The following is a 57,671-nucleotide window of genomic DNA, read 5'->3' as shown; positions in this document are numbered from 1 at the left end:
TTTTAATCAGTAATGGCACTACGCTGAAGGATTACTCTTCCAAACAGTTGCTAGATACGGATTTTTCCGAATCCACACTTGTAATCACAATGGAAGAGACCCAAAGGCAAAAAATATTAAGTGAATATGCAAACGCCACAGAGGAAAATACACGCCTCTTAAACGAGCTCGTTGGGGACGAGCTTGAGGTGATGGATCCCTACGGTGGCTCAGTACAGACCTATGGTTTGTGCTACGAAGTCTTAAAGGCTTCGATTGAGAAGTTAATGAGGGTTATTGAGGCATAAATATAAATAAGGCAAGAATTATATACGTATTGGAGGAATAGACCATGAGTGATAAGAGACTTGATTATATTAGCTGGGATGAGTACTTTATGGGCGTTGCAGTATTATCGGGTATGAGATCTAAGGACCCAAATACACAGGTTGGAGCTTGTATTGTTAGCCAGGACAATAAGATTTTATCAATGGGCTACAATGGTTTTCCAAATGGATGTTCAGACGATGAGTTCCCTTGGGCAAGAGTAGGGGACCCTCTGGAAAATAAATATTTCTATACAACACACAGCGAATTGAACGCTATCCTGAACTACCGAGGTGGTTCACTGGAAGGTTCAAAGCTGTACGTGTCACTATTTCCATGTAACGAATGTGCAAAGGCTATTATTCAGTCAGGCATTAAAACTGTTATCTACGACAGTGATAAATACGAAAATACACCATCAGTTATAGCATCAAAGCGCATGCTTAGAGCTGCTGGAGTAGAGTTCTATCAGTACAAGCATACTGGTAGAGAGATTTCATTTACACTTTAAGCAACTGTAAATTGAACAAATAGGAGCTTACATTGAGGGACAAGAAAAAGACAAATCGTGAAGTGGCCAATTCACTAGTAATGGTACTTCAATTTGGAATAAATGTAATAGTGCCGATTTTTTTATGTATGGCGGTGGGAATTGTGTTATCAAAAGTGACCAGTTCTCACAGCGACATGTATATCATCGGAGGAATTCTGATAGGCATAGTTGCTGCATTTAACGGGGCATATCGTTCGGTTAAGGGATACTTAAAAAATGAAGAATCCCCAGGGCAGCGAGCAAGACGTCTGGAAGAAGAGGCAAAAAATCAGTCAGAGGAAAAGCATGATTAATTGGATGAAAAGACTAAATCAAGCTCTACCTGGCTTGGTTTTAGGAATACTAATATACGGTGTTTTAATTGAACTGATTGGGGTTTGGTTTGTAACTGATAAAGTCAGATACACCAGCGGACTTCTAATAGGAGTTGGATGTGCCACATTTATGGCAATCCACATAGCAATGATTATCGAAGAGTCAGTTCGCATAGGAAAGGGGCATGAAAAATATCTTTCCTTCAAATCTGTGATGCGATACTTAATCGTATGCGCAGTAATGATTTTGATGATGGTCTTTAAACTTGGCAACATGTTTACGGCTCTCATCGGTATTTTAGGGCTTAAGGTCAGTGCGTATGCACAGCCTTTGCTAATAAAGAGACTCGGAAAAACTAGTTCCAATATATCCGAGGGTAATGATGAAGAACTTAATACAAAGGAGGTGAAAGTGTGACAGAAGGAATTTTGCTGGCCTCAAGCGATACTGTGGACATGATAAAAGGCTTGTTCAAATACGAAGTCTTTGGTCATGAAGTTTGGATCACAACTTCCCATGTCTGCATCCTTATCGTATGGCTTTCATTGGTAATTTTTTCTCTTATAGCCAATCGTAAGCTGAAGCATGCCACTGAAGTTCCTGATACCTTCCAGAGTATCTTGGAGTTGATAGTAGGACTCTTAGATAAGATGGTGGAAGGAAGTATGGGTAAGCACGCACCAGTGTTTGCAAACTGGATTTGTACCATATTCTGTTTCATTTTGGTATCTAACTTATCCGGTTTGGTTGGCTTAAGACCACCAACAGCCGATTACGGCACAACATTGGCCCTTGCATTAATTACCTTTGTTTGCATTCATGTAGTAAAGGTAAGGCACCAGAGCGCGAAGGACATTTGGATTGACAAGTGTTCTCCATTGCCACCATGGCTACCAATCTGGCTGCCAATAAACGTAATATCCGATATTGCGGTGCCTATTTCAATGTCACTACGTTTATTTGCAAACGTTCTTTCAGGAACAATCATTATGGGTCTTGTATATGGATTGCTAGGAAAGTTCGCCTTGATATGGCCTGCAGCATTGCATGTATATTTCGATATTTTCTCAGGTGCAATCCAGACCTATGTATTCTGTATGTTGACAATGACATACATAGCTCAGTCTTACGGTGATTCTTAAAAGGGACTGAAAACAAAAAGTTTACTATATTAGGAGGAAAACATTTATGAACATTACAGGAGAAGATTTAATTAAAGCTTGTTCAGCAATCGGTGCCGGCTTAGCAGTTATCGCTGGTATTGGTCCTGGTATTGGACAGGGTATCGCAGCTGGTCATGGTGCAGCAGCCGTTGGACGTAACCCAGGAGCACAGGGACAGATCATGTCTACTATGTTACTTGGTCAGGCCGTTGCCGAGACAACTGGTCTTTACGGACTTGTAATTGCCCTTCTGTTACTCTTTGTACAGCCATTAGTAGGCTAAGGAAACTAGGAAGAAAATTTTTAAGAAGGAGGGCTAAAAGTTGGAAAGACTATTTGATTTAGACTTTCAGTTAGTAAATGATGCAGTGCTTTTAGCCATAGCAATGTTCTTCCTATTCCTTATAATGTCAAACAAGCTTTTTAATCCAGCAAGAAAACTTTTGCAGGATAGAAAAGATGGCATTGCAAGGGACATTGCAGATGCAAAGAAAGAAAAGGAAGAGGCAGAAAAGCTAAAGGCAGAGTACGAAGCAAAGCTAAAGAACATCAGCAAAGAGCGTGATGAAATTTTAGCAGAAGCAAGACAAAAAGCCTTAAAGAGTGAAACCAAGATTGTAAGCGACGCTAAGGAAGAAGCTGCAGCAATCATTGCAAGAGCAAATGAGGAAGCTGAGCTCGAGAAGAAGAAGGTTGCAGACGAGGTTAAGCAGGAAATGATTTCTGTAGCTGCATTGATGGCACAGAAGGTTGTAGCTGCTAACATCGACACAACAATTCAGAATTCCTTAGTAGAGCAAACACTTAAGGAAATGGGTGAAGGAACATGGCTAAATTAGTCTCAAACGTATATGGTGATGCATTGTTTGAGCTAGCTGTGGAATCAGGGAAAATCGATGATTTCCTGAAGGAAGCTGAAGGAGTCATTGATGTTGTTAAATCAAACGACGGCTTTTCTCAGATGATGAATCATCCAAAAATTAATAAAGAAGAAAAGCTTCAAATTATCGACGAGATTTTCAAAGGCAGAGTCAGTGATGAAATGGTAGGACTTTTAAGAATGCTTGAAGAGAAGGACCATTCAAAGGATATTGAGACAGTGCTCAACTATTTCATTGATCGAGTATTTGATTATAAAAAGATTGGTAAGGCAACAGTTTCAACTCCTATGGAATTGACAGAAGCACAGAAAAACGATGTCGAGAAGCGTTTACTTCAAACTACCGATTATGCTTCATTTGTCATGACATACAAGGTAGACCCTGAATTAATCGGGGGTATGGTAATTCGCATTAAAGATAGAGTCATTGATAGTTCAATCAAGACTCAGATTAGTAAATTAACTCACGAGTTATCAAATATTCAATTGAAAGTAGGTGAATGCGCTCCATGAATTTAAAACCAGAAGAGATTAGCTCGGTTATTAAAGAGCAGATGAAACGCTATGCTGCGCAGCTTGACGTGTCAGACGTTGGAACTGTCATTCAGGTTGCAGATGGAATTGCACGTATTCACGGATTACAGAATGCTATGCAGGGCGAACTTTTAGAGTTCCCTGGCGAAGTATACGGCATGGTATTAAACCTTGAGGAAGACAATGTTGGTTGCGTACTCTTAGGTAACGACAAGAACATCAATGAAGGCGATACAGTTAAGACAACTGGTCGTGTTGTTGAGGTTCCAGTTGGAAATGCAATGCTTGGACGTGTAGTTAATGCACTTGGACAGCCTATCGATGGAAAGGGACCTATTGATACTACAAAGTTCCGTCCAATCGAGCGTGTTGCTTCAGGCGTTATCTCTCGTAAATCCGTAGATACACCATTGCAGACAGGTATTAAAGCCATCGATTCCATGATTCCAATCGGACGTGGACAGCGTGAGCTTATTATCGGTGATAGACAGACAGGTAAAACTGCTATCGCTATCGATACAATTATCAATCAGAAGGGACAGGGCGTAAAATGTATTTACGTTGCAATTGGCCAGAAGGCATCAACAGTTGCAGCCCTTGTTAAGACTTTAGAGGAATATGGTGCTATGGCATGGACAACAGTTGTTGCTGCTACAGCTTCAGAGCTTGCTCCGCTTCAGTACATCGCTCCATATTCAGGATGTGCCATCGGTGAAGAGTGGATGGAAAACGGTGAGGATGTTCTTATCATCTATGATGATTTAAGTAAGCATGCTACTGCATACCGTACACTTTCATTACTTCTCCGTCGTCCACCAGGACGTGAGGCTTACCCAGGTGATGTATTCTACTTACACTCAAGACTTCTTGAGCGTGCTGCTAGACTTTCAGACAAACTGGGCGGAGGATCACTTACCGCACTTCCTATCATTGAGACACAGGCAGGCGATGTATCTGCATACATCCCTACAAACGTTATCTCAATTACTGATGGTCAGATTTATCTTGAGACAGAAGCTTTCAACGCAGGTTTCAGACCAGCCGTAAACGCAGGTCTTTCAGTATCCCGTGTAGGTGGTTCTGCTCAGATTAAGGCTATGAAGAAAATCGCAGCTCCTATCCGTGTAGAGCTTGCTCAGTACCGAGAGCTTGCAGCTTTCGCACAGTTCGGTTCAGAGCTTGATGCAGATACAGCTGAGAAGCTTGCACAAGGTGAGCGTATCAAGGAAATGCTTAAGCAACCACAGTACGCACCAATGCCAGTAGAGTATCAGATTATGATTATCTACGCTGCTACAAAGAAATATCTTCTTGATATTCCTACAGCAGATATTCAGGCATTTGAAAAAGCTTTATTTGATCTTGTTGATACAAAGTATCCAGAGATTCCAGAGGCTATTAAGACAACTAAGGTTCTCGAGGATGACATGGAGCAGAAGCTTATCGCTGCTATTGAGGAGTGTAAAAAGAGCTACAAGTAAGGAGGGTGATCTGTTATGGCCTCAATGAGAGACATAAAAAGAAGAAAACAGAGTGTTAGTAGCACTCAGCAGATCACTAAGGCCATGAAGCTTGTATCTACAGTAAAGCTCCAGAAGGCTAGAACAAAGGCAGAGCAGACTACACCATACTTCAATGCTATGTACAACACAATTTGTAGCATGCTTGCCAAGGCTGGCAACGTAAACAACAGATATTTGCAGGATAATGGTTCCGATAAGATTGGCGTTATCGTCATCACATCAAACCGTGGTCTTGCAGGTGGTTACAACTCAAACGTTGTAAAGATGATTACAGGTGCCGGCATGAAGCCTGATGAAGTAAAGCTTTACACAATAGGTCATAAAGGTGGTGAGAGCCTTGCTCACAAGGGTTACACCGTGGCAAAGGACTATTCTCCAGTAATGGAGGCACCAACTTATGCAGATGCTATGGCAATCTGTAATGACGTTCTTTCCGACTATGCTAATGGCGAGATCGGACAGATTTATCTTGTGTACACACACTTCAAAAATACAGTAAGCCAGATTCCAAAGCTTATGAAGCTGTTACCAGCTGAAATTAGTGAAGAGGATGTAGAGGCTGCAAAATCAACTGGAGCGGAAGCTCTTATGAATTTTGAGCCAAACGAGGAACAAGCTTTAGAGCTTATCATTCCAAAGTATGTTACTTCATTAGTTTATGGAGCACTTGTTGAAGCTGTTGCTTCAGAAAATGGTGCACGTATGCAGGCAATGGATTCAGCTACAAATAATGCTGAGGAAATCATTAGTGATCTATCATTAAAATACAATCGTGCCCGCCAGGGATCAATCACTCAGGAATTGACCGAGATTATCGCTGGTGCAGAGGCGCTTTCTTAAAAAAGCAGATAGGAGTGAAAAGATGGCAAATAATATTGGTAAAATCACTCAGATCATCGGTGCGGTACTTGACGTAAAGTTTGGCGAAGGCCAGCTTCCAGAAATCAATGACGCTCTTGAAATCACAAGAGATAACGGCGAGAGACTGGTTGTTGAGGTTGCACAGCATTTGGGTGACGATACAGTTCGTTGTATTGCCATGGGTCCTACAGACGGTTTAGTACGTGGAATGGATGTAGTAGCTACAGGAGCACCAATTTCGGTTCCTGTTGGTGAGGCAACATTAGGACGTATTTTCAACGTACTTGGTGAAGCTATCGATGAGCAGCCAGCACCTACAGGTGTTGAGAAGATGCCAATCCATAGAAAAGCACCAGCGTTTGAGGAGCAGGCAACATCAACTGAAATGCTTGAGACAGGTATTAAGGTCGTTGACCTTCTTTGCCCATATCAGAAAGGTGGAAAGATCGGTTTGTTCGGTGGTGCCGGTGTAGGTAAAACCGTACTTATTCAGGAGCTTATCCACAACATCGCTACTGAGCACGGTGGATATTCAGTATTCACAGGTGTAGGTGAGCGTACTCGTGAAGGTAATGACCTTTACTACGAAATGAAGGAGTCAGGCGTTATCGACAAGACCTGCATGGTTTTCGGTCAGATGAACGAGCCACCTGGAGCCAGAATGAGAGTTGGTCTTACTGGACTTACAATGGCTGAGTACTTCAGAGATAAGGGTGGAAAGGATGTGCTTCTTTTCATCGATAACATCTTCCGTTTTACTCAGGCTGGTTCAGAGGTTTCAGCCCTCTTAGGTCGTATGCCTTCAGCCGTTGGTTATCAGCCAACACTTCAGACAGAGATGGGTGCTCTTCAGGAGCGTATCACATCTACAAAGAACGGTTCTATCACATCAGTACAGGCTGTTTACGTGCCTGCCGACGATTTGACTGACCCAGCTCCAGCTACAACATTCGCACACTTGGATGCTACTACAGTTCTTGAGCGTTCTATCGCCGAGCTTGGTATTTATCCAGCGGTAGACCCACTCGGTTCTACATCTCGTATCCTTGATCCACGTATCGTTGGTCAGGAGCATTTCGAGGTTGCTCGTGGTGTACAGGAGATTCTTCAGAAATATAAAGAGCTGCAGGACATCATCGCTATCCTTGGTATGGACGAACTTTCAGAAGAGGATAAGCTTGTTGTTAACCGTGCACGTAAGATTCAGAGATTCTTGTCACAGCCATTCTTCGTAGCTGGTCAGTTTACTGGTCTTGAAGGAAAGTATGTGCCAATCGCTGAGACAGTTCGCGGCTTCAAGGAAATCCTTGAAGGTAAGCACGATGATATCCCAGAGAGCTACTTCCTCAATGCTGGTACAATCGACGAGGTTCGTGCCAAGATGAATCAGAACAAATAGGAGGTGGCGTTTCATGGCAGATAACACCTTTAAAGTTTCAATCATTACACCAGAGCGTACTTTCTACGAAGGTGAAGCAACAATGGTTGAATTCAATACAGTTGAGGGTGAAATTGGCGTTCTGCCAAAGCACATCCCCTTAACTACAGTAATAGCACCAGGTATTTGTACCATCACCGAGGCAGAGGGAGTGAAAAAGGCTGCAGTTCATGCGGGACTCGCTGAAATACTTCCAGACAAGGTGACATTGCTTGCTGAAATTGCTGAATGGCCAGATGAGATTGATGTTGAACGTGCCCGTAGCGCGGAAGACAGAGCGAGAGCTCGTCTAGCTGAAAAGGATGCAAATCTTGATGTGCTTAGAGCTGAGGTTGCCTTGAAGAAGGCATTGGTTCGTCAGGACATAAAAGCAAAATAATCATAGGAATTAGGGGAGGCATAACATGTTAGATGCTGAGACAAAACGAGATATAGAAGATCTCAAGAGAGAATTAAAATCATATGAGGACGAAGAGGCTAATCTTCTCAAGGAGCTTGAAACTCTCCGTGCTCGTAAGAATGTGGTTAAGGATAAATTAAAGGTCCTTAGCAATGATGATAAATATCAACAGGACATGCTTAGCATGGTCTATCAGCAGAGACGTGGAGCATCCCAAAAACCAAGTGAATAAATTTTGTAAAATTATGGCGCCATGCGTGGCGCCATTTTTTTGTATTTAAATAAAAACAGAAATTAAATCGTGCTTGCATATCCTCCTATAATAATGTAGCATATCTACGATAATTATATTCCAGGAGGGGAAAGATGAAGAAGTTTATTTCTAAAATGCTTGTTGGTGTCACAGCTATGTCTTTATTAGTTGGATGCGGTAGTGACGCTACAAAGACTGAGACAACTCAGACAACAGACACAGAAAGCGGAAATGTCAAAATTGACAAATTAACAATTGGTTTCGTACCATCACGTGAGCCAGACGAAATCGTAACAGCTACAGAGCCACTTAAGGAGCTCCTTACAAACGAGCTTGCAGGCCTTGGTTATGATATCGGCGAGGTAGATATCACAGTTGGAACTAGCTTTGAGGCAGTAGGAGAGGGACTTTCAGCTGGTACTATCGACGTTGGACTTATTCCAGGTGGTACATACGTATTATATGACGATGGTTGCGACGTACTTCTTACAGCAACTAGAGACGGTCTTTCAATCGACAGCGATAGCGCAAAGGATTGGAACGACAACAAGCCTACAGAGGCTACATCAGAGCAGGTAACATACTATAGAGCACTTATCATTGCAGGTCCTTCAGAGGCAGGTCAGGCTGTTGCTGAAAAGGTAAACAATGGCGAAGAGCTCACATGGGAAGATTTAGATGGACTTAACTGGAGCGTAATGAATTCTTCATCTCCAGCAGGATATATTTATCCTTCACTTTGGCTTCAGGACAATTACGGAAAGCACATTACAGATCTTTCACACACAGCTTTATCAGATAACTATGGTACAGCATTCTCAAGACTTGCATCTGGTCAGGTAGACGTACTTGTTACATACGCAGACGCAAGACGTGACAACGAGGATAAATGGACATCAGAGTACGGCAGAAGCGCAAGCATCTGGGATGAGACAAATGTTATTGGTGTAACAGATGGTATCTACAACGATACAATCAGCGTTAGCAAGTCATCTCCAATCATGGATGATGCTTTCAAGGCTGCTCTTTCACAGGCATTCATCAACATCGGTAACACAGATGCTGGTAAGGAAGTAATCTCAATCTACAGCCACAATGGTTATGTTGAGGCTAACTCAGAGGATTACGATTCAGAGAGAAAAGCTCAAGAGCTTATTATGTCATTACAATAATGTTTTATTTATTCGAATAATCGAACTATTAAAGGAAGATATTTCGGTATCTTCCTTTTTTTAAAGAAATGGAGTTATTAAATGATTAAATTTGAAGATGTTGGAAAAAAATATCCTAATGGTTTCGAGGGATTAAAGCATGTAAACCTTGAAATTGAGCAGGGGGAATTTGTTGCTATTATTGGACTTTCTGGTGCTGGTAAGTCAACACTTATCCGTACAATCAACAGAATGCACGATGTAACAAGCGGAAAGCTCACAGTAGATGACGTTGATGTTATGTCACTTTCAGGAAAGCAGCTAAGACGTTTCAGAAGAAAAATTGGAATGATCTTCCAATCATTCAATTTGATTACTAGAACTACAGTTATTAAAAATGTTTTAACAGCACTTGTACCAGACATGCCATGGTACAGATCAGTATTCGGTATTTATTCAAAGGAAGAAAAGTTACAGGCACTTGAGTGTCTTGATAAAGTAGGTATCTTGGATAAAGCATTCGTTCGTGCTGACCAGCTTTCAGGTGGACAGCAGCAGAGAGTAGCTCTCGCTAGAACACTTGCACAGAATCCAGCAATCATCCTTGCTGATGAGCCAGTTGCTGCACTTGATCCAGTTACTGCAAATCAGGTTATGGGTGATTTCAAGAGAATCAACGAGGATATGAACATTTCTATCTTAATTAACATACACCACGTTGATTTAGCTCTCAAATATGCTAACAGAGTTGTTGGTATCAGAGCCGGTGAAATTGTTTATGATGGACCTGCCAGTGAAGTTACACCGGAGGTTTTAGCAAATATATATAATGGCAAAGTAGATGCCGAGGGTAACGTACAGGAAGAAGAGGAGTAAACGTATGAGTATTTATGATAAGGTTTTTAAGCCTCACGTTTACACATTGCCTAATGGCAAATCCGTAGAGAAGAAAGCTTCCCGCGGCCCTGTTTACGCAATCATCATTTTGGCAATGTGTATTTTGTCAGTCAAGATTACAGGCTTCAACATGACAGTTTTAGCCCAGAGAATAGGAGAGTTCTTCGTCATCATCGGCGATATGTTCAAGTCTCCTAGATTAGAGTTTATGGAGTACGTTTGGGGACCAATTTTCGACACTATCAAGATGTCACTTCTTGGTTCATTAATTGGTTCACTTTTATCAGTGCCTTTCGCAATGCTTGCCAGCACAAACGTATGTCGCAACAAAGTAGTAGTTTCAATCGTTAGATTATTTTTCAGTATCGTTAGAACAATTCCTACCATCGTAACAGCTCTTGTTGCAACACTTATCGTAGGATTTGGTACACTTGCAGGTACTATTTCAATCGCTGTTTTCTCATTTGCTTACATTGGAAAGCTTACATACGAGGAAATCGAAACAGTAGATATGGGTTCATTTGAGGCAATGGAAGCTATGGGCGCAACACGTCCAATGGCATTCATTACAGCAATCATCCCACAGGTATTACCATTCTTCTTATCTAACTGCCTCTTCAACTTCGAAGGAAATGTTAGATATGCAGCAGTACTTGGTTATGTAGGTGCCGGCGGTATCGGTATTATTCTTAACGAGCGTATTTCTTGGAGAGATTATCCAAGCGTTGGTATGATTCTTATAGCACTCTTCGTTACGGTATTTATCATTGAATCAATCAGCAGATATTTCCGTAAGAAATTGGTTTAATGGAGGTGCGTAATGAATAGTAGAATAGAACAAGCTTATGAAAAGAGACCCAAGAATTGGGTTTACAATACATGCATCGCTGTAATCACACTTGCGCTTATCATTTGGAGCTGCAGTGCAGTTGAGGCAACAGGTGCAGCAGATGGAAGCAGCACTATCGCATGGAACATCATCAAGGGACTTTTTACACCTGACCTTGGATTTTTGTTTGACTTTTCCACATCAGGCGTACCTTATTTGATGCTTGAAACAATTTGTATCGCTTTCCTTGGTACAATCGTAGGTGCTATCATTTCAATACCACTTGCTTTTGTTTCAGCAGTAAACTTAGTACCAAAGCCAATCGCTTTCATTGGACGAATCGTTCTTATGGCCATTCGTACAATCCCAGCATTTGTTTACGGTCTTATGTTTATCCGTGTTACAGGACCTGGTGCTTTCGCCGGTCTTCTCACAATGGGCGTTTGCTCAGTTGGTATGATTACAAAGATGTATACAGAAGCAATCGAGGATTTAGATATTCACGTTATCGAATCTCTTGATGCAGCAGGATGTAGCACATGGCAGAAGATTCGCTACGGTATTTTGCCACAGCTTATGCCAAACTTTGCATCAACAGCAATCTACAGATTTGATATCAACCTTAGAGATGCAACAATCCTTGGTTTAGTTGGTGCCGGTGGTTTCGGTGCTCCACTTATCTTTGCAATGAATGCATACAGATGGAACGAGGCAGGAGCAATCCTTGCTGGATTAATTATATTGATTCTTGTTATTGAGTACATCTCAACAAAAATCAGAACTAAGCTCACTAGAGGTTAAAGGAGGCAAATATGCGTATCTTATTCACATCTGATACACATGGTCATCTCTTTCCAGTGAATTATGCGAAAAACTGCCCTGAGAACTCAGGGCTTTTTTGCATTTCTTCCCAGATAAAAAAAGACGATGATACATTGATTATTGACGGTGGCGATTCTCTCCAGGGAACTCCACTTATGACATATTATTTAGAACACAAGGATGAATACAATTTCCATCCTATGGCTGAGGGCTTCAATGAAATGGGCCTTGATTACTACACATTTGGTAATCACGATTTCAACTTTGGCTATGATGCTATTGTGGATTATGCAAACAACATGAATGCCACACTTGTATGCGCCAATGTTTTGGATAAGGGCGGCAAGCTTGATATTAAAAAGCATGTGATTCACACAATGGCAGACGGTACAAAGATAGGTATCACAGGTGCAGTAACAGGATATGTAAACGTGTGGGAGCAGCCAGCAAATTTGGAGCTTCTCCAGGTGCTTGAACCAATGGATGTGCTCAAAGAAGAGTATGAATATCTCAAGGACAAATGCGATATCACTGTATGCGTTTATCACGGTGGATTCGAAGAAGACTTAGCTACAGGAAAGCTTTTATCAGATACTGCAGAAAATCAGGCCTGCAAAATGGCCCGAGAATTTGGCTTTGATATTTTACTCACAGGTCATCAGCATATGCCAGTTGAGGGTGTTGAAATTGCAGGCACATACGGTGTTCAGCCACCATCAAATGCCACAAAGTTCTGCGAGCTACAGGTTGTAAAGGGCGATGATGGACTAAATATTTCATCTAAGCTTGTGGACGTAAATCCTGTTGATGAAAGACTTCAGTACATTATCGATGAGCATGGTTTCATGGATGACTTAACTGACTGCGTAGAGGTTTGGCTGGATCAGCCAATTGGCTCATTGGAAAAGGAAATTGCTCCAGAGTCAAAGATAGATGCAGCAGTAAATGGCAGCAAGGTAGCAGCTATTTTCAATCAGGTGCAGCTTGATTTCACAGGTGCAGATTTCTCTTGCACTAGCCTTGCAAATGATCCACTTGGATTAAAGAAGGAAATCACTGTAAGAGACGTACTTGCAATTTATCAATTCGCAAATACGGTAGAAGTAAAGCAGGTAACAAAGGCAGTTATCAAGGAAGCATTGGAAAGATGTGCTGAGTACTTTGACTACGATGCTGCTACTAAGGAAGTAAAGATTTCCAAGGTATTCCTTGAGCCAAAGGTTGAGCATTACAACTATGATTTCTACGCTGGCCTGGAGTACACATTTGATATCACTCGCCCAGTAGGAGACAGAGTTGTCACTCTCAAAAAACTAGACGGAACAGAGCTTTCTGACACAGAAACTTACACACTATCCACTAGCAACTACCGAGCAACAGGCACCGGCGGATACGAATGCATCGGCAAAGCTCCATTGGCTCGCAGCTACTCAGAGGAAATGCCAGACTTGGTTATTGATTTCATCAGGAAGAACACTCCAGTTGGGGAAATTGTAAATAGTAAATTTAAGATTGTGTATTAATAAGATGGCGTCGCGTATAGCGGCGCCTTTTGATATTTGGCTATATTAGTTGAAGATTGCTTTTTAGATACAGCATCACTTGTGTTATAATACAGATTGAGAAATTATATTGTAAGAATTAGGAGGCAGTACAATGGGCGAGCGTCTTACAAAAGGAGATATAGAAAAGATTCAGGCCGAGATAGATGAGCGCAAGCTAGTTCTTAGACCAAAGTTATTAGAAGAAGTAAAAGAAACCAGAGCACAGGGCGATCTTTCGGAGAACTTTGAGTATCATGAGGCAAAACGAGCAAAGAATATGAATGATAGCCGTATACGTTATCTTGAAAAAATGCTTAAGTTTGCAGAGGTAGTAGATGATACAAGTGCAGATGATGAGATTGGTATAAATAATACAGTTACAATATACATTCCAGAGGATGATTGCGAGGAAACATATAAGCTTGTTACAAGCATCCGAGGCAATTCATTGAAGGGGCTTATTTCCATAGAATCGCCTTTAGGTGCAGCCATCCGAGGAAAGCATGTTGGTGATAAAGCAACAGTAAAGGTTAATGACAGCTATTCATACGAAGTAGAAATTCGTAAAATCGATAAGACTACAACTGATGAGGATGATCAAATCAAGCGTTATTAAACAGCGGGGACAAAATCATGGTAAAGGAAAAGATTAGTCAACTAGGGGAGACAGTTCTTGAAAAAATTGACGGCCTAGACGTGAAGGAAAAGCTCATCGAAGGCAGCTTTAATCACTCTGATATTTTGAGAAACAACTTCATGTTAAAGGGTGCATTGGCCAGCGAGGGTTACGACTGGTGGTGGCACAGCTTCACAGGTCACAACAAAAAGACCGGCGAGGAAAAGGCATTCTTTATAGAGTTCTTTACAATCAACCCAGAGCTTGGTGGGGATGAGCCAGTGTTTGGCCAGCTTCCAGAGAACAAAGCAGCAGGCAAAAAGCCATCCTACATGATGGTAAAGGCAGGATGCTGGGGCGAGGGCGCAAAGCAGCTTCATCGTTTCTTTGGTTGGAACCAGGTCAACATAAAGGAAGACGCCCCATTTTTGATTAGCGCTGACAACTGCTTCTGCTCAGAAACACGTACCCTTGGTATGGTGGAAGTGACAGAGGAGGATGCAGCAAATCATCCAGAATGGATGTGCCAGTCAGGCAAGATGATTTGGGACCTAAACATCGAAAAGGACATCGCTTTCAACGTAGGCTACGGCGCAAGCTGGGCATCACGTGAATTAGAGGCCTTCGAAATGTTCTGGCACGCCGAGGGAATGAAGACATTCTTCAATGGCTCTGTTATATTAGATGGGGAAGAATATGTTGTAGATAAAGACAGCTGCTACGGCTATGCAGATAAAAACTGGGGAAAGGATTTCACATCTCCATGGGTATGGCTGGCAAGCTCTCATTTAAAGAGCAAGCTCACAGGTAAGTGGCTTGAAAATACAGCATTTGATATAGGTGGCGGACGCCCAAAGATTCGCACAGGAAAGACATTTGAAAATGTTATCCTCGGCGCAGTTTGGTATGAGGGCGAGCCATATGAGTTCAACTTCTCAAAGTTCTGGACTTTGACAAAGACAGATTTCGCCTGCAACACAGAGGGCGATGAGGTGGTTTGGAACATCACCCAGGAGACACCTCTTGCAAAGATAGAGGGCCACTTCACCTGTCAGAAAAAGGACATGCTTCTTATCAATTACGAAGCGCCAAATGGAGAGAAGCGCCACAACAATCTTTGGAATGGCGGCAATGGAAAGGGCGAGCTAAAGCTCTACAAAAAGATATTGAAAACCAAGGACAACGAGGATGGCTCTATGGCCAAATTCGATTGGGAATTGGTGGACGATATGGAAGCTTATAACATCGGATGTGAGTTCGGTGAATATGATAAATAAACAGTTAGGAGATTTATAAAATGGCAGTATTAAGCAATTGTAAGCCAGAGAGAGTATTTCATTATTTCGAGGAGATTTGTAACATCCCTCACCCAAGTTACCACGAGGAAAAAATCAGCGCATACTTAGTTGATTTCGCAAAGGCACACAATCTTGAGTATTATCAGGATGATTTATACAACGTAATCATGATCAAGGAAGCATCTGAGGGAATGGAGAATGCAGCTCCAATCATCCTTCAGGGCCACATGGATATGGTTGCAGAGCAGGATGATGACTGCAAGAAGGACATGCTTACAGAAGGTCTTGACCTTGAAATCGTTGATGGTTTCGTTACAGCAAAGGGCACAACACTTGGTGGAGATGACGGAATCGCAGTAGCAATGGCACTTGCAATCCTTGAGGATGAGGAGCTTAAGCACCCACGTATCGAGGTTATCATCACAGTATCAGAAGAAGTAGGTATGGAAGGTGCAGCAGGCATCGATGTTTCAATGCTCAAGGGCCGCAAGCTTCTCAACCTTGACTCAGAAGAAGAAGGACATTTCCTTGCAGGTTGCGCAGGTGGATGTCGTGTAGATGTTGAGTTCCCAGTAAAGAAGGAGTCTTTAAAGGGCGCACTTGTTTCAATCGAAGTAAAGAACTGCACAGGTGGACACTCAGGTGCAGAAATCGATAAGGGTAGAGCAAACGCTTCTTATGTAGCAAACAGAGTTCTTGCAGCAGGTCTTGAGGCAGGCGAGGTTTGCATCGTAGATTTAGTTGGTGGAACAAAGGACAATGCAATCCCACGTGCTACAAGCGCAAAGGTTGTTACAACTCCAGCAGTTGTTGATGCTATGACAAAAGAAGCAGATGCAATCAAGAATGAGTTTGCAATCACAGACCCAGAGATGGAAATCGTTATCACAAACGAAGGTAACGTTGTAGTAGATGGTGTAAACGCTACTCAGTCAGAGCGTTTCATCCAGCTCCTTCAGTCTATGCCAAACGGCGTTCAGACAATGAGCCACGATATCGAAGGCTTAGTAGAGACATCACTTAACCTTGGTATCCTTAATGTATTAGATGACGAAATCAAGTATTCATGCTCACTTAGAAGCTCAGTAGATAGCGCAAAGAACGCACTTATCCGCAAGGTACTTATGGTTGCAAAGGCATTCGGTTGCCAGACATCAATCCACGGTGAGTACCCAGCATGGGAGTACTTAAGAGAGTCTAGCTTCAGAGACGAGATGGTAAAGATTTACACAGATATGTACGGCGAGGCACCAATAGTAGAGACAATCCACGCAGGTGTTGAGTGCGGACTATTAGCTTCAAAGCTTCCAGGACTTGATGCAGTTTCAATCGGACCAGAGATGTACGATATTCACACTCCAAAGGAGCGTTTATCAATTGCTTCAACAGAGCGTGTTTATAATTATGTAAGAAAAGTTATTGAGGATATGAACTAAAACCGTAACAAACTTAAGAAGAGGAGGTTTTTATGTTGAGAATCGGAATGCTTACAAGTGGTGGAGATTGCCAGGCACTGAACGCTGCAATGCGTGGTGTTGTAAAGGGACTTGCAGCAAATGTAAAGGATCTGGAGGTGTACGGCTTCTTCAATGGCTACAAGGGTTTGATTTATGGGGACTACAGACTCCTTACTAGCCAGGACTTTTCAGGAATCCTTACACGAGGAGGAACAATCTTGGGCTCAAGCCGTCAGCCATTCAAGCTCATGCGTGAGCCAGATGAAAACGGACTTGATAAGGTAGAGGCTATGAAGTCAAACTACTACAAGCTCAATCTTAATTGCCTTGTCATCCTTGGTGGAAACGGTACTCAGAAGACAGCAAACCTCCTTCGCGAGGAAGGATTAAATATCATCCATCTTCCAAAGACAATCGATAACGATATCTTTGGCACAGATGTGACATTCGGATTCCAGAGTGCAATCGACATTGCATGTAACACAATCGACTGCATCCACACCACAGCATCATCACACAGCCGTGTGTTTATCGTAGAGGTTATGGGCCACAAGGTTGGCTGGCTCACCCTTTACGCAGGTGTTGCATCAGGAGCAGATATCATCCTGCTTCCAGAGATTCCATACGATATCAAGAAGGTCATCAAGGCCATCAATCATCGTGCGGAAGAAGGCAAGGGCTTCACAATTCTTGCAGTTGCCGAGGGTGCAATTTCCAAGGAAGATGCAAAGCTTTCAAAGAAGGATTACAAAAAGAAGCTTGAGACTTCAAAGTATCCATCAGTTTCTTACGAGATTGCAGACCGCATCCAGAAGGAAACAGGAATCGAAGTTCGTGTTACAGTGCCAGGACATATGCAGCGAGGCGGAAGCCCAGATCCATTTGATAGAGTTCTTTGCACACGCCTTGGTTCTGCGGCAGCCCAGGCTATCATGGATGGCGATTTCGGCAACATGATTGCAATGGTAGATGGCAAGACAAAGCGCATTCCACTTGAAAAGGTAGCTGGTAAGCTCAAGGTAGTTGAGCCTGATTGCCAGATGATAGAGGAAGCGAAACGAATCGGAATAAGCTTCGGCGACTAGGCCAGGCTAATAAATAATAGGTAGGTAATTGACATGTCTTATATGGCATTATACAGAAAGTTCCGTCCACAGACATTTGACGATGTAAAAGGACAGGACCATATCGTTACAACTCTTCAAAACCAAATAAAAAGTGACCGTATAGGACATGCATATCTTTTTACAGGAACAAGAGGAACAGGTAAAACAACTATCGCCAAGATTCTCGCCCGTACAATCAACTGCGAGAATCCGCAGGATGGTTGCCCTTGTATGGAATGTGCTATGTGTAAATCAATCACAGCCGGCAATTCCATGAACGTAATAGAAATGGATGCTGCATCAAACAACGGTGTAGACAGCATCAGACAGATTGTTGAGGAGGTGGCATACCCTCCTACAGAAGGTAAATACAAGGTATACATCATCGATGAGGTACATATGCTTAGTACCGGTGCCTTCAATGCCTTGCTGAAAACTTTGGAGGAGCCACCTTCTTATGTTGTGTTCATTTTGGCCACAACAGAAGTGCACAAGATTCCAATCACAATCCTTAGCCGATGCCAGCGTTACGACTTCCATCGTATTTCCATCGACACAATCGCAGCTCGTTTGCAGGAGCTGATGGATAAGGAAGGTGTGCAGGTTGAGGAAAAAGCTTTGCGCTACATCGCAAAGGCTGCGGATGGTTCAATGCGTGATGGCCTTAGTTTGCTGGATCAGTGTATCGCATTTTACATTGGTCAGACCCTTACATATGACAATGTGTTAAAGGTACTGGGAGCCATCGATACAGAGGTGTTCTCAAGATTGCTTCGCCACATCATTAACGGCGAAATCACCCAGTGCATTGGCATCCTTGAGGAAATCATCACTCAGGGCCGCGATTTGAATCAATTCGTAAACGACTTCACTTGGTATTTACGAAACTTAATGCTTATCAAGAGCTCAGATGATATGGAAGATGTGCTTGAAATGTCTTCTGATAACCTGGCACTTCTAAAAGAAGAAGCCCAGATGGTTGACACAGAGATATTAATGAGATACATTCAAGTTCTGTCAGCACTTTCTAACGACATTAAATACGCAAGCCAAAAGCGTGTATTGATAGAGATTGCGCTGATAAAACTTTGCAAGCCACAGATGGAGCAGGACATTTCAGCGCTCAACAATCGAATGGCAAACCTTGAGAAAAAGGTGGAAGAGGGAGTGCCAGTAGTGATGGCAGCACCTCAGGCACAAGGCGCCACACCCAGTGCAGCTCCTGTAAAAAAGGAGCCATTACCAGCAGCAGTAAAAGAAGAGGTAAAGCAGGTGGCAAGCAACTGGAACACAGTGCTTGGCAAGGTGGCACCTAATATAAAAATGTATTTGAAAGAGGTTACTACAGTTACCACCAACGACTTGGGAGAGCTTGTGTTGATATTTGACCAGCCAGCAGGTTCCGAGCGTATGGCAGGAGATTTTGTTAATCGCCCAGAAGTGCTGGATGAAATCGTGGCAGCAATCGAAGGCATGATTCACAAGACAGTAACCATTAAAGTAGAGATTAATTCCAGCGGTGTTAGTTCACAGAACACAAAGACAGACGTAAGAGACTACTTCGCGGGATTAGGTATAGAAATTGAAACTGACCCAGAGTAATAGGAGGATTTAAATATGGGAAAAGGAAGAGGCGGATTTCCAGGAGGAGCAATGGGTGGAGCCAACATGGCCAACCTTATGAAGCAGGCACAGCGTATGCAGCGCCAGATGGAAGAGGCTCAGGCAAAGCTTGAGGAGACAGAAGTTACAGGCACAGCCGGTGGCGGTGTTGTTGAAGTTACAGTTACAGGTTCAAAGGAAATCACAAAGGTACACATTGATCCAGAAGCAGTAGATCCAGATGATGTAGAGATGCTTGAAGACCTTGTTATGGCAGCTACAAACGAAGCACTTCACAAGATTGATGAAATCACAGCAGCATCTATGCCAAAGATGCCAGGTGGACTAGGATTTTAATAGATGGAATATTACAGCAAAGAAATTAGCAACTTAATAGCGGAGCTAAGTGATTTGCCTAGTATTGGAAGTAAGTCAGCCCAAAGGCTGGCTTTCCATATATTAGGGATGGATGAGGAAAAGGTTAACGATTTGGCCAATGCCATCGTGCAGGCCAGGAAAAATGTGAGATATTGCAAGCAGTGTTTCACACTTACTGACGATGAGCTTTGCCCAATCTGCTCCAACCCAAAGCGCAACCAAAACATCATTATGGTTGTGGAGGATACCAGGGATTTGGCTGCCTATGAAAAGACAGGCAAATTCGAGGGTGTTTACCATGTGCTTCACGGAGCAATCTCCCCAATGGCCGGCATAGGCCCAGGAGATATCAAGCTGAAGGAATTGATGGTTCGCTTGCAGCAGACAGATGTAGAGGAGGTCATCATCGCCACCAACTCATCATTGGAAGGTGAAACCACAGCGGCCTACATCAGCAAGCTGATAAAACCAACAGGCATCAGGGTGAGCCGAATCGCATCCGGCGTTCCAGTGGGCGGAAACCTGGAGTACATCGATGAAGTCACATTGCTTAGAGCGTTAGACGGCAGAACAGAGTTATAGAAAAACAAAAGGGAAGAATGATTATGAAATACGATGCATTTATTAGCTACAGACATTTGGAGCGGGATATGTTTGTGGCAAAGAGAGTACACAAGGCTCTCGAGACTACCAAGATTCCTAGAAAGATTCAGAAGGAAATTGGCAGAAAAAAGATAGATAGAGTTTTCAGAGACCAGGAGGAGCTTCCAATCGGAAGCGACCTGGGCTCTAATATTGAGGCGGCTCTTAGAGAAGCAGCCTTTCTAGTTGTCATTTGTTCTCCACAGACAAAAGATTCATATTGGGTAATGAAGGAAATCGACACCTTCATTGAGATGCACGGCCGTGAGAATATCTTAGCAGTGCTTGTAGATGGAGAACCAGCAGATTCATTTCCACCACAGCTTTTAACAGATGAAAATGGTAATCTTGTGGAGCCTCTTGCAGCAGATGTTAGAGGTAAAAACAAGAAAGAGGTAAAGAAGAAGCTCAAGACAGAGACACTTCGTCTGGCTGCTTCTATTTTGCATGTAGATTATGACGATTTAAAGCAGCGTCATAGAGAGCGCCAGATGCGCCGAAATGTTGGGATTGCAGCAGCTATTGCAGCTATCGCAGTGGCGTTTGGTGGATACACAGCTTACAACCTTGCAAAGATAAATGAAGAGTACCAGCAAAAGCTTGTAAATGAGGCAAGAGTAATTGCGTCAAACTCTCTTGATATATTAGATGATGGCGATGCCAAAACAGCAGCTCTAGTTGCAATGGAAGGAATCGGTACCGAAGAAAACGGCCGCCCATATGTGACAGACCCAGTGTTTGCACTGTCTCAGGCTCTTGGCACTTATAATTTGGGATTAAATCTGGAGCACGATTTAAAGCTGAGTCATGATGTAAATATTTCTGATTTTGCCATTAATGAAGATGGCAACAGAGTTATATCAGTAGATAACAATAACAAGATTTATATCTGGAATTTGGATAACGGTGAATGCACTTTTAAAAAGCCGGTTGATGTTGTTGAAGAGGAAGATGACAGAATTAGGGCTGTAGGATTTGCAGGAGATATAGCTGTTGTTGCATCAGATAATTATCTTCGTGGCTATAATGACCAGGGTGAACTTCAGTATGAATACGCGCCTGAGGATGGCATCACATTTGCAAAAGTAGATGACTTTGGAAAGTATGTGGCTATAAAGTCTTCTCACTATGACGAAGAAACCTATGAAATATCCGATTTTATAGAAGTTGTGGATGCCACAACTGGTGAGTCTTTAAAGAAATATGAGAATCAGACAGGAGTGAGCTATGGCGCGGTTATGATGTTCAATAAGGATGGAGACACCCTGTATGTTGAGCATTTGCCAGGTAACGACGAGGATCAAAACTACGCTTCTGTTATCAATCTTAAAACAGATACAATTATCGATGTCCCAGTAGAAGGAGGAGCAATACTTGATGTTGCACCTACAAAGGATGGAGATTTCGCAGTAGTGAGCATGAGCTATGATGCTATCACTTCATTTGAAGACACTCCAATGCATCTTATCAAGTGCGATTCAAAAACTGGTGAAGTGAAATGGTCGAGAGATTTTGAACACAACGGTGACGCCCTTGATTCTAGCTATACAAAATTAGGAAGTAGAATAGTTGAGACAAACGGAGTAGAGTATCACCAGTTATTTGTTAATACTTCAAAGAAAATGTATACACTTGATTTGGATACTGGAGAAGAGGTTAGCTCATTCACTACCAACTCATACATCGAAAACTTCATGATGAGTGGAACTACACAATTGATTTTCGTAGGTACTTATGATGGAAAGTTTGCTTACTACGATGCACTGACTGGCGAGGTGAAAGACGATTTAATAGTCGATGTTGCAAGCTCGTTAATTCAGTTTGATATAAAAAATGGTGTGTTTGTATCATCAGGATTCAGAAGTCCAAATCTTACTGTTTTGAAATTTAACGCAGATGAAGATTATGTTGCAAAAACGGAGATGGATACTGGCTTCTATGGTGGAGCAGCTATGAGCCCATCCGGGGACACATATGTATTGCAGACTAGCAACGATGCAGCCTCAAATGCATACACCTGTAGAGTCTTCGACACAGCTACCGGAGAAGAAATAGGAACCATTGATATCGACGGTGGACGATACGGAAAACTGTATTATATAGATGAAGATACAATCATCTTCCCAACTTATAGTGGGACAGTAATTTATTATTCAGTTAGCGATAAAAAAACTGAGGAAGTCAAAATATCAGAAGAAGATCTTATTAGTACTGATTATGCAATATCAACAAATTTGAAATATGTTGCTTATGGTGATGATAAGGAATTTTATGTAATCGATACACAAGCTCGAAAAATAATATACAGTGGAGAGGTTGATTTCAATTTCTGGAACATTGCTGTGTCAAATGACGGAAGAACGGTATATGGTATAGATGTTTATGGCAAAGCATACAAGGTTAATGCCCTCTCAGGAAAGTCGAAACCAATTTTTGAGGACTACAAAGTAAATGATATTCAAACAAGTCAGGATGATAATATAATTGCTGTCATCACAGAAGATGGCTATTTGAGAGTTTATAACTGGGATACAAAAGAAGCTGAAAATACCATTGAATATTATGGTGATGACTATTCTTACGTGGAATTTTCAAAGGATAATAATCTGTTGTATTTACAGGGAGATGATTTGTATTTCCGTATATACGATAGGCAACAGGATAAGAATGTGTTCCTGATGAACAACCAGATTAATGACTTGTCATATACCATTTATGATGAGGAAAAGAATCAACTATCTATTTTCAATTATACAGATATGTACATAATTGATTTGAATTCATATGGATTTTTGGATTATGCTGAGTACGGTAGATTATACATACCTCAGGCAGAAGTAATTGTCAGCGCATATGGAACAACCATGATTGAGTTTAATGTTAAAACACAGGACGACTTAATTAAAAAGGTTAAAGAAAGATACGGTGACGCAGAGCTTACCGAATTACAGAAACTTAAATATTTAGTTCAATAACAGTAAAGCTGTCTCAATTGAGGCAGCTTTATTTTTTCACTAAAAATTCTAACAATTATCCCTTGAAAGCTTCAATGGAGAGTATTACAATACTACTAAATAAGTAAATAGGCGACACAATTAATATAGAGTCGTTGAATTGTGGTGGGGCAGGCGCCAATGTGTGCAGTGTGAAATCCTATGGCAGGCCATCTATGTACAAGGAGAGGGAGAAGATTGAAAAAAATAAAATTGCTTATACCAATATTTTGTCCATTTTATAGAGCAGAATATATTACTAATAAAAGTAAAAAAGAATTGAAAGAATCGTTGGAAACAATAACCATTAATGAAGACATAATCACTTTCAATTCTAAAAATGAATCTGAGGCATTATTTGTAGGAAATGTTAATAATGAACCGATAGTGCTATACCCAATACAAACTAAACATTATAGTAGAAGAAATATTGCGCTGCCGAAAATTTTAATCAATATAACAGAGCAGACAGATGGAAGTAAAGTAACAATCGATGCGAGAATGAATATATTGCATATTTTTTCTGTTTTATTATTGTGTCTTATCTTCGCAGGGCCAATGATTACAACATCACTTGATATAAGTGTACTTTCAATTCTTTTATTAGGCTTACTTGTATTAACGGTATTCTTTTGGATTCCATGCAAGAAAGCTCTGGGAGAAATAGATGAGATACTACATACGTAATGGGGGCAAAATCTATATACGAGGGAGTAAAAATAGTATGAAAAGAAGCATCAATATAATTACAAAAAGAGCAGTGCTTGCAGCAAGCCTTGCATGTGCCATTAGCATTACGGCTTGTTCACAAGATAGTACAGGTGCCGACGCAGATACCAAAGATCTTTTGACAAAGTTTGCGCTAGGAGATACATCGGTTCTTAAGGATGGCCAGCAGGAGGAATGGTATATTCCGGACTTTCAGAGCGATGAGTTTACTTATGAGTATACATTGCTGGATTTAGATGGAGATGGAAAAGAGGAGATGATAATCCAGATGGAGAATCAGCCAGAGGGATTTTCTTCTGTTTTTCATGTGGAAGACAACAAAGTGGTGTGCTGGTTTAGCGATAGTTTTGAGCAGACATGTTTTGATTATCCTCTTGATAATGGGAGCATGGTCGAGGAGTACAACTATGGTGGTTCCATAACCTACACCATCTTAAAGTACGATGCGACAGGCGAGACGGAGTCAATCGCAGAGCTTTTTGTAAGAGAAGATAACAACGGCGATGAGTCAATTAAGTGTCCTGAATATTTAATTGATGGAAGCGAAGTATCAAAGGAAAAATTTGAGCAGGAACTGAAGTCGCAAATCCAGAATCACCAGTTGGATGCTTCAGCTTGGACAAAGATTTGATATCATTGGTGGGCTACAGTTTTAGGATAAAGAAATGGACAAAATAATTGTTAAAAGAAATAAAATTGGGACAGCAATAGCAGTGGGGATAGTATCAGTATTCATAGTGGTGCTTGCTGTAATACTATTGAATAAAAAGGAAGTCGATGTTACTCAATACGAAAAAATCCTAACTAATCAAGAATCGGATGCGGTCAGTATTGATAAGATATTAAGCGAAAATGGTCACTATGCTTTAATATGTAATTATCTAAAGAACGATAAGGCAGAGACGGGCGTGTACCTGACGGACGAATTAGGGAAAGTAGATTTAAACAATGTAGACGACATGTTGATATTGCCAGGAGATATTATCGAAAATACGTATATATCTTTTGATGGAAATAAAATTGCTTATATAGAATACAGTCTGTCTGATGTATGTAATTGGCATGTATTTGATACTTCCACTCAAGCAGATGTGATTATTGATTCGGAGAAAGGAGATATAAGAAATAAGCAGAATCCTAGGGTATATTTTTATAACGATTCAATTATATACGAAAAACTTGATAGAGAAGAAATGGTAGCAAAGATATGCTCATATGATATTGAGTCTAGGCTGAATAAAGTAATATACAGTTTTTCGATAGATTCAGAGTATATATCTTATGGAATAGATGTAGCAGATGGTTACATGGTGGCATCTGTTAATAATGATGGCCTTTCTTTGCTTAAATACAATCTAGAAACAGATGAAATAAAAACCATAGATGTTCAAAAGAAAGTAGATACAATTTATTCAGTTAAATATGCTAAAGAGAATGACAGTATTATTTACTATGGAGCAAAAAAGAAGAGAGAAAAAATTGTGTTAGTAGACAATGATGGACATAATAAAACAGTTTATCGTGTATCATCGAAAGACACAGTAAACAATGATGACATAGCGTATAGAGATGGAAAAATATATATTGATTTGGTTAAATGGTACGACCCTGTTTCAGCATGGAATTACTCTCTGAAAGCAATAGACTTGGATTCAAAAGAAAAAACATCTTATGATAGAGTGGGAGATATAACATTGGTAGATGAGGGGATGATATTGTTATATTATCCTGAAAATACAAGAGAATGGATAGATGTTTATTATGTACGGGATGTAAAATAGTGTAAAAATAGTGTAATTTTAGTGGAGAAAAATGCTCCTTTCTGATATGATATATTTATTCAGGAGGTGCTATTTTATGATAAAAGTAACCTTAAATAATGAAATTTTAAAGTATATTACTGAGATAGAAAAGAATAGATATAAAGTATCAACAGATAATATATCTGTTTCCGTAGCTAATAAGTTGCGAAAAAACTCAAAAAAAAGGAGCTCTTATGCTTCTAATAAAATAGAGGGAAATCCACTTTCAGAAAAGCAAGTTGATGAGGTTATTGAAAGTGATGAGCGAAAACATTATCTAAGGCCGGAACAAGAAGTTCGCAACTATTTTCTTGCATTGAATTATCTCGAAGAAAAGTCTAAGAAAAATGAGAAGTTCTCAAAGAAACTAATCCTAGATGTGCAGAAATATGTTGAAAAGGGAGCATCAAAGGAGAAAATCGGTCTTAGAGGACCAATGCCACCTGGAGTACTTTTTGCAGTATACGATTCGAAAACTGGTTATCCTGATTATATCCCTCCAGAATACATTGATATCCCAAATCTGTTAGATGAATTAGTAGAGTATGTAAATACAACAGATGATCATCCTCTTATTATTGCTGCGGTTGTTCATTATCAGTTAGTTACTATTCATCCATTTGAAGATGGTAATGGACGAACTGCCAGATTACTGTCAGGCTATATTCTAGATATTAATGGATTTGGATTTAATGGAATCGGATCGCTTGAAGAGTACTTTGCTTATGACATAGAAGAATACTATGATTCTATTCAGATGGGATTACCTTCACTATATTATTCAGGTAGAGATAATCCACCGCATCCAGAGATTTGGTTTAATTATTTCCTTAGAATGGTTTTACTATATTCTAATAAGGTTTGTGAAATATCAGAGAGTAGCAGTGGAGAGGAACTGGAAGGCAGTTTATCATATCTGAAAGGCAAGGAAAAAGAACTGCTAGTATTGCTGCTCAAGAAATATAAAGGGGAGTTTACTCCTATAGAAGTTAGCCGTGAGCTTGGAGTTACAAATAAGACAGTTATTAATCGATTAGCAGTACTTGTTAAAAGTGGCTTTGTAACACCAAATATGGTAAAGGAAAGAATTAGATCTTATGAACTTAGTTCATTTTCAAGAGAAAATGAAAAGAAAATAAAGAAGTTGATGAAGTAATTCGAAGTCAAATCGGTCTCCTAGGAGGCCGATTTTTTATTTAAAATCTTATAATTATCCCTTGAAAGCAGGAATGAAGAGTATTACAATACTACTAAATGAGTAAAGTAATATAATAACGTATATACGATATTGAGAGTAAGTGTAATACAGGGGGAGTTGATTGAAAAACATTCATATAAAAAAGAACTACATAATAATCCCGATAGTTATTTGTATAATTCTTATCCTAATAGCTTCAATGCTCTATATGGGGATAATACATTTCAATATTCCAAGTAGAGAAGAGTACCCAGTAGTTGGTGTAGATGTATCGAAATATCAGGGGGCTATTGATTGGAATCAACTTATAGAGCAAGACATAAGTTTTGCCTATATAAAAGCTACGGAAGGTTCATCACATGTTGATGAATACTATGATGCAAACTTTAATAATGCTTTGAAAACAGGCATTAGAGTTGGTACATATCATTTTTTTAGTTTCGAATCATCTGGGAAAAAACAGGCTGAAAATTATTGTAAAAATGTAAGTATAACAGAAGGTATGCTTCCACCTGTTATCGATGTTGAATACTACGGAGATAAAAAAGGCGTCGATGATATCGATGTTGATGCCGTTCGGAAAAATCTAAGGGAAATGGTAGACATTCTGGAAGAAGAATATGGATTGAAGCCTGTGCTTTATGTCACAAAAAATAGTTATGACACAATAGTAAATGGCTATTTTGATGATTGTGATTTATGGTATCGAAGCGTCTACTCAAAGGTTCCAAAAGATGTAAATTGGACATTTTGGCAGTATTCTAATCGAACAGTACTAAATGGATACGAAGGTGAAGAAAGATACATTGATGTAAATGTCTTCAATGGAACCAGGGAAGAGTTTGAAGAATTGGGGTCTGGCACCAATGTGCATGATTTGAACGGAAGTTCAGAAGAAACAAAGGAAATAGAATCTTTATGGAGCAAAGAGAGTGCCAGTGAATCAAAGGTCAAACTAGAGTCTAAATTAGTTGATGGTGAAATCGAATTAATCATACCTCAATATAATGGCAGCTCAGATCAGAGAGTAGAATACTTAATTGATGGTGAAAAGAATTGTGATTTTAATTTTATATTCCCAGAGCAAATAACAGAAATAGAAACATGTGATTATAATTTTGATGGAAACGTTGATATTGTTTTTGTTGGTTACAATCATGGAAAAAAGGATTTCTGGCTCTACAGAGGTTGTGTGCGCGAATACGAAGAGGATACGTGTTATTTTGTAAATGATGATGATATAGAATCATATGTAGAAAAAGAATTATCTGATGATTATTCTGCAGAGGATATTATAAATGCGCTTACAAATGGACTTGTTAATGGTGAAATCAGTTCATATAGTGATGCATACAAGGCAATTGTGGCGTTTAACCAAATAGAAAATGAATCATTAGATTTGAAGTATAGTTTGGTTTATATAGATGAAGATGATATACCCGAACTTCTTGTTGATGATACAGGATACTGGATAAGCGTTTATAGCTTTTCTAATAGCACAGTGACAGAGCCTATGGAATACTGTGGATATGGTTTAGGTGGATGCGTGAATTACGAATATGTACCTTATAAAAATAGTCTTAGATACTTTGGACATGACATGGAAACATACGGCTATACACTCATGAAAATAGAAAACAACAAGCTTGTAACTATATACTCAGAAGATTGTTATTACGAGGAAGAAACCGTAAATTATAATAATTACACTGATGAGCAACTATCACCTGAAGAATTGAAGAACAGAGTTGAGGAATATAATTCTTGCGCTTTTGAAGAATTATATGGAGAATATACAGAGGAAGAGATAATAGAACAATTGCAATAGAATTGTATAATGCGCGGAGGATATTTTATGAAAAAGAAAATGGTAGAGTTAACTGCTCTCTCTATGTCGGCGGTGCTTCTTGCGGGTTGCGAATTTACCACTATCCCAGGTGAAGCCCTCAAAGCTGCCAAGGAAAATGCAAAAAAGGAAGAAGCGGCTGAAATCGATAAAAAGGAGTTAGTGGATATACCATTAGTGGATGATTCATTTTCAGATTGCACGGAAAGCAATGTGAGTAATGATTTAGTAAGATGGCTGTTGGCAACGACTGCTGTGGAGGTTCAAGGCCAGGGACTGGATTGGCAGCAGATTGGTGGAACCCAATCAACAGCAGAGGATATAGAAACAGTAAAAAAATACCTCGATGAAAACAATGCAAAGGATGGGGATGCTGCGTTAGAGGCAGCAAGTGCATTGGTTGAGGAAGATTATACAAAAGCATATGAGAGAGCTTACAACCTGGGCACAGCTGAGTCGATTCTGGCGGCCAGCTACTGCGCAGGGGATTTAGAGTTCAATCAGTATTTGATGCATGCAGTCCCTGTTGCCAAAATGATTCAGCAGGAATTCGATAGCTTCGACGATTACGGTGACAACTATGTGACCGGATATATGTGTCATGTTGGACAGGGGGATTGTGGCGATGCATCTCGCGTAGGATACAGAGTTGTGTTGCAGCAGGCCTTCGTTGGAATGGCTGCATATTATGATGGTGCATACGCAATCGATTATGATATGGAATTGACAGGCGAAGCCTACTCTACATATTTTGATGAAATGCCTGAGGAGGTAGATACAAAGTCCCTGGAGGGCAAAGCTCCTGAATTTGTGCAAGGCTACATTGCTCCAATTGAGCTTGGTGAGAATCCAGCAAGTGGCAACATAGAAATCGATGGTGATTTGTATCATGTCCCATTTACTATCAAGCAGCTTACAGACAACGGCTGGGAAATAAAAGATGCTCCTTCTGAGCTGGACGTCAACAGAGACGACACCATCAAGCTTACCCGCAACAGAAAGACCATCAAAGTCACTACCGAAGCTATTTCAGAAGGCTACACTGATGTTCAGTACGGATTTGTAGATTATATTGACACCGCCACATTGGGAGATGTAGAGGTATCACTTCCAGGTGATATAAAGTCCGGAATGGACATGGAAGATGCCAAGGATGTTATTGATAAATTCGAAATTGAAAACGATGAAATGACAGATTCAATCTTGCTTTATATCTCAGATGACAGCGATAACAAGAGCAAAATCTGTATTACAGAAGAAGACGGCAAGGTCAGTTCATTCGTGCTATTTGTATCTGTTTTAAACGGACAGCAGAACATGGACCAATACTACACCACTCTTAAGGAAGACGGCTCAAACTACAGCTACGCCCAGGCAATGACAATCAAGGCGAAGACAGACAAGTATCGCCCTGGCGCAGAGTACACAGGCCTCCCTGAGTTGGCCCTCTCAGACAGCCTGGATGATTTCACAATCCAGATTGACAACACAGTTATTCAGCTGCCAACAACTTATCAGCAGTTGTTAGAGTTGGGATTCATTTTTGACGATAGCGCAGATACCGTTGTTCAACCTGATGAGCAGTACGAATTTTCCGGATACTATTTAGGAAATGAATACAGCAAAATGAACTTTATAGTCATCAATAATGGTGAGGAGGAAGCTAAATTAGGCGACATCCCTGTGCAGTACGTCCGCGCAACTATTTTTGGCTTCAACGAATACCAGGATTATCCATTCAAGATTGCCCAGGGAGTTGAGTTCGAAGCCACACTTGAAGATCTTCAGGAAAAATACGGCACACTCACAAAAAGCGACAACTCTTTCGACAACGGCTATGTTCAATTGGATTATTACACCTATGAAACAGAAAAGGGCTGGTACACTTTCTGGGTTCAACCAGAAGGCATGTACTCCGGCGTAGAGATTAACGTATATACGAACAAGAAGGCGGAGGAGTAATGAAAAATGAAATGAACATAACTAGAGTGTTTTCAAAGATTTCAGGGTATTGGATTGGGCTAGTGATAGTTGTAGTCAGCTTAACATTGATTCATGACAGTGTGAAGACCTTTGATAGCAACTGGGTTTTCAGTTCATATGAGAGAAATCTATTTCTATCAATGTGGTTTGGACTTACTGGGTTTGTCACGTGTTTTGTTACAGTTCCTTGTGGCGTTTTGGGGACAGTCAAACTAGCAAGAAGTAAGATAAAACATGTAATGAACTATGTAGTAGTCTTAATTGCACCGGTTATTTCTATCGGGATGATATTAGCGTCGCTTGTATTTGAGAGCATGCTTCCTAATGTCTAAGGGAGAAGGAAAAATGCTCCGGAAAAACATGTTTTACTAGGAGATTAAGTTTATTTGCTCGTTTTCAAAATTCACTTATATAAAAGTGGGAAGAGAGTTAAGTGGATTTGAAAATTGAGATACTTCCACTTAAAATCACAACTTGCTGTTAAGTGAATTAAAAATAAATACGTATCCACTTAACTTTTATAGCAAAAATATTGGGCCAGTTAAGTTTATTTTGCAGAGATAAAAATAAACTTAAGAACAGCACGCGATTTGTTAAGTGAAAATCAACCATCATATAATTCACTTAACTTTACTTAAAACTATTTAACTTATTTTAAGTTTATTTTTAAATTTTATATATTCACTTAACTGCTCACTCAGTTTTTAAGTGAAATCTATAATGTGTAATTTTTCACTTAACAATTGGATTACTAAACACATGAAACAGGAGACGTTTTGTAATGGGAAAATTTGATTCAGCAGCAGACGTAAGGATTTATGATTATAAGACAAGGTCCATACATGAAGAAAAATGCTGTTTACTAATGTTTAGAGAAAATGGAAAAATTGCTTGTTTGGGCAATGAATGTATGCAATATATTGGTAGGAGTGAGCTGGAATCGGAACCATGTATACCAATTAAACTAGGCCGAGTTGTTGATTACACAGCAGCAGAAAATTTCTTCAAATATTTACATAGAATTTATATCAAAAAGACTAACGGCAAGCCACGCTTATTTAAGAGATCCAATAAGATTTTATTATTCTTGCATGAGCCATGTTCAGAAGTGGATAAAAAAATCTACATGGATTTAATGGCCTTTCTGGGTTATGCGAATGTAATATTAATTACTTCTGAAACAAATCTTGGTGGCATGTCTCCTGAGGAAGCTATCTGGAGTTCAGAGGAAGTTCATGGAAAAATAGATTGTGCTTTTGAAATCGGGAAGAAAGATCTTAGAGAATATGCAAGATATGCAGAACAGGAACTAAAGAAAGATTTAAAGCGATGGGGATGCGAGGGAGAATGATAAGTAGGCAGGAATTAATTAGTAGAGCCATTATATTTGGAGTCGTGGTGAGTTTAATTTTATGTGTTCCGGTGTGGATAATATGGTTCTTTTTAGTTATAAACTATCATCTGGACTTTAACCAAAGCTATCTGTTCATAAATGGTTTTGAAAATATTGTACTGTATGATAGTCAGAACTCATATCAAAGGAGCATATGGGGACTAAAAGAAATAGAATCCTATGAATATGGTGATAATTATGATAGTAATATAATTTCTCAAGTTGAAGAGATGGTTGATGATGAGAACTGGATATCGCAAGCATGTTATTCACCTGATAAAGAATATATTCTCTACAAAGAAGTTGACGCCTGGGGAGAAGGAGCTCCAACAGATGATAATACTTATTACTACAAAATAATAAATGTAGATAGTAAAAAAATAAGAACTTTTTATAAAGGACCTATGGAAGACTTTGATATTTATTGGGGGCAATAGGTGAAAGAACAGGGAATCTATCATGGTATCTTGCAGATGCTGAAGAAAAAATTACTTTAAAAGAATCATAAATTTTAAAAAGTTTGGTCATAGCTTTTTCACATTCTATTGTTAAACTAGCTCCCGTAGTAGTTCTTCGGAAAGAAGAACCTTCGGGGAGGAAGAAAGACGAGACATGAAAGTACAAGACTTAAGGGCATTACAATTATTATTAGAGAATGAAATGGATTTTGATTCAATTTGCAAATGCTTTCCAGGTTACAAGAAGACAACAGAGAACGCAGGTTATTCAGATTACAGATTAATCAACGTGGAAAACATAATGATAAAAGAAGCTAATTGTTCATAATGTGATTGCCAACAGGCTCCCAGGTAATGGGAGCTTTTTTATTGATTTGGTTATGAAAAATAACATTGTTTTTTCACAAGATATTGTTATACTAGTACTCAAGTTAGTGCTAGATATTGTATCTAGAAATGTAATGGGAGGTACCGGTATGAAGGAACAGGATTTGAGAGCCGTAGAGGCAATGTGTAGCTGTGGCATGGATTTTGACACGCTTTGTGCTTGTTTTCCAGGTTTTTTAGCAGCGGATTTGAAAAATGTTTATGATAATTACAAGGGCGTCAGCCAGCCGGTGCCCAGCGTAGCAATGAGTGTAAATTGTTCATAATATAGATTAGTTGCCGAGGAAAAAATCCTCGGCATTAATTTTTTTTACAACTCGTCCGAAATAAAGATTGTAAGAAAAATTACCGCGGAGGAACTATATGCAAATTGAAGGACTCAAGGTAACGGATTACATCAAAACAGAAGGTGCTTCAGACCAGGGATTTGGCGTAGGCACCAGCGGTATCAAGGACGATAACAAAGCAAATTTCAATACAGAATTAAGAACACTTTCAGTAGACAACGCATTCTACGATAATAGAGGAAAAATGACTGATGAAGATTTTGCCAAGGAGGTAAATGAGGCATCAGCTCTTGGCATGTCTACAGTTGATAAGGTGAAAAATATCGAGCGCGGCTGGGACGAAGAAGCTACAGCAAAAGCTCGCGAAGACGGCCATAATCCAATGGATATGGAGCCAGAGGCTCTCGTCACAGTTGTGGACGAAATCAAAATGAATCTTGCAAAAGCTGGAAAAGACATCAGCAAAATGGGTGGCTTGGACCAGGACGAGATTCAGGCAATGACCGGTTCAGTGGCACAAGCAGTTGAGATGACTCGCGGCCTTTCAGATACTTTGCCAGTGGAAGCCCAGGCATATCTTGTAAAGAACGAGCTTGAGCCAACCATCACAAATATCTACAACGCCACATATTCGGCACCAACAGGCCCAAAGGGCACATCGGAGCCAACCGACGAAGACATAATCAGTCTTCTTGAAGATTTAGGAGATAAACTGGATTCACTTATCGAACAAGTCGAAGGTGAGTTAACCGAGTCTGCGCAGAAACCTATGACACCACAGGAATTGAAAGATACTGTGGCAACCATGCTCAAGCAAGATGTTCCTATCACAAAGGAGCATCTTGAGTACATGGTTGAGCTTGGCGAGTACGAAAAACCATCGGAAGAGAATATCGTAAATGCGATAGATGATATCGTGGCAGAAGGCAAAGAGCCAACCGACGCATATCTTATCCCTGGCTACTCCCTTATGGATCAGGCCAAGAAAACTTTTGAAGAAGTCATGGGAATGGATGCAAGCACTCTTACATCTATTACAGCTCAGCGTCAGCTCACAGAAATCCAGCTCACAATGACAGTTGAGGCCACATTTACAATGATGAAAAATGGCATAACTGTTAATACAAGTGACCTGTCTGATCTCCTTGATAAGCTGAAATTACAGGAAACAAATCTCCTTCAGATTCTTATGAAGGCAGAAAATAACGAAGCAACAAATGCAAATGTTAATCTGTTCAAGCAGGTAATGAACGAGATGGCAGACATCCAGTCTGCGCCAGCCGCCATGCTTGGAAGATTTTCAAATATCAATGCAGAGACATTCTCTTATGTGCACGAAGTCAGCGTGTCTGTTACAGCAGAATATTCTCGCATGGAAATGACTTATGAATCTGTTGGAACAGAGGTAAGAACAGACCTTGGTGACAGCATGAACAAGGCATTCCAGAACGTGGATGACATTTTGGCAGACCTTGACATCGAGGCAACAGAATCTAGCCAGAAGGCAGTTCGCGTGCTTGCCTACAACAAAATGGAAATCACAGCAGAGTCTGTTACTACAATGAAAGCTTCTACAGAAATGGTGGCTCGCACATTCAAGAGCATGACACCAGCTGTTGTTGCAGAAATGATTAAGCGAGGAGAGAATCCTCTTGATATGACTATGGAAAGTCTTAAGGCGAAGGCAGAAAGCATTAAGGCTGAAATGGGTAGCACCTCTGATGAGGAAAGCTTTTCAAAATTCCTTTGGAAGGCAGAGCACAACGCGGAAATCTCTGAAGCAGAAAGAGATGCTTATGTGGGTGTGTATAGACTTCTTCATCAAGTGGAAAAGTCTGATGGCGCAGCCATCGGTGCGTTGATAAGTCAGGGCACTGAGGTAACATTACGAAATCTTATGACTGCTGTTCGCTCAAGCAAGCACACAGGCAGAGAGTATGAAATAGACGACAAGTTTGGCCAGCTGGATGAAATGGTTGTGAAGGATCTTTCTATTACAGAACAGATTGAGAAAGTCTTCCTCACAAACCGTTGCCGCGATGCTAAGGAAGCTATGACTCCTGCAAAGATGCACGTCTTTGGCGAAGAGCAAATTATGGAAATGAATGTAGACCAGTTTGCAACTGCCATGGAAGAGACTTCTGATGAGCAGACAGAAGCTGCCTACAACAATTATGTAACCGAACAGTTAAAGACAACTATTGCAGAGGATGCAAAAGTTTCTTCTATATTAGATGAATACAACTTACCTCATTCTGCAAACATGATTGCAGCAGTTGAGGCAATGGTTGAAAACAATGGCCAGGTATTCAAGGACTTATTCTCTAAGGCAACTGGTAGAGCAGCCACCACTTTTGGCGCTCTTGAAAGCATGGATGTGGACGACATTATTGAATTGGCATACTCACGCTTCGCTGATGCTTGCCATACACCTGAGGAAATGGCAGAGGCTCAGGAAGCGCTAGGAACTTTGGCTGAGAATGTAATGAAGACCATGATTGAAACGGAGGATGTCCGCACAGTAGACATGGATGGAATGAAGCTTGTTGTGCAGCAGACAAAGGTTATGTCTGAAATGGCACGCACAGGTGAAACATATCACATTCCTATTATGGTTGCTGATGAGGCCGGCAATATGAACCTGAAAATTGTCCGTGGTGACGGCGAATCCGGCTTAATCCAGATGGCACTTCACCTTCAGACAACTGGCACAGTATCTACTACATTCCGCTACGAAGCTGGTTCTGTTAGCGCATTAGTAGAATGTGAAACTGCTCAAATGCGAGAAATGTTTGCAAGCCAGGCACCTATGATAGCCCAGATTATGCAGGAAGAAACAGGCTTTGCTTTTAGCTTCAGTTTCACACAGTCCTTCGGACTCAGCGCAGCTGACATCTATAATATGGAGCAGGGAAATTATGAAGGACTAGCAGCAGCTGGCGTTTCCGGCGCAGCTAGCCAGGACGAAATCCAGACCCAGGCTCTCTATAGCATCGCCCGTGGCTACATAAATGTAATTGCAGAATTGTTTTAATGAGAGTATGCGCGCTTCCGCGCGCATACTTCTTTTTTATTTGACAAAAAATAAATATTTTTATATATTATCAACCATATCAAATCAAAAGGCATTTATCTCGCGTACTCAGTAATGCCAAGATATCCCAAATTATTAGTAACTAAATAACTGATAAAATCGAAAGAGAACTCAAAACAGGAAAAGTGTATGGGTTTTGAAGAAAAAGTAATGAAACCCATACAGTTGATTTTTTAAAGTGTATGGGTTTTGAGGAAAAAGTAATGAAACCCATACAGCTGAAATTTTAAAGTGTATGGGTATCTAGGAAAAAGTAGAGAAACCCATACAGTTGATTTTTTAAAGTGTATGGGTTTTGAGGAAAAAGTTATGAAACCCATACAGCCGAAATTTTAAAGTGTATGGGTATCGAGGAAAAAGTAGTAAAACCCATACAGTTGAATTTTTTGAGTGTATGGGAAATGGAGTAAAACATGCTATTCCCATACACTTTGGGAAAATGGGTGTATGGGAATTAGTGAAAAAGTGGTATAACCCATACAATTTGGCAAAAAATGATAGAAAAGGAATTTTTATGAATAATATAAAGAAAGAATTGGAGAATCAGCTAGAAGTAATTATCGCATTACTAAAGACATCTGATAAAAATATAAGACGTTTAGAGAATATAGAGATAGAACCAGTGGAGGTAGTATCTAGAAATAGAAGGCACCTATATTATTTAAAAGAGGGGGATAAAAGAAAATATGTTTCAGGTCCCAAAATAGAAAAAGTAAAGAAGATTATTCAAAAGCAATATGAAATACAAGCCAATAAGACACTGTGTAAGCTTAAAAAGGAACTCGAGAGGTTCTTGGAACGATATGACTTCGAAGAAATATACAAAGTCTACGATAATTATAGTGATGGAAGAAAATATATGATAGATCCTATTATAGAGGCTGAGGAAGATTTTATAGAGAGATGGTATGAAGAACATCCAGGAGGACAGAACAGCTTTTATGGAGATGGATTGTATAAAACAGATAGGGGTGAGTATGTAAGATCTAAATCAGAAAAAATAATTGCTGATATGCTGTACCAAAACAGTATTCCTTATCAATATGAAGCATTGCTTGAGCTTGGCTGTACGACGGTATTTCCAGATTTTACAATCTTAGATTTGAATACAAGAAATACAGTATACTGGGAACATTTGGGGTTGGCATCTGATGAAGAATACGCTGTAAAGAATTTTTACAAGCTAGCAAAGTATGAATCCTCAAATTATAAATTAGGAGAAAATTTATTAATAACTCAGGAAGCAGAAGATATGCCATTGGACATAGAGTTGGTACAAGCAAAGATAGCAAGATTAAGAAAGAGACAATAAAATAACCTCATTGAGGAAAAAAGAAATGTAAGGCCTTGAAATACCAGGTCTTGCATTTTTTATACCTGAAAAGTTGCATATATTGGGTTAAGTTTAAGGGGGCTCGTCCGATATTAAATGTGTAAGGACATGGAAGACCTAACAATTTCAAATACACCGCACGGATGCTAGACTTGCTTTATTACGGCTATTTAGGAGGCAACTATGAGAATTAACAATAACATGTCAGCGGTGATTACCAACAACCAACTTCTTGGTACAGAAAGTTCCCTTGCAGATGTAATGGAAAAGTTAAGTTCAGGCTTTAGCATTAATCATGCATCAGATGATCCATCTGGTATTGCTATTGCGGGCAAAATGCAGGCACAGATTGATGGATTAGATAAAGCTTCAACAAACAGTAGCGATGGAATTTCAGTACTTCAAACAGCTGAAGGTGCTCTTAATGAAGTAACAGATATGATTCAGCGAATGAGAGAGCTTTCGGTTCAGGCTGCAAACGGCACAAACTCAGATTCGGAGCGAGAGACAATTCAAAAAGAAATTGATTCTCTTTTAGAGGAAATTGATAGAGTAGCAGAAACAACAGAGTTCAACACAATCAACCTATTAAATGGTTCACTTGATAATAGAACTTATGCTGAGCATGCAACTCGTATGCAAACTTCAAACACAGTTCCAGCAGGATTATATACATTGACTATAACATCAGCTGCAACTCGTGGAACAGCAGGTGGAGTTAATCCATTGCTTGGAAGTGCAACAGCTACAGCTCTTTCAATGGCTGGAACAATGAATATTAACGGATACGGAGTTGAATTCACAGAAGGAATGTCTCGTGAAGCGGTATATGAAGCTATGCGAGATGCATGTGAAAAAGGTAGTGCTACAATTTCTGACCCAAATGAGAACATCAGCATTTATTCATTAAAATATGGTGCAAAGGCAGATTTGGAAATCGAATTTTCTTCAAAGGAATTTGCCGTAGCATTAGGATTCCCTGAGGACAAGATTACAGAAGGAGCAATTATCCATGATGTAGGTGATGATGCTGTTGTTGAATTAGACAAGACATCACCATCAATGTTTGGCCCACAGGCAACTACAGGATATGATGGAAATCATATTACTGTTACAGATGTAGATGGATTTGAGTTATCTTTCCTTGCAGAAGCAAGTTACGTTGGAGAAATAGAATTCAACGTTACAGACATTGGCTCAATGACACTTCATGTTGGTGCAAATAAGAACCAGAACATGGAAGTAAGAATTGCAGCAGTTACAACAGAGTTCATGTACATTGATGACCTTAGTGTAACAAGAGTGAATGGTCCAGAGGATGCACTTGATTCTCTCGACACAGCTCTCAATTATGTGACTTCAGTCAGATCTCAGCTTGGTGCATATGAGAACCGACTTGAGCATACAACAAAATCTCTTGATACAACAGAAGAGAACATGACATCAGCTATTTCTCGAGTAGAGGATGCTGATATGGCAACAACAATGGTTGAGTACACAAAGCTCAACGTATTAGAGCAGGCAGGTACATCTGCACTTGCGCAGGCAAATGAGTTACCACAACTTGCATTACAGTTGCTACAATAAATTAAGAAATCAAATTTGCCTTTATAGGAGTGAAATAAATGAACAGAGATAAGATTTCAGCTTTTACCCTGAGAATAGCGTCCAGCAATGGATGTGGATTGATTTCAATTCTTTATGATATATATGAAGAATATGAAACAGATGCGCTGGACAATTTTGAAGCTGGCCAAGTGACAGAAGCAATCATAGCACTTAAAAAGTGCGCAGAGGTTGTAAGTCACCTCCAGAAAGATTTAAATTTTGAATACAAGGTAAGTGGAAATCTGTACGCGCTTTACGATTATGTACAGCGAAATGTATCCAAGTCCATATACAAGGCAAACGCTGACGGATTATTAGAAGCAAAAAAGGTGATGGACGAGTTGGGAGATGCCTTTGACCAGTTGGCAAAGGAAGATACGTCCGCACCGATTATGCAAAATACACAACATGTAATGGCAGGAATAACTTATGGAAAAAATTCTTTAAATGAAAGTGTTATGGGTAACCAGGCAAGAAGAGGATTTTGGGCATAACAGTAGTAAATAATAAATGAGACTCTAGTTCGCTAGGGTCTCATTTTTTGTGCGCTTTTTATAAATATATTTATTGTTAAAAATATACAAGCGAATTTCATAGTGTCAAACGCTATGGAATTATTCCTAGATCCGGAGCATACTGTTGCGTCGACAGGAGGTGAAAAAGACGAGTACGTTTTTGATCTGGAGCATTTTGACGTCGGCATTGCTGTTTGATGCCAGGTCGTACAGGATTCCAAATCAACTAATCATCCTGGGTTACTTAGCAGGAATTTATGTGAACCTGTTGAGCTATGGATGGATAGGAATTGCATACTTCCTTATGAAAGCAATGTGGCCAATAGCATGTTTATCGCTGCTGTATATTCTTGGTAAACAGCTTGGCGCTGGTGACATCAAATTGTTTTCTGTAATGGCAACACTGGTGGGTGCAGACATTACCGTAAATACGATGATCACTTCTGTGATTCTTGCTGGGATCGCGATTGTCATTGTGAGTATATATGAAGGGCAATTAATAAGAAGAAAGCTTCATTATTCTTTTTATATAACGGCTGCGTTTTTTTTACTGCAGTATAAATGAACAAGAGAAATAATGGAGGAGTTACCATGAGAAATTTGGAAGTTGCTTTATGTGATTGCTGTGAAGATTACATATTAAAGTTTGCTTCGTATCTTATGTCTAATGTGGATGCCAGCATTCATATTTTTACAACAACAGAAAGCTTCTTTTCTGATGAGGGTTGCTATGATGTGGCGATTATGTCTGAGGATTTTAAAGAAGTTTCCGAGTTTAGACCTAAGGGAGAAGTAAAACGCAAATACTTCTTATGTGAAGAACCGGATGTGGAAGATGATGATTACATATATAAATATCAATCTATCGACAACATCCTGGGAAAAATATCTGAGTTACGAAAACAAAAAGGTGTAGGCGCTAGTATAAAAAAGTCTAATGGAAATTCAAAGTTTATAGGAGTGTATTCTCCTGTTGATCATGAATTGCAGCTGCCATTTTCAATGGCACTGGGTCAGGGATACAGAACAGGTGGGAAAGTTCTGTTCTTGGATTTAGAAGAGATATCTATCATGCCAGATTTAATCGGCAGTGAAATGGAAAGAAATCTTCTGGATCTTCTATACGAAATCAATACAAGCGCAAGCGATTTTGACATAACTACATATGTAAGAAACTTTATGGGATTTGATTTTATTCAGCCATTTAGAAATCCAAATGAGCTCTGTGAGATTGAGGCAGAAACATGGAATTTGCTGTTTGATGTTCTTGCCAAATCAGATTATGACGTGATTGTAGTTTTATTTGGAAGAACAATAAACGGATTTATTTCAATCCTCCAAAGATTTGAGCACCTTTATGTTTTGGGAAAACCTGGAGATTACTTCAAAAAGGGCCAGGAAGCATTTATGGAATATCTTGAGCGAATAAATGCAGAAGTAGATAGGGAGAGTGTAATTCTTCCTATGTCTGCAGGAAATCTGACAGATGGTACATACCAGATTCAGGAGCTGATGCAGGGCAATTTAGGAGTATTTGTAAAAAAGCTAATTAGTACGAAGGTCAAAAATGCAATTGAATGTTACAGATGATTTAGAAAAAGAGATACGTCAGGAGGTAATGAACGCAATTGATTTATCAATAGATGTATCTGATGAAGAAATATTAACGCTAATTAAAAACAGCATAATCGAAAAGGGAAAGAACAGACCAATTTCACTGGCGGACAGGAAAAGAATTGAAAATCATGTCTTTAATTCTCTGCGTAAATTGGATGTTCTAGAGGACTTGCTAAACGATGAAGAGATAACGGAAATAATGATTAATGGCCCTGAGAATATCTTCATAGAAAAGAAGGGCCGAGTGGTTCATTGCAGTGAAAAATTCTCGTCAGAAGAGAAATTGAATGACATTATTCAAAATATCGTAGCTCAAAGTAACAAGATCGTTAATGAGTCAAACCCCATCGTAGACACCAGACTTTCCGATGGATCACGTGTGAATATCGTGTTGAAACCTGCGGCTGTAGATTACAGTATTCTTTCCATAAGAAAGTTCCCCAAAGAGCAAATGAACATGGAAAGATTGAAATCCTTTGGCTCTATTTCCGAGGAGCAGGTGGACCTTTTGAGAAAGCTGGTGGCAAGCGGATACAACATATTTGTGTCAGGTGGAACAGGCAGCGGTAAGACATCATTTTTGAATGCCCTGGGTGAATTCATACCTAGTGATGAAAGAGTTATTACGATAGAAGATTCGGCAGAGCTTCAGCTGAAAAATGTAGACAACCTGGTTCGTTTAGAGGCGCGAAATGCAAACCTGGAAGGTAAGAATGAAATTACCATCAGAGATTTGCTTAAATCCTCTCTTAGAATGCGCCCGGACAGAATCATTGTTGGTGAGTGCAGAGGTGCGGAAGCTCTTGAAATGCTCCAAGCCTTCAACACCGGTCACGACGGAAGTTGTTCAACTGGTCATAGCAATTCCTGCAAGGATATGTTGTCGCGATTGGAGACCATGGTGTTGATGGGAGCAGAGATTCCGTTGCCTGCTATTAGGCAGCAGATTGCATCTGGAATCGATATTATTGTTCAGCTTGGAAGACTTCGTGATAAAACCAGAAAGCTGCTTGAGATAACAGAAGTATTAGGGCTTGAGGATAACGAAATTCAGTTGAATCCCTTGTATAGATTTGAAGAGATAGAAGAAGTAAATGGAAGGATAGTGGGCCAATGGGAAAAGGTAGGAAGCCTGGTAAACCAAGACAAGCTAAAAGCAAATGGAATGCAGATTTAAGGTTATCAAAGGATGATATGATACCGCTGTTCCAAGGGATAGTGCTGACTTGTGTAATCGCATTTCTGTTTTATAAATCCTTCATGGGACTAGTGATTGGTGTAGGTGTAGTGCCCTTTTGGATTCATATAAATAGAGTAGAGCGAGTGGAAAGAAGGAAGGCGAGAATGCTGGTGGAGTTTAAGGAATTCATGATACTGATTGTCCAGGGACTTCAGACAGGTTATTCCCTGGAACGAGGAATAAAGCAGGCAGAGAACGAGCTAAAAAGACTGTATCCAGACGATTCTGTTTTGCTAACCTATGCTCATGTGATGAACCAGAAAATCTCTATGAATGTGCAGCTGGAAAAGGCCTTTATGGAATTTGCCCTGTCGGTAGGTTTGGAAGAGGCTATGAGTCTAGCGGAGATTATCGCATTTGCGAAGCGAAGTGGTGGAGATTATGGAAAGAATATCAGGGAGACTGCCATGAAGATAGAAGACAATCTGGCAGTCAAACAGGATATAGAAACAATCACCACAGAAAAGCGATTAGAGCTAAAGGTAATGTGTGTCATGCCAATTGGAATTCTTGCGTATATCACACTTACTTCAAAGGGATTTGTAGCGCCACTTTATGGAAATCTAGCAGGTGTATTCATAATGACAGTATGCCTAATCGCGTATGGATTTTTGATTGTGTTAGGAAAAAAGATAATTGATATTAAGGTCTAAAAATAGGGAGGTGGGTGTCTTGCAAAAGAATCATGATTTAACCTCAAAGCAATTGATTGAAATAGTAGTTGTGTGTGTGGCTCTTGGGATAGGCTTACTAATTCATGACTATTTGGAAACAAGAATAAACTTTGATGGAACTATAAAAAGAAGTGCAGCAGGCACAGGGAATACAACAGAAGATTTAGAGCTAAATTTTTTAGATCAGAATAAAGAACTGTCGGTTGAGGTATCGGATCAGAGCCTTTCTGATAAAGAGATATCTACAAAGATTAGCCAGGCTATAGAAGAAATAGAAGCGACTTATTTAGGAAGGAATAAATCTGCAAATGAGGTTTGCTATGACTTGAATTTGAAATCAAGCTATTGCGACGGAATGATAGATGCATATTGGACTTTTGATAAGTTCGGGTTGATTTCAAGCGATGGAAAGCTAAGAACGTCAGAAATCCCTGAAGAAGGTGAAGTTGTAAATCTGGTAGCTCAGCTGAGTTATGAGGAGACGACGGAGCTCTATAGTTTCTCAGTATTTGTATGCCATAAAAGCATCAATACACTTGATGGCCAGTTGGAAGCTATTGAGAAAGCTGTAAAAAATATAGATTCTACAACACGTGATAAAGATAAAATGGTCCTTCCAACTGAAGTGGAAGATATGAAGCTTTCCTGGAAGAAAAAGATGGATTATCGAGGATTACAGGTAATAATCCTTGGAATTGTCACAGTGCTGGGAATTCAGCTTGGAAAAAAGAAGGATGAGAAAAAAGCAAAGCAATTAGAAATAGCTGAGAAGGAAAAAGATTATCCAATGATAGTCAGTGAGCTGTCAATTCTGATGGGTGCTGGCATGAGTTTAAGGAAGGCATTGGAGAGAATTATTGCAAGATATAACCAGAAAAAGAAAGCGGGATTACTTCGCCCTGGCTATGAAGATATATCTGTGACATATCGCAAAATGTGTGATGGCTTAGGTGAGGTCGCGGCTCTCGAAGACCTGGGAATGAATAGCGAAAGCAAGGAGTATAGAAAGCTTGCTATGCTCCTTGCGCAGAATCTGAGGAAGGGTTCTGCGGACTTAATAAGTTGCTTAGAGAAAGAAGAAAAATATGCTTTCGAAATGCGAAAGCAGCGAGCAATCAAAGCGGGAGAGGAAGCTTCAACAAAGCTTTTGATACCAATGGCAGGCATGCTTTTTATAGTAATAGTAATTTTGGTTGTGCCGGCAATTATGCAAATGAATATATAGAAAGAGGTAAAGAATGTATTATTTAATGCTTAAACAAAAGTTAAAAGATTTTCTTACAGAAGAAGATGGAATTGGAACAGTAGAGATGATTTTGATTTTGGTTGTTTTAATCGGAATCGTGCTTATTTTCAAGGAGCAACTGAATTCGTTAGTTGAGAGCATCTTCAAAACAATCAACGAGCAGGCTAAGAAGGTATAGTGAAAAAGGGTTCGTTAACGGTATTTTTTGCTCTGATAATGGTTTCAGTGATGACCCTGATTTTCACTATGGGAGAATGTATTCGTATATACGAATTACAAGATTTTAGCCAGGAATATACAGACATGGCAGTGGAAAGTGGTTTCTCGGAATATAATCCATATCTTTGGACCAATTATAGAATTCTAGCGGTTGATTTGGGATATGGAAGTGGAAATGTTGGGCCAGCCACATTGGAGCAAAAGATACTAGAGTATTGTACATACAACGCAAATATGGAATATGGCAGTAATTACGCCAGACTCATACCAGAATCATGTAGTGCTTCCAATTATTCGTTGCTTACAGATAGTAAAGGAGCAGGAGTGGTAATGCTTGGCGTAAAGGCTGCAAAGGATGGCCTGGCTGAGCAGATAATCACTGGAGTGCAGCAGAAAGCAGAGAGTATAAACGGAGTAGAAAAGGTTTCTGTGGAGCAGCAAGCATCAGATGGAAAAGCTGCCTTGGATAATGAGAAGGCGGCTTTGCAAGAGAAAAGGCAAGCGGCGGCTACAGACGATAATCCAGATACAAATCCATCAGATTACCCTGAGCCAGAAGAGGTGGAGGATAATCCGTTGGATGCCTTTAGTGTGATGAAAGAATCAATCCAAAAAGGATTTTTGTCTACAGTAGCAGATCCGGAGAAATTATCAGATGTACAAATCGATTTAAGTGGCACGCCATCACACAGAACGTTAAACACAGGAAATATGGAGATAACCAATGGCAATGTGTTAGTTGATAAGGCATTGTTTGTAGATTATCTGCTGACAAGCTACAGCTATTACGGTGTGGATTTAAAACATGATGGCATGAAATATGAGGTTGAGTATTTGATAGCAGGAAAAGAGTCGGATATACAGTCCCTGGCTACCGTGCTAGAAGAAATCATGCTCATTAGAGAAGCAGCAAACTTTTCTACCATCATGGATCATCCATCTATGGTTGCACAGGCTCAGGCTGTAGCAGATATTTTGGCTGGGTTCACCATGAATCCGGCAATAATCGAAGCAGTAAAGTATGCAGTGATAGCAGCGTGGGCATACATCGAAAGCACGCTGGATGTTCGTCTTTTGATATCAGGAGGCAAGGTGCCGCTGATTAAAAATCTGGATCAGTGGACATCAGATGTGTGGCATCTTTCAAATTTCCTGGATGTAAATTGTAAAGCGAAACCTAGCGAGACAGGAATTAGCTATAAAGACTATCTCATAGGATTTCTAACCTTAAATAGCAATAATACTCTGGCTATGAGAGCCTGCGATGTAATGGAAAATGCATTGAATGCCACTGAGGATTACAAGGATGTAAAGGTAGATAATATGGCATTTGCAGCAGATGTAACCATAACATATGCCGCTGATGAAATGTTCATGTCACTCTTAGATAGCAGCAATACCGTAGGCGAATACAGCTTGAGTAAACATAAAAATATTTCTTATTAATCCTAGCGAAAGGAGGTGTAAAAAGGTGTCTCAGTCTTATATCAATTCTGTTTCCCTAATAAAACCATTTGCACTGGTTTTAAAAATGATTGTTTATATAAAAAGTTTAAAGAAAGGTAATATGCCCGTGTTTCTTAACTGCAAAAGAGAAGATATGGAGATACCTTTTTATGCCTCCTTTAAGAAAGCTAGTTACACAATAGAAGCCGCAATAATAATGCCGTTATTTATTTCTTTGATGGTGTTTGGAATGTTTATTTTTAGGGTGTTGCAGGTACAGTCTGGCATTCAACAGTCCATAGACTTTGCCAGCAGAACCATGGCAGTAACTCTTGGGAATGTTGCTAATACAGGGGAGTCCAATGAGGATGTAAATCCTAATGAACAGGATCCATCTGTCAGTGGAGAATTATCAGAGGGCGGTCTAATAGCAGGAACTATAGCGGTGGCCGGCTTAGAAGTAGTAAAAAACAAGGTGCCATTAGAGTTCATAGACGGTGGAGCTTTAGGCCTAAACTTTTTAGGAAGTGAAGCGGAAGGCAACTACATAGATTTAAAGGTCAGCTACACCATGACATTTCCTGTTGGCTTGCTCGGCGATTTATCATTCGATGTTAATCAGCGGGCCAGGACCAGAAAATGGGTGGGGTATGACAAGGCAGAATATGAGTCCGATGGTCGTTATGTGTACGTAACAGAACATGGGGCAGTTTATCATGTGAACTATTTTTGCACCTACCTTAATCCATCGGTTCACAGGGTGCCAAAGGCAGAGGTTAAGGATAAAAGAAATAAAAGTGGCGGGATTTATTATGAATGTCACAGATGCAAAAACAAAGATGGCAATGGCTTTTTGTATATTACTGATTACGGAACGTCATACCATAATGATGTAAATTGCACTGAAATAAAACACAACATAAAGAAGGTTCTTTATGAGGAAGTAAAGGATACTATGGCCCCTTGCAGTAAATGCTCTGCAGGGGAAGCCCATGATGAGGAGTAAGAGAATGGAAACAATTGGTTTGGCTTGTTTGTATGGATTAACAGCTATGGATGATTTGAAAACGAAGCAGGTGCGAGTAATAGAAATAATAGTATTTGGAATATTAGGAATAGCTATAAATATAATTTACAAACCTCATTCGTTACTTAGCGTGTTAGGTGGAGTTGGAATAGGTCTTTTCACGATTCTATTTAGTTACATTTCAAAAGAGAAAATTGGAATGGGAGATGCATATATTATTACGGTGACAGGCTTGTATTTAGGATTCATAGATACAGCAGTATTGCTATGGCTCAGTTCGCTATTAGCAGCAGTTACAGGATTGGTTTTAATACGTAAATACGATAATCCTAAAATGGAAATACCATTTGTACCCTTCCTTTTAATAGCCTATATAATCATGTATTTAATTCACGTTTTAGGAGGAATTATTTTATGAAGCTGAAGGGAAGCTACACTGTGGAAGCAGCAGTTATTATCAGCTTTTGTTTTATATTATTTGGTATGGCTATTGGTGTCGCCTACGAATTATTTCAAATCACCTTGGAGTATGTGAAATACAAAGAAGGAAACTTTGACGCTGTAAACCTATTTAGATTAAAGGAAGGGCTTGTAGGAATATATCATGCTATAAAGGAGTAGAGTATATGGAAATAAGTTATGAACGAAAGCACAATGATAGCTTCATGGTGATAGATGGTAATGGGAAAAGCATTGATTATGAAAACAAAATGATTAATGCCAACCATATATCTTCATTGTTGACCATGAGCAGCTTTGCATTGGATGGAAAAGAAAAGCGTAGTTATACGATTAGTAGAAAAGAAAACCTGGAAGACTTTATCGATGCCCACGATATAACAATAGAAATGTTGGAACGAATCATTATTAATTTGCAGCTTGCCCTCGATGAAGTAGGGAAATACCTTATTGATGAGCAGCATATTTGGCTCAGCAAAGAATCAGTGTTTTTGGAAAAATCCAATGAGAATTATAAGCTTAGCCTTTGCTATTATCCTGGGGAGTTTGGGTCAGTTCAGGAACAGTTTAGACAGCTGATGGAATTCTTTCTTTCAAAGGCATCTCAGGCTGACAGGGAATCAGCAAAGCAATTATACATGGCATATGATTTGTGCCTTAAGGATGATTACACTTTAGAGGAAATAATTGATTGCCTTCAAGATAGAGAATACAAAGAATCATATCAGGATAACGATGAATATGTGCAGGAGCCAGAAATCGAAAGACCAGAGATTTATGTAGAAAAGGTCACCTTAGAGGAGGACCCTGATATGGATTACCTGACAAATTACTATGAGGAAGATGAGCCAAAATATTCCTTTGTCGAGAAGCTTTTGTCAGCCACAAAAGATATTATTTCAAAGAGAAAACCTGTAAAAGATGAAGAGGATATATATACTGAGGATTTCCTTGTTGAGCCAGATTATGAGCTGGAAGAAAAAACAGTTCTTTTAACTGAAGCCAAGGCTGTTGGAAAGCTTGTATACGATGGCAATAATAACGAGGATGACTTCATCATAAACAAAGATATTTTCAGGATTGGTTCATCGAAGAATAATGATGCCATTTTAAAGGCTCGTACAGTCAGTGGAAATCATGGGAAAATTACTAAGGAAGGAGACGATTTCTTCCTTGTAGACAACAACAGTTTAAATGGAACTTTGTTAAACGGAAATATATTGTCCTACCGTATTCCATACAAATTGAAACCTATGGATATAATTCAATTTGCATCAGAATCCTATGTGTTTATGTAATTGGTGTAAAGTGCCAACTTTTGTTGTTAACTCCCTTTATTTTTGGTAAAATAATAAAAGTTTGTGGGATTTTCCCTAGTTAGGAGAGTTAACGAAATGAGTATTATCGATAAGGTGTTTGGTACACACTCACAGCGCGAGTTAAGGCGCATCAATCCAATCGTAGATAAAATTGAATCATATAGAGAAGCTATGGGGGCTCTTACTGATGAAGAGCTTCGCCATAAGACAATAGAATACAAGGAGAGACTTGCTAACGGAGAGACACTTGATGACCTTCTTCCAGAGGCATACGCTACAGTTCGTGAAGCTGGTAAGCGTGCCCTTGGCATGGAGCACTTTAGAGTGCAGCTCATTGGTGGTGTTATTTTGCATCAGGGTCGTATCTCAGAGATGCGTACTGGTGAAGGTAAGACTCTTGTTTCAACACTTCCAGCATATCTTAACGCACTTGAGGGTAAGGGCGTTCACATCGTTACTGTAAACGATTACCTTGCAAAGCGTGATGCTGAGTGGATGGGTGAGGTTCATCGTTTCCTCGGTCTTACAGTTGGTGTTGTATTAAACGACATGTCAAAGGAAGAGCGTCAGGCAGCTTACAATTGTGATATCACATATATCACAAACAACGAGCTCGGTTTCGATTATCTTCGTGACAACATGTGTGTATATGAAAAGGATTTGGTTCAGCGTGGTCTTCACTACTGTATCATCGATGAGGTTGACTCAGTTCTTATTGATGAGGCACGTACACCACTTATTATTTCCGGTCAGTCAGGAAAGTCTACAAAGCTTTATGAGCTTTGCGATGTTCTTGCTCGCCAGCTTCAGCGAGGCGAGGATCTTCCTGAGTTCTCAAAGATGGATGCCATCATGGGCGTTGAGCGCAACGAAACTGGTGACTTCATCGTAGATGAAAAGGACAAGGTAGTTAACCTTACAGCACAGGGTGTTGCAAAGGTTGAGCAGTTCTTCCACATCGAGAACCTTGCAGACCCAGAGAACCTTGAAATCCAGCACAACATCATCCTTGCACTTCGTGCTCACAACCTTATGTTTAAAGATCAGGATTATGTTGTTTCAGATGGTCAGGTAATGATCGTTGATTCATTCACAGGTCGTATCATGCCAGGTCGTCGTTATTCAGATGGTTTACATCAGGCTATCGAGGCAAAGGAGCGTGTAGAGGTTAAGCGCGAGTCTATGACTCTTGCAAGCATCACATTCCAGAGCTTCTTCAATAAATACGATAAGAAAGCCGGTATGACAGGTACTGCTCTTACAGAGGAGCAGGAGTTCCGTGATATCTACGGAATGGACGTTGTAGAGGTTCCTACAAACCGTCCAGTACAGCGTATCGATCATGATGATGCTGTTTACAAGACAAAGGCAGAAAAGTACAAGGCAGTTGTTGAGGAAGTTAAAAAGGCTCACGAAAAAGGACAGCCAGTACTTGTTGGTACTATCGATATTGATATTTCAGAGCTCGTTTCAAAGATGCTTCGTCGCGAAGGAATCGAGCATAACGTATTAAATGCAAAGTATCATGAGAAGGAAGCTGAAATCGTAGCAGAGGCTGGTAAGCACGGCGCAGTTACAATCGCTACAAACATGGCCGGTCGTGGTACTGATATTAAGCTTGACGAGGAAGCTCGTGCAGCAGGTGGTCTTAAGATCATCGGTACTGAGCGTCATGAATCTCGTCGTATTGATAACCAGCTCCGTGGACGTTCAGGCCGTCAGGGAGATGTTGGTGAATCACAGTTCTTCATCTCACTTGAGGATGACCTTATGAGACTCTTCGGTTCAGATCGTCTCATCACAATGTTCAACTCTCTTGGTGTTCCAGAGGGTGAGCAGATTAAGCACAAGATGCTTTCTGATGCCATCGAAAAGGCTCAGAAGAAGATTGAGGAAAACAACTTCTCAGCTCGTAAGAACTTGCTTGATTATGATCAGGTAATGAATGAGCAGAGAGAGCTTATTTATAAGCAGCGTCGTCGTGTACTTATGGGCGAGGATATGCATGAGCAGATCATCGGCATGATTAAGGACAAGGTTGACGAATGTATCGAAAAGACTATTCCAGATGATGTTGAGACAGACCTTTGGGAGCTTCAGGAGCTTAACCACCTCCTTTGCCCAGTCATTCCAGTTCCTGTAATGACAAAGCTTTCTCTTGGTAATATCAAGGAAAAGAAGCAGCTCAAAGAAAAGCTTACAGAAATCGCACTTGATATGTACGATAAAAAGGAAAAGGAATTCGAGCAGCCAGAGCAGTTCCGTGAGGTTGAGCGAGTTATCCTTCTTAGAGTTATCGATCGCAAGTGGATGGAAGAGCTTGATGATATGGAACAGCTTCGTCAGGGTATCCGTCTTCAGGCTTATGGTAACCGTAATCCAGTTGATGAATACAAGGCAGCCAGCTACGATATGCTTGATGCAATGAACGCTGCAATCATCAATGATACACTTACAATGCTTTACAGAATCCGCATTGAAAAGAAGGTTGAGCGTGAGGAAGTAGCTAAGGTTACTGGTACAAACAAAGACGACACAGCATCTTCAGGACCAAAGGTTCGTAAGGAAAAGAAAATCTTCCCTAACGATCCATGTCCATGTGGATCAGGATTGAAGTATAAACAGTGTTGCGGAAGAAGCAAATAAAAAATGAAACTAGATTTCATTTTTTATTTGCCACGACGCGGCCCATCGCCGGAGGCGATATATAATGGCTGCGTCTTCCCGTTAGCTTTAAATAAACTACATGTGATTTAGACAGAACCATCTCATTTTGAGATGGTTCTTACATTTAAAGGATTGAGTATGACAGATTTAGAAGAATACTATAACAAATTCAATGAGGACAAACGCCTGCGAAGTCGCCATGGAATCATGGAGTTTACTGTTACTATGAAGTATGTCCATAAATATTTAGACATGGTTGCAGCAGAGACAGGAAAGGACAAATCCAATATCCAGATTCTGGATATTGGAGCCGCCACAGGCGGCTACAGTATCCCTCTTTGGGAAGAGGGATACGATGTCACTGCAGTTGAGCTTGTTAAGCACAACCTTGGTATGCTTAAAGCCAAGGGCACAGGTGTAAAGGCTTTCCAGGGAAATGCACTTAAGCTCAAGAGATTTGAGGATGAGTCTTTCGATTTGACACTTTTATTTGGACCGATGTATCACCTAAAGACCAGAGAAGAGCAGCTTCAGGCTTTGAAAGAAGCAAAGCGTGTTACAAAAACTGGTGGCTATATTCTAGTTGCGTATGTAATGAATGAGTATGCCTTCCTGACCTATGGAATCAAAGAGGGCCACGTCTTAGAGAATATTGCTGAGGGAAAGTTGGATGAAGCCTTCCACGTACGGCCGGGCGCTGATGATTTGTATATGTTTATGCGAACAGAAGATATAGCAAGTCTAAATGAGGAGGTTGGTTTAGAGCGAATGCAGATTATTTCTCCAGATGGACCTGCTAATCATATGAGAAGGGAAGTTAATGCATTATCAGAGGAACAGTTTATGCAGTTTATTAATTATCAAATGACCGTCTGCGAGCGCGCCGACTTGCTCGGTGCCAGCGCCCACACTGTAGATATTTTGAGAAAGTAAAACAAAAGCAGCTAATCGACTTAGTCGATGTAGCTGCTTTTTAAATAATCTATAAATGTCATAACCTTGCCGTTTTCGCTGTCAAATAACTCTCTGAAAATGTTCATGTCAAAACCTCCTATAAACATTTTTATCAATCAACATCTATAGAATACCATGATTTCTGAAAACTTCCATTGAGAAGTTATACAAATTATACAATTTACACGATTGCAAAATGTATATAATGCACAAAAAATGCGCGCACAACCCACTATAACACAAATTTATAACACTTTAGATTGATTTAGCGCAATTAAATAGTATAATGTAAATTAATTGGAGGTACGGTATATGTTTTTTGATGATGTAAAGAATAGAAGAAGTGTTAGAACTTTTGATGGAGAGGGATTAACTCAAGAAGAATTAAAGGATTTACAGGCTTACTCTACAAGTATTGTAAATCCATACAATATCCCAGTTGAATTTGTGTTTTTAAATAAGGAAGATCATGATTTATCGAGCCCAGTTCTATCTGGCGAAAAGCATTATATTTCAGCAAAAGTCAAAAAAGGCGAAAATGCAGATGTTGCCTATGGCTATAGTTTTGAAGAATTATTAATGTATGCGGAAAGTAAAGGAATGGGTTCAGTTTGGATTGGTGGAACAATGCCAAGAGATAAATTTGAAGCAGCTTCAAATCTTCAGGAAGATGAAATTATGCCATGTATGAGTCCTATTGGATATAGGGCAGATAAAATGGGCGTTAAAGAAGTGCTCATGAGAAAAGGTGTAAAGGCCGACACAAGATTTGACTTCTCAGACATATTCTTCAAAGGTGATTTCAACACTCCGCTTACACAGGATGAGGCAAAGGAATGTGGCATTCTTTTAGCTCTTGAGGCAGTTCGCCTTGCACCATCAGCTGTAAATAAACAGCCATGGCGAGTTGTAGTAACAGAAAGTGGCGTTCATTTCTACGAGAAAAAGGACCGTGGTTACGATAATGGCACATATGATTTGCAGAAAGTAGATTTAGGAATCGCCATGTATCATTTTGAAAACCAGTGTCGCGAAGAAGGAAAGCAGCTTACATTTAAGCTTGCAGATCCAGGAATTGCCATCCCAGAAAAAACAGAATATATTGCAAGCTACTTATTCTAATAGATTAAAATGACAGCGAGGCCTGTGACATAGCTTTTTTCTTAGGGCTAGTGCCATAGGTCTTTTTGTATGCTCTAAGAAATGTGGAGTAGGTGCCAAAGCCGGCTTGCTCAGCAGCCTCCACGATAGCAACACCAGAATTAATCAGGGATTGAGCTAATGACAGTCGCTTAATTGAAATATAGTTTCCAATGGTGTAGCCAGTTTCATCTTTGAACGTGTGCATCAAGTAATATCGGGAAAGGAAAAACTGCCCGGCGATTGTATCCACTGATAAATCTTCCGCTAAATGTTCGTTTATGTAATGAATAATTTCGCCGATTTTCGAACCGGCATAATTTGTAGAAATATATTCCACCTCATCGCTGATTGCTGCCCTGTTAAGCTCAATCATGAATTCCAAAAACAGCACCTGCATAAAAAGCTCGTTGGCATAATCATCCTTACCAAGATTTGCAGTAAGCTTTCCGACTGCGGCGGCAACCCGTGAATTCTTAAAAGAATGAAGTCTCAAAACATGAGAACCCTTTTCCATTGCATTTCTAAAGCAATAAGATAAATCATTTCCCTCTCTGCTATATTCTGCCAAAAACTCCTTTGAAATATAAATGATGATTCTTTCATATGGGGAATTATCGTGGAAAATAGGGCGGTGAACCTCGCCTGCACTGACAAACACAATATCATCAGCCTGCAGATCAAAAGTCTGCCCCTCTATTGAATAGGAAGTATTTCCAGATAAATGAATGAGCACTTTATGGAAATCGTGATAGTGAAAATCTATCTCGCCCAAATTGGAATCTACAAGATGAAAAATCTTGAAATTATCGTATAAATAACCTTTTTTAGAGTATCTATCCATGGAAACCTCCTAATAATATCTTAAATTTATTATATATCTATCAGCACTATTTGCAATATTTTCAGCACAAAGCAGCATTATAATATTAAAAAGTGCGGAGTATACTTGTGGTATGATAGAAACAGTACAGTTAACTAGTTTCGAAAGGACAACCTATGAAATTTACAAAAATGCATGGCTGCGGTAACGACTACGTTTATGTAAACCTATTTGAGGAGCAGCTTGATAACCCAGCAGAAGTTTCTATTAAAGTTAGCGACAGACATTTCGGAATCGGTTCAGACGGTCTCATCACAATTGGCCCATCTGACAAAGCAGATTTCAGAATGCACATATATAACGCTGACGGTTCAGAGGCAGAGATGTGCGGCAACGGAATTCGTTGCGTTGCTAAATATGTCTACGACCACAAGCTTACAGACAAAACAGAAATCACAGTAGAAACAGGAGCCGGAGTTCTTACTCTTATCCTTTATCCTGAAAATGGCAAGGTTCAGCAGGTTCGCGTAGATATGGGAGAGCCAATTCTTACACCTGCAGACATCCCAGTGGTTTCACAGAATGACAAGGTCATCGATGAACCAATCGAAGTAGGCGGCAAGACATGGAACATGACATGTGTTTCTATGGGAAACCCACATGCAGTTGTTTTCGTAGATGACACAGCAAGCTTCCCACTTGAGACATACGGTCCACTTTTTGAAAATCATGAAAGATTTCCAAAGCGCACCAACACAGAGTTTGTTCAAGTTATTAGCCGAACAGAGGCTAATATGCGAGTTTGGGAGCGAGGCAGCGCTGAGACATGGGCTTGCGGAACAGGCACATGCGCCACTGTTATGGCGTGTATCCTTAACGGAAAGACAGAAGACAAAGTATTAGTTCACCTGAGAGGTGGCGACCTTACTATAGAATACGACCGCGCAAGCAATCACGTATTCATGACAGGTCCAGCAACCGAGGTATTTTCAGGAGAAATAGAGGTATAAAAATGAAATTAACAACTCTTTTAGAAGAATTAGACTATGAGTTATTCGCAGGAGAATTAGACCGCGAAATATCTACACTTACATATGACTCAAGAAAAGTAGAGAAGGATTCAGTGTTTGTCTGCATCTCAGGAACAGTTAGAGATGCCCACGATTTCATCCCGGATGTAATCGAAAAGGGAGCAGGTACTATCATTATCGAAAAGGATGTTGAGCCAGTTGCAGGCGTTACTTACATTAAGGTAAAGAACAGCCGTCAGGCCCTTGCAATCCTTTCAGCTGCATACTTCGGTCATCCGGCAAAGGAGCTTAAGACAATCGGTATCACCGGAACAAAGGGCAAGACAACTACTACATACATGGTAAAGTCAATCCTTGAAAAGGCTGGTATCAAGACAGGCCTTATTGGAACAATCGAGTCAATCGTTGGCGAGGAGCGTATCCCCGCAGTAAACACAACACCAGAGTCTTACAGAGTTCAGGAGCTTTTCAGACAGATGGTTGATGCGGGTCTTGATGCTGTTGTTATGGAAGTAAGCTCACAGGCGCTAATGCTTCACAGAGTTTCAGGTTTCACTTTTGATATTGGCGTATTTACAAACCTTGAGCCAGATCACATCGGTGAGAATGAGCACAAGGATTTTGATGATTATATGCATTGCAAGAGCCTTCTTTTCCAGCAGTGTAAAGTTGGTATCTTCAACGGAGATAGCGAGCACATCGATGGAATCCTTAAGGGCCACACTTGCGATGTTGTTAAATATGGCTACGGCAAGGACAACGACCTTATAGCAGAAAATGTTGAGCTTCTCAAGGAGCACGGCGCTCTCGGAGTTAAGTATCACATCGCAGGCAAGGAAAACATGGATGTTGAGGTAAATGTGCCAGGAACATTCTCTGTTTACAACTCACTTACAGCAGTTGCAATCTGCAAGCAGTTTGATGTTGCAGAGGATAAAATTAAGGCAGCTCTCAAGGATGTTCATGTAAAGGGACGTATCGAGCTTGTTCCGGTTTCAAAGAAATTTACAGTCATGATTGACTATGCACATAATGCAATGGCCTTAGACAGCCTTCTCACAACTTTAAAGGCTTATGAGCCAGGCAGATTGGTTTGCCTCTTTGGCTGTGGTGGAAACCGTGCAAAGAGCCGTCGTTATGAAATGGGAGAGGTAAGCTCAAAGCTTGCTGATCTTACAGTTGTCACATCAGACAACCCACGTAACGAGGAGCCAATGGACATTATCAACGACATCTTAATCGGCGTTAAAAAGGCTGATGGAGAATACGTAACAATCCCTGACCGCAAGGAAGCAATCCGCTATTGCCTTGTAAATGCAAAAGAAGGGGATATTGTGGTACTTGCAGGTAAGGGCCACGAGGATTATCAGGAAATTAAGGGTGTTAAGCACCACATGGATGAGCGCGAGCTTATCGCAGAGATTATTAAGGAGGATGGACATGACATTATTTAAGGGAGCTGGAGTAGCACTAATCACTCCATTTAACGAAGATGATACCGTAAATTATGACATGCTCGGAACTTTAATTGATAGACAGATTGAAGGCCATACAGATGCAATCGTTGTGTGCGGTACAACAGGCGAGCCAGCCACAATGACTGAGGAAGAAAAGC

At 40.1% G+C, this 57,671-nt stretch carries 59 protein-coding genes (2 of these 59 running past the window's edge); 58 read left to right on the top strand and 1 reads right to left on the bottom strand.

Annotated features, from left to right (window positions below):
• The 55 genes from BMY66_RS08865 to BMY66_RS08605 all read left to right on the top strand — a co-directional run.
• On the top strand, positions 1–287 hold the 3' portion of the coding sequence (locus tag BMY66_RS08865; RefSeq protein WP_074792137.1) for an arsenate reductase/protein-tyrosine-phosphatase family protein. The gene continues 166 nt to the left of window position 1, outside the view; the window shows 287 of its 453 coding nt (coding positions 167–453); its start codon lies off the left edge, out of view; it ends in the stop codon at positions 285–287.
• Positions 288–331: 44 nt separating this feature from the next.
• The gene (locus tag BMY66_RS08860) at positions 332–817 is read left to right on the top strand and encodes a deoxycytidylate deaminase (RefSeq protein ID WP_044936711.1); all 486 of its coding nucleotides are present in this window, start codon (positions 332–334) and stop codon (positions 815–817) included.
• Positions 818–897: 80 nt separating this feature from the next.
• Positions 898–1,152, top strand: coding sequence for an AtpZ/AtpI family protein (locus BMY66_RS08855; RefSeq protein WP_278335590.1), 255 nt, complete (start codon positions 898–900; stop codon positions 1,150–1,152).
• Positions 1,145–1,591 (top strand): hypothetical protein, encoded by a 447-nt coding sequence (locus BMY66_RS08850; protein WP_177175634.1) that lies wholly within the window; start codon positions 1,145–1,147, stop codon positions 1,589–1,591. Before BMY66_RS08855 ends, BMY66_RS08850 begins: the two co-directional genes overlap by 8 nt.
• Entirely contained in the window at positions 1,588–2,316 is a 729-nt protein-coding gene (gene atpB, locus BMY66_RS08845; protein ID WP_177175633.1) for a F0F1 ATP synthase subunit A, read from the top strand. Before BMY66_RS08850 ends, atpB begins: the two co-directional genes overlap by 4 nt.
• A gap of 46 nt (positions 2,317–2,362) precedes the next feature.
• Positions 2,363–2,620 carry an ATP synthase F0 subunit C gene (atpE, locus tag BMY66_RS08840; RefSeq protein ID WP_033152623.1) on the top strand — a complete coding sequence of 86 codons (258 nt, stop codon included), beginning with the start codon at positions 2,363–2,365 and terminating at the stop codon, positions 2,618–2,620.
• A gap of 40 nt (positions 2,621–2,660) precedes the next feature.
• Positions 2,661–3,176, top strand: a complete 516-nt coding sequence (gene atpF, locus BMY66_RS08835) for a F0F1 ATP synthase subunit B (RefSeq protein WP_033152625.1) — start codon at positions 2,661–2,663, stop codon at positions 3,174–3,176.
• Positions 3,164–3,730, top strand: coding sequence for an ATP synthase F1 subunit delta (gene atpH, locus BMY66_RS08830; protein WP_090394886.1), 567 nt, complete (start codon positions 3,164–3,166; stop codon positions 3,728–3,730). Before atpF ends, atpH begins: the two co-directional genes overlap by 13 nt.
• The gene (gene atpA / locus BMY66_RS08825) at positions 3,727–5,232 is read left to right on the top strand and encodes a F0F1 ATP synthase subunit alpha (RefSeq protein WP_074792143.1); all 1,506 of its coding nucleotides are present in this window, start codon (positions 3,727–3,729) and stop codon (positions 5,230–5,232) included. Before atpH ends, atpA begins: the two co-directional genes overlap by 4 nt.
• 15 nt (positions 5,233–5,247) lie before the next feature.
• Entirely contained in the window at positions 5,248–6,114 is an 867-nt protein-coding gene (atpG, locus tag BMY66_RS08820; RefSeq protein ID WP_090394885.1) for an ATP synthase F1 subunit gamma, read from the top strand.
• Positions 6,115–6,136: 22 nt separating this feature from the next.
• Positions 6,137–7,534, top strand: a complete 1,398-nt coding sequence (gene atpD, locus BMY66_RS08815) for a F0F1 ATP synthase subunit beta (protein WP_044936696.1) — start codon at positions 6,137–6,139, stop codon at positions 7,532–7,534.
• Positions 7,535–7,547: 13 nt separating this feature from the next.
• Positions 7,548–7,952 (top strand): ATP synthase F1 subunit epsilon, encoded by a 405-nt coding sequence (gene atpC, locus BMY66_RS08810; protein WP_044936693.1) that lies wholly within the window; start codon positions 7,548–7,550, stop codon positions 7,950–7,952.
• A 25-nt stretch (positions 7,953–7,977) separates the two neighbouring features.
• Positions 7,978–8,205: a hypothetical protein gene (locus BMY66_RS08805; protein ID WP_044936691.1), complete on the top strand. Its 228-nt coding sequence runs from the start codon at positions 7,978–7,980 to the stop codon at positions 8,203–8,205.
• A 134-nt stretch (positions 8,206–8,339) separates the two neighbouring features.
• Positions 8,340–9,398 carry a phosphate/phosphite/phosphonate ABC transporter substrate-binding protein gene (locus tag BMY66_RS08800; RefSeq protein ID WP_090394884.1) on the top strand — a complete coding sequence of 353 codons (1,059 nt, stop codon included), beginning with the start codon at positions 8,340–8,342 and terminating at the stop codon, positions 9,396–9,398.
• An 81-nt stretch (positions 9,399–9,479) separates the two neighbouring features.
• A complete protein-coding gene (phnC, locus tag BMY66_RS08795; protein ID WP_033152645.1) occupies positions 9,480–10,253 on the top strand; it encodes a phosphonate ABC transporter ATP-binding protein in 774 nt (257 codons plus the stop codon).
• Between the two features lie 4 nt (positions 10,254–10,257).
• Positions 10,258–11,082 (top strand): phosphonate ABC transporter, permease protein PhnE, encoded by an 825-nt coding sequence (gene phnE / locus BMY66_RS08790; protein WP_090394883.1) that lies wholly within the window; start codon positions 10,258–10,260, stop codon positions 11,080–11,082.
• A 12-nt stretch (positions 11,083–11,094) separates the two neighbouring features.
• Complete coding sequence (gene phnE, locus BMY66_RS08785) at positions 11,095–11,904, top strand: phosphonate ABC transporter, permease protein PhnE (protein ID WP_044936684.1); 810 nt, start codon at positions 11,095–11,097, stop codon at positions 11,902–11,904.
• An 11-nt stretch (positions 11,905–11,915) separates the two neighbouring features.
• Entirely contained in the window at positions 11,916–13,448 is a 1,533-nt protein-coding gene (locus BMY66_RS08780) for a bifunctional metallophosphatase/5'-nucleotidase (RefSeq protein WP_090394882.1), read from the top strand.
• A gap of 133 nt (positions 13,449–13,581) precedes the next feature.
• Positions 13,582–14,085, top strand: a complete 504-nt coding sequence (greA, locus tag BMY66_RS08775) for a transcription elongation factor GreA (RefSeq protein ID WP_044936680.1) — start codon at positions 13,582–13,584, stop codon at positions 14,083–14,085.
• A gap of 17 nt (positions 14,086–14,102) precedes the next feature.
• Positions 14,103–15,362 carry a tocopherol cyclase family protein gene (locus tag BMY66_RS08770; protein ID WP_143064525.1) on the top strand — a complete coding sequence of 420 codons (1,260 nt, stop codon included), beginning with the start codon at positions 14,103–14,105 and terminating at the stop codon, positions 15,360–15,362.
• A 20-nt stretch (positions 15,363–15,382) separates the two neighbouring features.
• Positions 15,383–16,819, top strand: a complete 1,437-nt coding sequence (locus BMY66_RS08765) for an aminoacyl-histidine dipeptidase (protein WP_090394881.1) — start codon at positions 15,383–15,385, stop codon at positions 16,817–16,819.
• Positions 16,820–16,851: 32 nt separating this feature from the next.
• On the top strand, positions 16,852–17,925 hold the full coding sequence (locus BMY66_RS08760; RefSeq protein WP_044936676.1) for a 6-phosphofructokinase: 1,074 nt from the start codon (positions 16,852–16,854) through the stop codon (positions 17,923–17,925).
• Between the two features lie 33 nt (positions 17,926–17,958).
• A complete protein-coding gene (gene dnaX / locus BMY66_RS08755) occupies positions 17,959–19,548 on the top strand; it encodes a DNA polymerase III subunit gamma/tau (RefSeq protein ID WP_090394880.1) in 1,590 nt (529 codons plus the stop codon).
• A gap of 15 nt (positions 19,549–19,563) precedes the next feature.
• Positions 19,564–19,905, top strand: a complete 342-nt coding sequence (locus BMY66_RS08750; RefSeq protein ID WP_028243206.1) for a YbaB/EbfC family nucleoid-associated protein — start codon at positions 19,564–19,566, stop codon at positions 19,903–19,905.
• Between the two features lie 3 nt (positions 19,906–19,908).
• The gene (gene recR, locus BMY66_RS08745) at positions 19,909–20,508 is read left to right on the top strand and encodes a recombination mediator RecR (RefSeq protein WP_044936671.1); all 600 of its coding nucleotides are present in this window, start codon (positions 19,909–19,911) and stop codon (positions 20,506–20,508) included.
• 23 nt (positions 20,509–20,531) lie between these two features.
• A complete protein-coding gene (locus BMY66_RS08740) occupies positions 20,532–23,543 on the top strand; it encodes a TIR domain-containing protein (protein WP_177175632.1) in 3,012 nt (1,003 codons plus the stop codon).
• Between the two features lie 216 nt (positions 23,544–23,759).
• Positions 23,760–24,248, top strand: a complete 489-nt coding sequence (locus BMY66_RS08735; RefSeq protein WP_090394878.1) for a hypothetical protein — start codon at positions 23,760–23,762, stop codon at positions 24,246–24,248.
• A 37-nt stretch (positions 24,249–24,285) separates the two neighbouring features.
• Positions 24,286–24,921: a hypothetical protein gene (locus BMY66_RS08730; RefSeq protein WP_090394877.1), complete on the top strand. Its 636-nt coding sequence runs from the start codon at positions 24,286–24,288 to the stop codon at positions 24,919–24,921.
• A gap of 34 nt (positions 24,922–24,955) precedes the next feature.
• Entirely contained in the window at positions 24,956–26,071 is a 1,116-nt protein-coding gene (locus BMY66_RS08725; RefSeq protein ID WP_090394876.1) for a hypothetical protein, read from the top strand.
• Between the two features lie 76 nt (positions 26,072–26,147).
• The gene (locus tag BMY66_RS08720; protein WP_090394875.1) at positions 26,148–27,248 is read left to right on the top strand and encodes a Fic family protein; all 1,101 of its coding nucleotides are present in this window, start codon (positions 26,148–26,150) and stop codon (positions 27,246–27,248) included.
• A gap of 250 nt (positions 27,249–27,498) precedes the next feature.
• On the top strand, positions 27,499–29,118 hold the full coding sequence (locus BMY66_RS08715; protein ID WP_207645498.1) for a GH25 family lysozyme: 1,620 nt from the start codon (positions 27,499–27,501) through the stop codon (positions 29,116–29,118).
• Between the two features lie 27 nt (positions 29,119–29,145).
• On the top strand, positions 29,146–31,098 hold the full coding sequence (locus BMY66_RS08710) for a DUF1266 domain-containing protein (protein WP_177175631.1): 1,953 nt from the start codon (positions 29,146–29,148) through the stop codon (positions 31,096–31,098).
• Positions 31,098–31,451 carry a hypothetical protein gene (locus BMY66_RS08705; RefSeq protein ID WP_090394873.1) on the top strand — a complete coding sequence of 118 codons (354 nt, stop codon included), beginning with the start codon at positions 31,098–31,100 and terminating at the stop codon, positions 31,449–31,451. The genes BMY66_RS08710 and BMY66_RS08705 overlap by 1 nt, the downstream gene beginning before the upstream one ends.
• A gap of 449 nt (positions 31,452–31,900) precedes the next feature.
• Entirely contained in the window at positions 31,901–32,470 is a 570-nt protein-coding gene (locus BMY66_RS08700; RefSeq protein ID WP_090394872.1) for an acetate and sugar kinases/Hsc70/actin family protein, read from the top strand.
• Positions 32,467–32,949, top strand: coding sequence for a hypothetical protein (locus tag BMY66_RS08695; RefSeq protein WP_090394871.1), 483 nt, complete (start codon positions 32,467–32,469; stop codon positions 32,947–32,949). The genes BMY66_RS08700 and BMY66_RS08695 overlap by 4 nt, the downstream gene beginning before the upstream one ends.
• 175 nt (positions 32,950–33,124) lie before the next feature.
• On the top strand, positions 33,125–33,298 hold the full coding sequence (locus BMY66_RS13795; RefSeq protein ID WP_177175630.1) for a hypothetical protein: 174 nt from the start codon (positions 33,125–33,127) through the stop codon (positions 33,296–33,298).
• A 148-nt stretch (positions 33,299–33,446) separates the two neighbouring features.
• Positions 33,447–33,623, top strand: a complete 177-nt coding sequence (locus BMY66_RS13790) for a hypothetical protein (RefSeq protein ID WP_155952460.1) — start codon at positions 33,447–33,449, stop codon at positions 33,621–33,623.
• Positions 33,624–33,720: 97 nt separating this feature from the next.
• Positions 33,721–36,678, top strand: a complete 2,958-nt coding sequence (locus BMY66_RS08690) for a DUF6240 domain-containing protein (protein ID WP_090394870.1) — start codon at positions 33,721–33,723, stop codon at positions 36,676–36,678.
• Between the two features lie 454 nt (positions 36,679–37,132).
• The gene (locus BMY66_RS08685; RefSeq protein WP_143064524.1) at positions 37,133–38,050 is read left to right on the top strand and encodes a hypothetical protein; all 918 of its coding nucleotides are present in this window, start codon (positions 37,133–37,135) and stop codon (positions 38,048–38,050) included.
• Positions 38,051–38,254: 204 nt separating this feature from the next.
• Positions 38,255–39,658 carry a flagellin N-terminal helical domain-containing protein gene (locus BMY66_RS08680; protein ID WP_090394868.1) on the top strand — a complete coding sequence of 468 codons (1,404 nt, stop codon included), beginning with the start codon at positions 38,255–38,257 and terminating at the stop codon, positions 39,656–39,658.
• A gap of 38 nt (positions 39,659–39,696) precedes the next feature.
• Complete coding sequence (locus BMY66_RS08675) at positions 39,697–40,173, top strand: flagellar export chaperone FliS (protein ID WP_090394867.1); 477 nt, start codon at positions 39,697–39,699, stop codon at positions 40,171–40,173.
• A gap of 160 nt (positions 40,174–40,333) precedes the next feature.
• Positions 40,334–40,759 (top strand): prepilin peptidase, encoded by a 426-nt coding sequence (locus tag BMY66_RS08670; RefSeq protein WP_242942696.1) that lies wholly within the window; start codon positions 40,334–40,336, stop codon positions 40,757–40,759.
• 26 nt (positions 40,760–40,785) lie between these two features.
• Positions 40,786–41,784, top strand: coding sequence for a hypothetical protein (locus BMY66_RS08665; protein WP_090394865.1), 999 nt, complete (start codon positions 40,786–40,788; stop codon positions 41,782–41,784).
• Positions 41,762–42,988, top strand: a complete 1,227-nt coding sequence (locus tag BMY66_RS08660) for a CpaF family protein (RefSeq protein WP_242942693.1) — start codon at positions 41,762–41,764, stop codon at positions 42,986–42,988. Before BMY66_RS08665 ends, BMY66_RS08660 begins: the two co-directional genes overlap by 23 nt.
• Entirely contained in the window at positions 42,925–43,704 is a 780-nt protein-coding gene (locus BMY66_RS08655; protein ID WP_090394864.1) for a type II secretion system F family protein, read from the top strand. Before BMY66_RS08660 ends, BMY66_RS08655 begins: the two co-directional genes overlap by 64 nt.
• A gap of 19 nt (positions 43,705–43,723) precedes the next feature.
• On the top strand, positions 43,724–44,950 hold the full coding sequence (locus BMY66_RS08650; RefSeq protein ID WP_090394863.1) for a type II secretion system F family protein: 1,227 nt from the start codon (positions 43,724–43,726) through the stop codon (positions 44,948–44,950).
• 13 nt (positions 44,951–44,963) lie between these two features.
• On the top strand, positions 44,964–45,149 hold the full coding sequence (locus tag BMY66_RS08645; protein ID WP_090394862.1) for a Flp1 family type IVb pilin: 186 nt from the start codon (positions 44,964–44,966) through the stop codon (positions 45,147–45,149).
• Positions 45,149–46,636 (top strand): DUF5702 domain-containing protein, encoded by a 1,488-nt coding sequence (locus BMY66_RS08640; protein ID WP_090394861.1) that lies wholly within the window; start codon positions 45,149–45,151, stop codon positions 46,634–46,636. Before BMY66_RS08645 ends, BMY66_RS08640 begins: the two co-directional genes overlap by 1 nt.
• Before the next feature lie 217 nt (positions 46,637–46,853).
• Complete coding sequence (locus BMY66_RS08635) at positions 46,854–47,642, top strand: TadE/TadG family type IV pilus assembly protein (RefSeq protein ID WP_143064522.1); 789 nt, start codon at positions 46,854–46,856, stop codon at positions 47,640–47,642.
• Positions 47,643–47,646: 4 nt separating this feature from the next.
• A complete protein-coding gene (locus tag BMY66_RS08630) occupies positions 47,647–48,081 on the top strand; it encodes a prepilin peptidase (protein WP_177175628.1) in 435 nt (144 codons plus the stop codon).
• Positions 48,078–48,284 (top strand): hypothetical protein, encoded by a 207-nt coding sequence (locus tag BMY66_RS08625; RefSeq protein ID WP_090394858.1) that lies wholly within the window; start codon positions 48,078–48,080, stop codon positions 48,282–48,284. Before BMY66_RS08630 ends, BMY66_RS08625 begins: the two co-directional genes overlap by 4 nt.
• A 5-nt stretch (positions 48,285–48,289) precedes the next feature.
• Complete coding sequence (locus BMY66_RS08620; protein WP_090394857.1) at positions 48,290–49,420, top strand: DUF6382 domain-containing protein; 1,131 nt, start codon at positions 48,290–48,292, stop codon at positions 49,418–49,420.
• A 96-nt stretch (positions 49,421–49,516) separates the two neighbouring features.
• The gene (secA, locus tag BMY66_RS08615; protein ID WP_074791493.1) at positions 49,517–52,087 is read left to right on the top strand and encodes a preprotein translocase subunit SecA; all 2,571 of its coding nucleotides are present in this window, start codon (positions 49,517–49,519) and stop codon (positions 52,085–52,087) included.
• Positions 52,088–52,246: 159 nt separating this feature from the next.
• A complete protein-coding gene (locus tag BMY66_RS08610) occupies positions 52,247–53,041 on the top strand; it encodes a class I SAM-dependent methyltransferase (protein ID WP_090394856.1) in 795 nt (264 codons plus the stop codon).
• A 333-nt stretch (positions 53,042–53,374) separates the two neighbouring features.
• The gene (locus BMY66_RS08605; protein ID WP_090394855.1) at positions 53,375–54,184 is read left to right on the top strand and encodes a nitroreductase family protein; all 810 of its coding nucleotides are present in this window, start codon (positions 53,375–53,377) and stop codon (positions 54,182–54,184) included.
• Positions 54,185–54,188: 4 nt separating this feature from the next.
• Here the strand turns inward: BMY66_RS08605 and BMY66_RS08600 are convergent, their stop codons facing one another.
• The gene (locus tag BMY66_RS08600; protein ID WP_090394854.1) at positions 54,189–55,046 is read right to left on the bottom strand and encodes an AraC family transcriptional regulator; all 858 of its coding nucleotides are present in this window, start codon (positions 55,044–55,046) and stop codon (positions 54,189–54,191) included.
• A gap of 155 nt (positions 55,047–55,201) precedes the next feature.
• Between BMY66_RS08600 and dapF the strand changes: the two genes are divergently transcribed.
• The 3 genes in view from dapF to dapA are tightly spaced (at most 2 nt apart) and all read left to right on the top strand, a layout consistent with a single transcriptional unit that may run on beyond the window.
• Entirely contained in the window at positions 55,202–56,035 is an 834-nt protein-coding gene (dapF, locus tag BMY66_RS08595) for a diaminopimelate epimerase (RefSeq protein WP_090394853.1), read from the top strand.
• A gap of 2 nt (positions 56,036–56,037) precedes the next feature.
• Positions 56,038–57,510 carry a UDP-N-acetylmuramoyl-L-alanyl-D-glutamate--2,6-diaminopimelate ligase gene (locus BMY66_RS08590; protein WP_090394852.1) on the top strand — a complete coding sequence of 491 codons (1,473 nt, stop codon included), beginning with the start codon at positions 56,038–56,040 and terminating at the stop codon, positions 57,508–57,510.
• On the top strand, positions 57,497–57,671 hold the 5' end (the start) of the coding sequence (dapA, locus tag BMY66_RS08585; RefSeq protein WP_090394851.1) for a 4-hydroxy-tetrahydrodipicolinate synthase. The gene runs 719 nt beyond the window's last position; only the first 175 of its 894 coding nucleotides appear in the window; the start codon lies at positions 57,497–57,499; its stop codon lies off the right edge, out of view. The genes BMY66_RS08590 and dapA overlap by 14 nt, the downstream gene beginning before the upstream one ends.

The sequence above is a fragment of the Pseudobutyrivibrio sp. C4 genome, from assembly GCF_900111635.1.
Lineage (GTDB): Bacteria > Bacillota > Clostridia > Lachnospirales > Lachnospiraceae > Pseudobutyrivibrio > Pseudobutyrivibrio ruminis.
This window is presented reverse-complemented; position numbering and strand designations above follow the sequence as displayed.

Bases quoted from the DNA above. Each gene is read 5' to 3' on its own strand.
- BMY66_RS08860 (WP_044936711.1), top strand. From the start codon at position 332: ATGAGTGATAAGAGACTTGATTATATTAGCTGGGATGAGTACTTTATG.
- BMY66_RS08855 (WP_278335590.1), top strand. From the start codon at position 898: ATGGTACTTCAATTTGGAATAAATGTAATAGTGCCGATTTTTTTATGT.
- BMY66_RS08850 (WP_177175634.1), top strand. From the start codon at position 1,145: ATGATTAATTGGATGAAAAGACTAAATCAAGCTCTACCTGGCTTGGTT.
- atpE (WP_033152623.1), top strand. From the start codon at position 2,363: ATGAACATTACAGGAGAAGATTTAATTAAAGCTTGTTCAGCAATCGGT.
- atpH (WP_090394886.1), top strand. From the start codon at position 3,164: ATGGCTAAATTAGTCTCAAACGTATATGGTGATGCATTGTTTGAGCTA.
- atpA (WP_074792143.1), top strand. From the start codon at position 3,727: ATGAATTTAAAACCAGAAGAGATTAGCTCGGTTATTAAAGAGCAGATG.
- atpG (WP_090394885.1), top strand. From the start codon at position 5,248: ATGGCCTCAATGAGAGACATAAAAAGAAGAAAACAGAGTGTTAGTAGC.
- atpD (WP_044936696.1), top strand. From the start codon at position 6,137: ATGGCAAATAATATTGGTAAAATCACTCAGATCATCGGTGCGGTACTT.
- atpC (WP_044936693.1), top strand. From the start codon at position 7,548: ATGGCAGATAACACCTTTAAAGTTTCAATCATTACACCAGAGCGTACT.
- BMY66_RS08805 (WP_044936691.1), top strand. From the start codon at position 7,978: ATGTTAGATGCTGAGACAAAACGAGATATAGAAGATCTCAAGAGAGAA.
- BMY66_RS08800 (WP_090394884.1), top strand. From the start codon at position 8,340: ATGAAGAAGTTTATTTCTAAAATGCTTGTTGGTGTCACAGCTATGTCT.
- phnC (WP_033152645.1), top strand. From the start codon at position 9,480: ATGATTAAATTTGAAGATGTTGGAAAAAAATATCCTAATGGTTTCGAG.
- phnE (WP_090394883.1), top strand. From the start codon at position 10,258: ATGAGTATTTATGATAAGGTTTTTAAGCCTCACGTTTACACATTGCCT.
- phnE (WP_044936684.1), top strand. From the start codon at position 11,095: ATGAATAGTAGAATAGAACAAGCTTATGAAAAGAGACCCAAGAATTGG.
- BMY66_RS08780 (WP_090394882.1), top strand. From the start codon at position 11,916: ATGCGTATCTTATTCACATCTGATACACATGGTCATCTCTTTCCAGTG.
- greA (WP_044936680.1), top strand. From the start codon at position 13,582: ATGGGCGAGCGTCTTACAAAAGGAGATATAGAAAAGATTCAGGCCGAG.
- BMY66_RS08770 (WP_143064525.1), top strand. From the start codon at position 14,103: ATGGTAAAGGAAAAGATTAGTCAACTAGGGGAGACAGTTCTTGAAAAA.
- BMY66_RS08765 (WP_090394881.1), top strand. From the start codon at position 15,383: ATGGCAGTATTAAGCAATTGTAAGCCAGAGAGAGTATTTCATTATTTC.
- BMY66_RS08760 (WP_044936676.1), top strand. From the start codon at position 16,852: ATGTTGAGAATCGGAATGCTTACAAGTGGTGGAGATTGCCAGGCACTG.
- dnaX (WP_090394880.1), top strand. From the start codon at position 17,959: ATGTCTTATATGGCATTATACAGAAAGTTCCGTCCACAGACATTTGAC.
- BMY66_RS08750 (WP_028243206.1), top strand. From the start codon at position 19,564: ATGGGAAAAGGAAGAGGCGGATTTCCAGGAGGAGCAATGGGTGGAGCC.
- recR (WP_044936671.1), top strand. From the start codon at position 19,909: ATGGAATATTACAGCAAAGAAATTAGCAACTTAATAGCGGAGCTAAGT.
- BMY66_RS08740 (WP_177175632.1), top strand. From the start codon at position 20,532: ATGAAATACGATGCATTTATTAGCTACAGACATTTGGAGCGGGATATG.
- BMY66_RS08730 (WP_090394877.1), top strand. From the start codon at position 24,286: ATGAAAAGAAGCATCAATATAATTACAAAAAGAGCAGTGCTTGCAGCA.
- BMY66_RS08725 (WP_090394876.1), top strand. From the start codon at position 24,956: ATGGACAAAATAATTGTTAAAAGAAATAAAATTGGGACAGCAATAGCA.
- BMY66_RS08720 (WP_090394875.1), top strand. From the start codon at position 26,148: ATGATAAAAGTAACCTTAAATAATGAAATTTTAAAGTATATTACTGAG.
- BMY66_RS08715 (WP_207645498.1), top strand. From the start codon at position 27,499: ATGGGGATAATACATTTCAATATTCCAAGTAGAGAAGAGTACCCAGTA.
- BMY66_RS08710 (WP_177175631.1), top strand. From the start codon at position 29,146: ATGAAAAAGAAAATGGTAGAGTTAACTGCTCTCTCTATGTCGGCGGTG.
- BMY66_RS08705 (WP_090394873.1), top strand. From the start codon at position 31,098: ATGAAAAATGAAATGAACATAACTAGAGTGTTTTCAAAGATTTCAGGG.
- BMY66_RS08700 (WP_090394872.1), top strand. From the start codon at position 31,901: ATGGGAAAATTTGATTCAGCAGCAGACGTAAGGATTTATGATTATAAG.
- BMY66_RS08695 (WP_090394871.1), top strand. From the start codon at position 32,467: ATGATAAGTAGGCAGGAATTAATTAGTAGAGCCATTATATTTGGAGTC.
- BMY66_RS13795 (WP_177175630.1), top strand. From the start codon at position 33,125: ATGAAAGTACAAGACTTAAGGGCATTACAATTATTATTAGAGAATGAA.
- BMY66_RS13790 (WP_155952460.1), top strand. From the start codon at position 33,447: ATGAAGGAACAGGATTTGAGAGCCGTAGAGGCAATGTGTAGCTGTGGC.
- BMY66_RS08690 (WP_090394870.1), top strand. From the start codon at position 33,721: ATGCAAATTGAAGGACTCAAGGTAACGGATTACATCAAAACAGAAGGT.
- BMY66_RS08685 (WP_143064524.1), top strand. From the start codon at position 37,133: ATGGGAAATGGAGTAAAACATGCTATTCCCATACACTTTGGGAAAATG.
- BMY66_RS08680 (WP_090394868.1), top strand. From the start codon at position 38,255: ATGAGAATTAACAATAACATGTCAGCGGTGATTACCAACAACCAACTT.
- BMY66_RS08675 (WP_090394867.1), top strand. From the start codon at position 39,697: ATGAACAGAGATAAGATTTCAGCTTTTACCCTGAGAATAGCGTCCAGC.
- BMY66_RS08665 (WP_090394865.1), top strand. From the start codon at position 40,786: ATGAGAAATTTGGAAGTTGCTTTATGTGATTGCTGTGAAGATTACATA.
- BMY66_RS08660 (WP_242942693.1), top strand. From the start codon at position 41,762: ATGCAATTGAATGTTACAGATGATTTAGAAAAAGAGATACGTCAGGAG.
- BMY66_RS08655 (WP_090394864.1), top strand. From the start codon at position 42,925: ATGGGAAAAGGTAGGAAGCCTGGTAAACCAAGACAAGCTAAAAGCAAA.
- BMY66_RS08645 (WP_090394862.1), top strand. From the start codon at position 44,964: ATGTATTATTTAATGCTTAAACAAAAGTTAAAAGATTTTCTTACAGAA.
- BMY66_RS08635 (WP_143064522.1), top strand. From the start codon at position 46,854: ATGCCGTTATTTATTTCTTTGATGGTGTTTGGAATGTTTATTTTTAGG.
- BMY66_RS08630 (WP_177175628.1), top strand. From the start codon at position 47,647: ATGGAAACAATTGGTTTGGCTTGTTTGTATGGATTAACAGCTATGGAT.
- BMY66_RS08625 (WP_090394858.1), top strand. From the start codon at position 48,078: ATGAAGCTGAAGGGAAGCTACACTGTGGAAGCAGCAGTTATTATCAGC.
- BMY66_RS08620 (WP_090394857.1), top strand. From the start codon at position 48,290: ATGGAAATAAGTTATGAACGAAAGCACAATGATAGCTTCATGGTGATA.
- secA (WP_074791493.1), top strand. From the start codon at position 49,517: ATGAGTATTATCGATAAGGTGTTTGGTACACACTCACAGCGCGAGTTA.
- BMY66_RS08610 (WP_090394856.1), top strand. From the start codon at position 52,247: ATGACAGATTTAGAAGAATACTATAACAAATTCAATGAGGACAAACGC.
- BMY66_RS08605 (WP_090394855.1), top strand. From the start codon at position 53,375: ATGTTTTTTGATGATGTAAAGAATAGAAGAAGTGTTAGAACTTTTGAT.
- BMY66_RS08600 (WP_090394854.1), bottom strand. From the start codon at position 55,046: ATGGATAGATACTCTAAAAAAGGTTATTTATACGATAATTTCAAGATT.
- dapF (WP_090394853.1), top strand. From the start codon at position 55,202: ATGAAATTTACAAAAATGCATGGCTGCGGTAACGACTACGTTTATGTA.
- BMY66_RS08590 (WP_090394852.1), top strand. From the start codon at position 56,038: ATGAAATTAACAACTCTTTTAGAAGAATTAGACTATGAGTTATTCGCA.